Origin of the sequence: Devosia ureilytica, assembly GCF_024273195.1 — a bacterium.
Taxonomy (GTDB): domain Bacteria; phylum Pseudomonadota; class Alphaproteobacteria; order Rhizobiales; family Devosiaceae; genus Devosia; species Devosia ureilytica.
This window is the reverse complement of record NZ_JAMZCU010000001.1, coordinates 57,115-114,175: the sequence shown is the minus strand read 5'-3', so window position 1 is coordinate 114,175 and position 57,061 is coordinate 57,115. Positions and strand designations below refer to the sequence as shown.

Here is a 57,061-nt window from a genome sequence, read left to right as displayed (position 1 = left end):
CCGTCATCCGGCGCGCCGACCTGAATTGTTTCTCTTACGCAGACGGCGAAGAAGCTGGGACAAGTGCCCAACGCTTGTTCTTCGAAATCGGCGCTGTTTCCTCGATCCACACGGTCTGACCGACCTTGGCCACGTTGTTCTCATCGTGGGCGTGGTACTTCTTGGAACGACGCACGGTCTTCTTCAGAAGTGGATGGGTGAAACGGCGCTCGACGCGAACCACGATGGTCTTGTCATTAGCGTCTGAGACGACTGTTCCCTGCAAAACGCGCTTTGGCATGGGTGTGAATCCTTACTTAGCTGCGTTCTTTTGGCCGAGGATGGTTTTGATCCGCGCGACATCGCGACGGACTTCCTTCACCCGGGCCGGCTTTTCCAACTGCTGGGTAGCGCGCTGGAAACGCAGGTTGAACTGTTCTTTCTTCAGGTCGACGAGCTGATCTTTCAGTTCGTCTGCGGTCTTGGCCCGCACATCACTGGCTTTCATGCTCGTGTTCCTTAGTCGGCAATACGCGTGACAATACGCGTGGTGATCGGCAACTTCATTGCACCGAGGCGAAGCGCCTCCTTTGCAACGTCTTCGGGTACGCCGTCAATCTCAAAAACGATACGACCCGGCTTAACGCGAGCGGCCCAGTATTCCACCGAACCCTTACCCTTACCCATACGGACTTCGGTAGGCTTCTTGGAGACCGGCACGTCCGGGAAAATCCGGATCCATACGCGGCCCTGGCGCTTCATTTCACGAGTGATCGCACGGCGGGCAGCCTCGATCTGGCGGGCGGTAACACGCTCAGGCTCGGTGGCCTTGAGAGCGTACTGGCCAAAAGCCAGATCGGTACCACCCTTGGCCAGGCCATGGATGCGGCCCTTATGAGCCTTGCGGAATTTGGTTCTCTTCGGTTGCAGCATAATGAACTAACCTTCTTATGCGCGTTCGCGGTCGCGGTCGCCGCGTTCACGACGCGGTTCGCGCTCGCTACGCTGACCGCCTTCGCTACCTTCGGTGGCGCGACGCTCATGAGCCGACGGATCATGCTCAAGGACTTCGCCCTTGAAGACCCAGACCTTGATGCCGATGATGCCATAAGTGGTCTTGGCTTCAGCGGTACCGTAGTCGATATCGGCACGCAGGGTGTGCAGGGGCACGCGACCTTCGCGGTACCATTCGGTACGTGCGATGTCGGCACCGCCGAGACGACCACCAACATTGACGCGGATACCACCGGCGCCCATGCGGATTGCTGTCTGAACGGCACGCTTCATGGCACGACGGAAGGCCACACGGCGTTCCAGCTGCTGGGCAATGCCCTGGGCGACCAGCGTCGCATCGGTTTCCGGCTTGCGCACTTCAACAATGTTGATGTGCACTTCGCTGTCGGTGAACTTCTTCACCTTGGCGCGGATCTTGTCGATGTCAGCACCCTTCTTGCCGATCACGATGCCCGGACGGGCAGTGTGGATCGACACGCGGCACTTGCGGTGCGGGCGCTCGATGACGATCTTGGAAACCGCAGCGGCCTTCAGATCTTCCATCAGCATGGTGCGGATCTTCAGGTCTTCCTGAAGCAGCGAACCATATTCACCCTTGTTGGCGAACCAACGGCTGTCCCAGGTGCGATTGATGCCCAGGCGGAAGCCGATTGGATTGATTTTCTGGCCCATTATGCGGCCTCCTCAACTTGCCGGACGATGATCGTCAGATGCGAGAATGGCTTCTCGACACGTGCCGACTTGCCGCGACCGCGGGCCATGAAACGCTTCATCACCAGCGAATTGCCAACGAAAGCCTCAGCGACGACAAGTGCGTCGGTATCGAGACCGTGGTTGTTCTCGGCATTGGCGATGGCGCTTTCCAGCACCTTCTTGACCTGTCCCGAGATGCGCTTGTGGCTGAACTCGAGATCGGCCAGGGCCTTCTCAACCTTCTTGCCACGGATCAACTGCGCGACGAGGTTCAGCTTCTGAGGGCTGATGCGCAGCATGCGCAGGACAGCCTTGGCCTCGTTGTCTTTGAGAGCGCGCTCAGTCTTTGGCTTGCTCATCTTACTTCCTCTTGGCCTTCTTGTCGGCCGCATGACCGTAGTAGGTACGGGTCGGTGCGAATTCGCCGAACTTGTGGCCGATCATGTCTTCGGTGACGTTGACCGGAACATGCTTCTGACCGTTGTGGACACCAAAGGTGATGCCGACGAACTGCGGAAGAATGGTCGAGCGGCGGCTCCAGATCTTGACCACATCATTGCGGCCGGAAGACTGGGCCTTCTCGGCCTTCTTGAGCATGTAGCCGTCGACGAACGGCCCCTTCCAGATTGAACGGGTCATGACTTACCTGCCCTTCTTCACGTGACGGCTGCGAACGATGAACTTGTCCGTAGCCTTGTTGCTGCGCGTACGCTTGCCCTTGGTCGGCTTGCCCCACGGCGAAACCGGATGACGGCCACCAGAGGTACGGCCTTCACCACCACCATGCGGGTGATCGACTGGGTTCATGGTCACACCGCGGTTGACCGGCTTGCGGCCGAGCCAGCGATTGCGACCGGCCTTGCCGAGCGAGGTGTTGGCATGGTCCTGGTTGGACACGGCACCAACGGTCGCCAGGCACGTGCCATGCACGCGGCGCTGTTCACCCGAATTGAGGCGCAGAATGGCCCAACCCTGGTCACGACCGACATACTGGGCGTAGGCACCAGCCGAACGGGCCACCTGGCCACCCTTGCGGGGCTTGAGCTCGATATTGTGCACGATCGTACCGACCGGCATGCGTTCGAGCGGCATGGTGTTGCCCGGCTTCACGTCGGCGCCGTTCAGCGACGAAATGACCTTGTCGCCAGCACCCAGACGCTGCGGTGCCACGATATAGGCAAGCTCACCGTCTTCGTACTTGATCAGCGCGATCCAGGCCGTACGGTTCGGATCGTACTCGAGACGTTCAACAGTCCCGACTGCGTCGAACTTCACGCGCTTGAAATCGACCATGCGATAGCTGCGCTTGTGACCGCCACCACGGTGGAACGCAGTAATGCGACCACGGTTGTTACGACCACCGGATTTGCTGAGGCCTTCGGTCAAAGCCTTGACCGGGGCACCCTTCCACAGGTCCGAACGGTCGGTCGTCACCAGGGTGCGACGGCCTTCGGAGGTGGGATTGTAAGTTTTTAGAGCCATTTTGCTGTCTCTTGTCCCTTAGAGGCCGGTCGAGATATCGATCGACTGGCCGTCGACGAGAGTCACGATAGCCTTCTTGACGTCATTGCGGACACCAACCTTGCCACGGAAGCGCTTCACCTTGCCCTTGCGGACCAGGGTGTTCACTGCCTTGACCTTGACCGAAAAGAGCTGCTCGACGGCAGTCTTGATATCGGTCTTGCTGGCATCAATCGCCACGTCGAAAACGACCTGGTTGTATTCCGAAGCCATCGTCGACTTTTCAGTCACAACGGGGTTACGGACGATGTCGTATGCGGCAAGCTTGTTCATGCGAACCTCGCTTCGAGCGCTTCCAGCGCTGCCTTGGTCAGGACGAGCTTGTCGCGCTTCAGGATCGAAACAACGTTGATCCCCTGGATCGGCAGCACGTCGATATTCGGGATGTTGCGAGCGGCCAGAGCGAAGTTCTGGTCGACATTTGCACCATCAATGATCAGCGCGTTGGCCCATGCCAGCTTGCCGAACGTGGTCCGCAGGGCTGCCGTCTTGGCTTCCTTCTGGACGACGCTGTCAATAACGATCAGCGAGCCAGCCTGGGCCTTGGCGGAAAGCGCATGCTTGAGAGCCAGTGCGCGCACCTTCTTGGGAAGATCGATAGCATGGCTGCGCGGCGTCGGACCGAATGCACGGCCACCACCACGAAACTGTGGAGCCTTGCGATCGCCGTGACGAGCGCCGCCGCCCTTCTGCTTCTTGAACTTCTTGCCCGTGAGCGCGCCTTCAGACCGGTTCTTCACGTCATGCGTGCCGGACATGGCCTTGAGCTGCTGGTAGCGAACCATGCGGTGCAGGATGTCAGGACGGACTTCGAGGCCGAACACAGCGTCCGTAACCTCGACCTTACCGGCCGACTTACCTTCAAGAGTAGTTACCTGGAGTTCCATTTACTTTGCTTCTCCCGCAGCTGCGGCCTCGAACGAGCCCGGGAAGGCAGCGTTCGCGGGAGCCGGCTTCTTGACGGCGTCCTTGATCATGATCCAAGCGCCCTTGGAGCCTGGAACCGAACCCTGGATCATGATCAGCCCACGCTCCACGTCGGTCTTGACGACCTTGACGTTCTGCGTGGTGATACGACGATCACCCATGTGGCCCGGCATCTTCTTGTTCTTGAAGGTCTTGCCCGGATCCTGGCGACCACCGGTCGAACCGATCGAGCGGTGCGACACGGACACACCGTGCGAAGCGCGCAGACCACCGAAGTTCCAGCGCTTCATACCGCCGGCAAAACCCTTACCGATGGACGTTCCGGTCACGTCGACCAACTGGCCGTCGGCAAAATGGTCGGCCTTGAGCGTTGCGCCAACCTCGATGAGGTTGTCGGCATCCACGCGGAATTCAGTCACGTGACGCTTCGGCTCGACTTTGGCAACGGCGTACTGGCCGCGCTCAGCCTTGGAGACATTCTTCGGCTTTGCCTGTCCAGCACCCAGCTGCAGGGCAACATAACCGTCCTTCTCGACGGTACGCTGGCCAACAACCTGACAGTTCTGCAGGGCCAGCACCGTCACCGGGACGTGATTACCGTCCTCTGTGAAGATGCGGGTCATCCCCAGCTTCTGTGCGATCAATCCAGAACGCATCGGTTTTTACCTTCTCTATTGGCGCTCTGCCGGGTCTTGTTTTCAGAGGACCCATTTAGCGGCAGGCGCGGAAACTCGTTAGCTTAGAGCTTGATTTCGACGTCGACACCGGCGGCGAGATCGAGCTTCATCAGTGCATCGACCGTCTGGGGAGTCGGGTCCACAATGTCCAGAAGACGCTTGTGAGTCCGGATCTCGAACTGCTCGCGCGACTTCTTGTCGATGTGCGGCGAGCGGTTGACGGTGAACTTGTCGATGCGGGTCGGCAGCGGGATCGGCCCGCGAACCTGTGCACCCGTACGCTTGGCCGTCGACACGATCTCACGCGTGGAAGCGTCGAGAACACGGTGGTCAAACGCCTTGAGGCGGATGCGAATATTCTGACCGTTCATCTTGTAAATCCTGACGAAAATGGATCGCGGCGCGCGTTAATCGCGCGCCGCGAATGTCTCAATGAGGCTTACTTCAGGATCTTCGCGACGACGCCGGCGCCGACGGTGCGGCCACCTTCACGGATAGCGAAGCGGAGCTTCTCTTCCATGGCGATCGGAACGATCAGCTGAACATTCATGTTGATGTTGTCGCCCGGCATAACCATTTCCGTGCCTTCCGGCAGGGTCACGATGCCAGTCACGTCCGTGGTGCGGAAGTAGAACTGCGGACGGTAGTTGCCGAAGAACGGAGTGTGACGGCCGCCTTCTTCCTTGGTGAGGATATAGGCCTCAGCAACGAAGTCGGTGTGCGGGGTCACGGAACCGGGCTTGCAGAGAACCTGGCCGCGCTCGACCTGAGTGCGATCGATACCGCGGATCAGTGCGCCAACGTTATCGCCAGCCTGACCGGAGTCGAGCAGCTTGCGGAACATTTCAACACCGGTAACGGTGGTCTTCTGGGTTGCCTTGATGCCGACGATTTCGACTTCTTCGCCAACCTTGACGATACCGCGTTCGACACGGCCGGTGACCACAGTACCGCGACCCGAGATCGAGAACACGTCTTCGATCGGGAGCAGGAAGGGCTGGTCAACCGGACGTTCCGGCTGCGGGATGTAGGCGTCAACGGCAGCCATCAGCTCGAGAACGGCGTCGTGGCCGAGCTTCTGATCCGTACCTTCCAGGGCAGCAAGAGCCGAACCCTTGATGATCGGAATATCGTCGCCGGGGAATTCATACGAGCTCAGGAGCTCGCGGACTTCCAGCTCAACGAGTTCGAGCAGTTCCGGATCGTCGACCATGTCGCACTTGTTCAGGAACACGACCAGAGCCGGCACGCCAACCTGACGGGCGAGCAGGATGTGCTCACGGGTCTGGGGCATCGGGCCGTCGGCAGCGGACACGACCAGGATTGCGCCGTCCATCTGGGCGGCACCGGTGATCATGTTCTTCACATAGTCAGCGTGGCCGGGGCAGTCCACGTGAGCGTAGTGACGGTTGACCGTCTCGTACTCGACGTGTGCAGTGTTGATGGTGATGCCGCGTGCCTTCTCTTCCGGGGCAGCGTCGATCTGCGAATAATCGCGGAACGTTGCGCCACCGGTCTCAGCCAGCACCTTGGTGATCGCTGCGGTCAGCGAGGTCTTGCCATGGTCAACGTGACCGATGGTGCCGATGTTGCAGTGCGGCTTGGTGCGGGAAAACTTTTCCTTCGCCATCGCTTTTCTCCAAATTCGTCAGCGCAATCGCCGACATTCAGTTGAGTTTTTAGTAGCTTGCGCTGTTTTAGGCGTATTTGGCCTGGACTTCGTCGGCAACTGCCTGCGGGACCTGCTCGTAGTGATCGAACACCATCGAGTACTGGGCCCGACCCTGGCTCATTGACCGGAGCGAGTTCACATAGCCGAACATGTTGGCAAGCGGCACAAATGCATTCACGACCTGGATCACACCACGGCTTTCAGTGCCCTGGATCTGCCCACGACGGGAATTCAAATCACCGATGACGTCGCCCATGTACTCATCTGGCGTCGTAACTTCAACCTTCATGATCGGTTCGAGAATTTTCGGACCGGCTTCACGCATCGCTTCACGGAAACCCGCACGCGCTGCGATTTCGAATGCCAGCACCGAGGAGTCCACGTCGTGGTAGGCACCGTCGGTCAGCGTGACCTTGATGTCGACGACGGGGAAGCCGATCAGCGGGCCTGCGCCCATGACCGATTCCAGGCCCTTGGCAACGCCCGGAACGTATTCCCTCGGCACGGCGCCACCAACGATGGCGTTGACGAATTCAAGACCCTTGCCCACTTCGCCCGGCTCGACTTCGAGCTTGATGCGGGCGAACTGGCCCGAACCACCGGATTGCTTCTTATGGGTGTAGTCCTTGATGGTCTTCTTCGTGATGGTTTCACGATAGGCAACCTGAGGCTGACCGATATTGGCTTCGACCTTGAACTCGCGCTTCATGCGATCCACGAGAATGTCGAGGTGCAATTCGCCCATGCCCGAGATGATCGTCTGGCCCGATTCCGGGTCAGTCTTGACGCGGAAAGTCGGATCTTCAGCCGCCAGGCGGTTGAGTGCGAGACCCATCTTTTCCTGGTCGGCCTTCGACTTCGGCTCAACCGAAATATCGATAACCGGATCCGGGAAGATCATGCGCTCAAGGATAACCTGAGCGTTGGCCGGGCAAAGAGTATCACCGGTGGTGGTGTCCTTGAGGCCCACGATGGCCACGATGTCGCCAGCAAAAGCTTCGCTGATCTGTTCGCGGCTGTTCGAGTGCATCTGGAACATGCGGCCAACGCGTTCGCGCTTGCCCTTCACGGTGTTTTCCAGCTGCGCGCCCTGCTCGAGCGTGCCCGAATAGATGCGGCAGAAGGTCAGCGAGCCCATGTGCGGGTCGTTGGCGATCTTGAAAGCCAGCATCGACAGCGGCTCACCGTCGTCAGCATGACGCTCGATGGGCTCTTCGGTCTTGGCGTCGATACCCTTGATGGCGGGCACGTCGGTCGGAGCCGGCAGGAAGTCGATCACGCCGTCCAGCAGGGGCTGAACGCCCTTGTTCTTGAACGCCGAACCCGCAAAGATCAGGAAGAACTTGGTGTCGCAGACGCCACGACGAAGCAGACGACGAATAGTGTCGTTGTTCGGCATTTCGCCTTCGAGGTAGGCTTCCATCGCGGCGTCGTCCATTTCGACGGCAGCCTCGATCATCTCTTCGCGGTACTTCTCGGCCTTTTCCTTGAGGTCAGCCGGGATTTCCACGACGTCCCACTGAGCACCGAGCTCTTCGTTGCGCCAGACCAGAGCATTCATCTCGATCAGGTCGACAACGCCACGGAAGTCGTTCTCAGCGCCGATTGGCAGCTGGACAGGAACGCCCTTGGCACCCAGACGCGTACCGATCATCTCCACGCAGCGGTAGAAGTCGGCACCGATCTTGTCCATCTTGTTGACGAAGATCAGGCGCGGAACGTGATACTTGTCGGCCTGGCGCCAGACGGTTTCGGTCTGGGGCTCAACACCAGCATTGGCGTCGAGCAGGGCAACGGCACCGTCAAGCACGCGCAGCGAACGCTCGACTTCAATGGTGAAGTCCACGTGGCCGGGGGTGTCGATGATGTTGAAGCGATGCATCGTGCCGTTACGATCCTTCCAGAAGGTCGTGGTGGCAGCAGACGTGATGGTGATGCCGCGTTCCTGCTCCTGCTCCATCCAGTCCATGGTCGCAGCGCCGTCGTGGACTTCGCCGATCTTATGGGACTTGCCGGTGTAGTAGAGGATGCGTTCGGTCGTGGTCGTCTTGCCAGCATCGATGTGAGCCATGATGCCGAAGTTACGATAGAGATTGATCGGGTATTCGCGTGCCATGGGGCGCTCCTACTACCAGCGGTAGTGCGAGAAGGCACGGTTGGCGTCAGCCATACGGTGCGTGTCTTCGCGTTTCTTCACGGCCTGGCCGCGACCGTTCATGGCATCCATGAGTTCGCCCGAGAGGCGTTCACGCATGGTGTTCTCGCCGCGCTTGCGGGCGCTGTCGATGAGCCAGCGAATGGCCAGGGCCTGCTGACGATCGGCACGAACTTCAACCGGAACCTGGTACGTAGCACCGCCAACGCGGCGCGAACGCACTTCAACGGCCGGACGGATATTGTCCAGGGCGCCATGGAAAACGGTGATCGGGTCCTGCTTGGTCTTGGTTTCGACGATGTCGAAAGCACCATAGACGATGGACTCGGCAGCCGACTTCTTGCCGTCCTTCATGAGCGAATTCATGAACTTGGTAACGACCAGATCGCCGAACTTGGGATCAGGGATGACTTCACGCTTTTCTGCGCGGTGACGACGTGACATCGCTCTATATCTCCTTACTTCGGACGCTTCGCGCCGTACTTCGAACGGCGTTGCTTGCGATCCTTCACGCTCTGCGTGTCAAGGACACCGCGGAGCACGTGATAACGGACACCCGGCAAGTCGCGCACGCGACCGCCGCGGATGAGCACAACAGAGTGCTCCTGAAGGTTGTGACCTTCGCCCGGGATGTACGAAATCACTTCACGCTGGTTGGTCAGGCGAACCTTGGCCACCTTGCGCAGAGCAGAGTTCGGCTTCTTCGGGGTCGTCGTGTACACACGGGAGCAAACGCCGCGCTTCTGCGGGTTGGCTTCCATGGCGGGAACTTTGTTCCGCTTTGGCTTGCTGGCGCGTGGCTTGCGGATCAGCTGATTAATGGTGGGCATTGCGCTCTTTCCATCGTCCAAAAAACTATACGGTCTACACAGCAAACCAAAGCGGCGCTTGCCCGATCCCTTTGGGGATACGGCAGCGCCTTAATTGCAGCGGACCACCCGCCTTTCGGCAGCAGTCATGCGCACAAGGATTTGCTTCGTCTAACTACCCGACAGTGTGTTTGATTGCCCTGGATTCCCGCACAAGGTGGCAGGGACCCGGTGTGACAACCACGACCGACCGCTTAGGTAGGCGCTGTTTAGAACCGACTCCGCCGCGCGTCAAGGATTCTTTCGTGAATAATCCGAAGGCGAGCCTTGCGTTTGAGGCGGGCATGGCCGCCACGAGGGTTCACCACCAAACTGGACGGTTTTTGGCCGGATCGTTCGGCAACTGACCAAGGGGCCGGACCATATCCTCCACGAGCCCCCCTGCCCTTGTTCTGAACCGCCGGGCGTCCTAGATCAAAGACGCATCTGCGGAGCCCAGAGTGACCGAACCAACCGTGCGCTCTGCGCTCAAACTCGACATTGTGATCATCGGTGCCGGGCAAGCCGGCCTCAGTGCCGCCTATCATCTCAAGAAGCTCGGGCTCGCTCCTGGGCGTGATTTTATCGTGCTCGACCAGGCGCCTCACCCCGGCGGTGCCTGGCAGTATCGTTGGCCATCCCTCACCCTGAGCACCGTCAATCGCGTCCACGATCTGCCCGGTCTCGGTTTCGCTGACTTTGCAGGCACCGACGATTCCGTCAAAGCCTCGGTAGCGGTGCCGCACTACTTTGCCGCCTATGAGGAGCATTTCGACCTTAAGGTGCTGCGACCGGCAAGCGTCAATCTTGTATGCGACCGCGGGGAACGCTTGAGGATCGAGAGCGACCGTGGACTGTTTTCAGCCAGGGGCATCATCAACGCTACAGGAACCTGGGAGAACCCCTATATCCCACACTATCCGGGCGCCGAAACCTTTGCTGGCCGCACCCTGCACACACGTGACTTTCGCATTGCTGACGATTTTGCCGGGCAGCATGTTCTGATTGTCGGCGGCGGCATCTCGGCCATCCAGCTCCTCGACCAGATTTCCCAGGTCACGCGCACAACCTGGGTCACCAGGACTCCGCCCCGCTGGCGCGATGGTCCTTTCGACGAAGAGGCCGGCCGCCGGGCTGTCGCCATGGTCGAAGAGCGCGTGCGTGCCGGCTTGCCGCCGCACGCGGTCGTTTCGGTCACGGGACTGCCGGTGTCTCCGGCCATTGTTGCCATGCGCGAGCGTGGCGTGCTCAACCGCAAGCCAATGTTTTCCCAGATCACGCCCAAGGGTGTTCGTTGGGACGACGGCGCCGAGCTCGACGTCGACGTCATCCTCTGGTGCACCGGCTTTCGCAGCGCGCTTGATCATCTCGCGCCCCTGCAACTGCGCGAAGACAATGGCGGCATCACCATGACTGGTCGGCTCGCCACCCAGGTGGCCAAGGACCCGCGCGTGCATCTGGTGGGATACGGACCTTCAGCCTCGACAGTCGGGGCAAATCGCGCCGGTGCCGCTGCCGCCAGGGAACTGCTCACCTTCCTCGGCTTGGTGCAATAACATCGCCGACCTCAACCTCAGACAGTCCCCCAAAAGAAAAGGGGCCCCGAAAGGCCCCTTCCCCAATTCGTAGTCGTCCATGCCTTATTCGGCAGCCGGCGCCGCGATGGCGGCAGTTTCGGCCTGACGACGGCGCTCTTCCAGGATCAGGTCGTCGCGCTTGGTGGCGATCTGCTTGGCCTGGGTGATACCGGCGCCAGTACCGGCCGGGATCAGGCGGCCAACGATGACATTTTCCTTGAGACCTTCGAGCAAGTCGGCCTTGCCCGAAACCGCAGCTTCCGTAAGGACGCGAGTGGTTTCCTGGAACGATGCCGCCGAGATGAAGGAGCGGGTCTGCAGCGACGCCTTGGTGATGCCGAGCAGCACCGGGTTGGCCGTTGCAGGCTTCTTGCCTTCTGCAGTGAGCTGGTCGTTAAGCTCATCGAAGTCGAGCTTGTCGAGCTGCTCGTCCTTGAGCAGGCCAGAGTCACCGGGCTCGACAATCTCGACCTTCTGCAGCATCTGGCGAACGATCACCTCAATGTGCTTGTCATTGATCAGCACGCCCTGCAGGCGGTAGACCTCCTGGATCTCATTGACGAGATAGCGTGCCAGTTCCTCGACGCCCTTGATCGCAAGGATGTCATGCGGAGCCGGATTGCCGTCAAGAATGTACTCGCCCTTTTCGATGGCATCGCCTTCCTGCAGATGGAACGGCTTGCCCTTCGGGATCAGGTACTCGACAGGATCGGCACCCTCTTCGGTCGGCTCGATGATGACACGACGCTTGTTCTTGTAGTCGCGACCGAAGCGGATGGAACCATCGATCTCGGCGATGATGGCGTGATCCTTCGGACGACGGGCTTCGAACAGCTCGGCCACACGCGGCAGACCGCCGGTGATGTCCTTGGTCTTGGCGCTTTCCAGCGGAATACGGGCCAGCACGTCACCCGGCGAGACCTTCTCGCCCGGCTCAATGGCAATAACCGCATCCACCGACAGCAGGTAGCGGGCTTCCCCACCACGATCCACCTTGGCAATTGCACCGCCACGGGAAATCGCGAGGGCCGGCTTGAGGCCTTCCCCACGCTGATTGCCGCGCCAGTCGATAACCACGCGCTTGGTGAAGCCAGTGGCCTCGTCGGTGTTTTCCGCAACCGAAGCACCGTCGACCAGGTCTTCAAACACAACCTCGCCCTCGACTTCAGCGAGGATCGGACGGGTGTAGGGGTCCCATTCGGCCAGACGCTGGCCACGGCGGACCATGTCGCCCTCCTTCACCAGCAGCTTGGAGCCATAGGTCACCTTGTGGGTGGTGCGTTCCTTGCCGTCGGCATCAACGATTGCCAGGGACACGTTACGGGCCATGACGACCAGCTTGCCACCTTCGACCATTGCCAGGTTCGGATTGCGGATCACAATCTTGCCTTCAGCGCCGGACTCGAGGAACGAGCTGTCGACCACCTGTGCGGTACCACCAATGTGGAAGGTACGCATGGTCAGCTGAGTGCCGGGTTCACCGATCGACTGTGCGGCGATAACGCCAACAGCTTCACCCATGTTCACCGGCGTACCGCGAGCAAGGTCACGACCGTAGCAGGCCGCGCAGCAACCCTGGCGCATATCGCAGGTCAGCGGCGAACGGATGCGGATCGACTGGATACGCGCGTCCTCGATAACATCGATATGCTTTTCTTCGAGCAGCGTGCCCTTGGGTGCAATGAGATCGCCCGTCAGAGGATGGAACACGTCATCGGCCGTGGTACGACCCAGAACGCGCTGGCCAATCGAGGCAACAACCTGGCCAGCATCGACGATGGGCTCCATGGTCAAGCCACGCTCTGTGCCGCAATCTTCTGCAACAATGATCGCGTCCTGCGCCACGTCGACCAGACGACGGGTCAGGTAACCCGAGTTCGCGGTCTTCAGAGCGGTGTCGGCCAGACCCTTACGGGCACCGTGGGTGGAGTTGAAATACTCCAGAACGTTCAGGCCTTCCTTGAAGTTAGCGGTAATCGGCGTCTCGATGATCGAGCCATCCGGCTTGGCCATCAGGCCACGCATGCCGGCGAGCTGCTTCATCTGAGCCGGTGAACCACGGGCACCGGAGTGGGACATCATGTAGACCGAGTTGATCGGCTTCTGACGACCGGTTTCCTTGTCGATCTGGACGGTACGGATGGCGTCCATCATCTCTTCGGCAACCTTGTCGCCGCACTTGGCCCAGGCGTCCACGACCTTGTTGTACTTTTCGCCCTGAGTGATCAGGCCGTCATTGTACTGCTGCTCGAATTCCTCGACCAGCTTCCGGGTCTCTTCCACGATGGTGTACTTGCTGGCCGGGATAACCATGTCATCCTTGCCGAACGAGATACCAGCGTCGCAGGCGTTCTTGAAGCCAAGCTGCATGACGCGGTCACAGAAAATGACCGTCTCCTTCTGACCGCAACCGCGATACACGGTGTCGATCATCTTGGAGATCATCTTCTTGGTCATCAGCTGGTTAGCCGTGGAGTACGGCACAGCAGCATGCTTGGGTAGGATCTGACCGATCAGCATACGGCCCGGGGTCGTTTCCACGATCTCGGTGATCTGCTTGCCGTCAGCATCCCACGCCGGCACGCGAGCCTTGATCTTGGTGTGAAGGGTCACGACCTTGGTGTCGATGGCGTGCTCAAGCTCGGCATAGGACGCGAACGCCATGCCTTCGCCTGGCTCATTGTCGTTCATCAGCGAGAGGTAATAGAGACCAAGCACGATGTCCTGGCTCGGCACGATGATCGGCTGACCATTTGCAGGGTGCAGGATGTTATTGGTCGACATCATGAGCACGCGCGCTTCAAGCTGGGCTTCAAGCGACAGCGGCACGTGAACAGCCATCTGGTCGCCGTCAAAGTCGGCGTTGAAGGCCGAGCACACGAGCGGGTGCAGACGAATGGCCTTGCCTTCGATCAGGATCGGCTCGAATGCCTGGATGCCAAGACGGTGCAGCGTCGGAGCGCGGTTCAACAGCACCGGGTGCTCGCGGATAACCTCGTCCAGGATATCCCAGACTTCCGGCTTTTCCTTCTCAACCAGCTTCTTGGCCTGCTTCACCGTCGAGCTGAAGCCCTTGGCTTCAAGGCGCGAGTAGATGAAGGGCTTGAACAGCTCAAGCGCCATTTTCTTGGGCAGGCCGCACTGGTGCAGCTTGAGGTTCGGACCAACAGTAATAACCGAACGACCCGAATAGTCGACGCGCTTGCCGAGCAGGTTCTGGCGGAAGCGGCCCTGCTTGCCCTTGAGCATGTCGGACAGCGACTTCAGCGGACGCTTGTTGGCACCAGTGATGGTGCGGCCACGGCGGCCGTTGTCGAACAGCGCGTCAACAGCTTCCTGCAGCATGCGCTTTTCGTTGCGGATGATGATATCGGGCGCACGCAGCTCGATCAGGCGCTTCAGGCGGTTGTTGCGGTTGATCACACGACGATAGAGGTCGTTGAGATCGGAGGTCGCAAAGCGGCCACCGTCCAGCGGCACGAGCGGGCGCAGCTCGGGCGGAATGACCGGAATAACGGTCATGATCATCCACTCGGGCTTGTTGCCCGACACGATGAACTGCTCGACAATCTTCAAGCGCTTGGCGAGCTTTTTGGGCTTAAGCTCAGTCGTGGACTCAGCAATTTCCACGCGCAGGTCCGCCGCGATCTTTTCCAGATCGAGCGAAAGCAGGATATCGCGAATGGCTTCGGCGCCGATCTTGGCGGTGAAGCTGTCGGCACCGTATTCGTCCTGGGCGTCGAGGAATTGCTCTTCGGTGAGCAGTTCGTTCTGCGTGAACGGGGTCAGGCCGGCGTCGAGAACGACATAGTTCTCGAAGTAAAGGATGCGTTCAATGTCCTTGAGCGTCATGTCAAGCAGCAGCGCGATGCGGCTTGGCAAAGACTTCAGGAACCAGATGTGAGCAACCGGAGCGGCCAGTTCAATATGACCCATGCGCTCGCGACGGACGCGGCTCAGGGTGACTTCCACACCGCACTTTTCGCAGATAACGCCCTTGAACTTCATGCGCTTGTACTTGCCGCACAAGCATTCATAGTCCTTCACGGGGCCAAAGATACGGGCGCAGAAAAGACCATCGCGTTCAGGCTTGAACGTACGATAGTTGATGGTTTCCGGCTTCTTGATCTCGCCGTAGGACCAGCTGAGGATCTTCTCGGGGCTCGCGATCGAGATCTTCATCTGATCGAAAGTCTGCACGGGGACGGCCGGGTTGAACGGGTCCATGACGTGGGAATGATGGTTCATCTATTCTCTCCTCTACCCACCCAGGACCTCGAAAGTGAACGGATCCTGAATGGGTGATGATTGGAAACTGGAAGTGCCGGATTATTCCGCCGCTTCCTGAGGAGGCGCGAGCTCCGCTTCTGCCTGGTTCGGATCGTCCACTTCCCGCATGTCGAGTTCGACATTGAGGCCGAGAGACCGGATTTCCTTGACCAGAACGTTGAAGCTTTCCGGGATACCCGCTTCAAAGGTGTCGTCGCCGCGCACGATGGCCTCGTAGACCTTCGTACGACCTGCCACGTCGTCCGACTTGATGGTGAGCATTTCCTGCAGCGTATAGGCAGCGCCATACGCTTCCAGGGCCCACACTTCCATCTCGCCGAAGCGCTGACCACCGAACTGGGCCTTACCGCCCAGAGGCTGCTGGGTGACCAGCGAGTACGGTCCGATGGAGCGCGCGTGGATCTTGTTGTCCACCAGGTGGTCGAGCTTGAGCATGTAGATGTAGCCAACCGTCACCTGACGGTCGAACTGCTCACCACTACGACCGTCAAAGACGGTCGACTGGCCCGAGGACTTCAGCCCTGCCCGCTCCAGCATGACGACGATGTCAGCTTCCTTGGCGCCGTCGAAAACCGGAGTGGCAATCGGGACGCCCTTGGAGAGGTGTTCGCCAAGGCGGATCATGCCGTCATCATCGAGATCGGTGATGGAGCTGTCGTTGGCAAACAGATCCTGGATTTCAAGACGCAACGGCTTCAGGTCGCCCTTGGCATGATAGGCACGAACCATTTCGTCGATCTTGCGGCCCATGCCGGCACAGGCCCAACCCAGATGGGTTTCAAGGATCTGGCCCACATTCATGCGCGAAGGCACGCCGAGCGGGTTAAGCACGATGTCCACGGAAGTGCCGTCTTCGAGATAGGGCATGTCTTCCACGGGAACGATGCGGGAAACCACACCCTTGTTGCCGTGGCGACCGGCCATCTTGTCGCCGGGCTGGATCTTGCGCTTGGTCGCGATGAACACCTTGACCATCTTCATCACGCCAGGAGGCAGTTCGTCACCGCGCTGGAGCTTGTCCACCTTGTCGATGAAGCGCTGCTCAAGCAGACGACGGCTCTCTTCATACTGGGCATGAAGAGCTTCCATCTCGGTCATGACCTTGTCGTCTTCGACCGCAAACTGCCACCACTTCGAACGCGGCTGCGCTTCAAAGATGGAGTCATTGAGCTTGGTGCCGACCACATAGCCCTTCGGACCTGCCGTTGCAGCCTTGCCGAACAGCATTTCCTTGAGGCGGGCATAGACGTTGCGGTCGAGGATCGACTGCTCGTCATCACGGTCCTTGGCCAGGCGCTCGATTTCCTCGCGCTCGATGGCCATGGCACGCTCGTCCTTGTCGATGCCGTGGCGATTGAACACGCGCACTTCAACGACAGTACCGGCGTCGCCCGGGGGCACGCGCAGCGAGGTATCGCGGACGTCCGAAGCTTTCTCGCCAAAGATGGCGCGGAGGAGCTTTTCTTCCGGGGTCATCGGCGATTCACCCTTGGGGGTGATCTTGCCGACCAGAATGTCGCCCGGCTGCACTTCGGCACCGATGTGAACAATACCGGCTTCGTCGAGGTTCTTCAGCGCTTCTTCCGAAACGTTCGGAATATCGCGGGTGATTTCCTCGGGACCAAGCTTGGTATCGCGGGCCATGACTTCATATTCCTCGATATGGATCGAGGTGAAGACGTCCTGCATGGCGATCTTTTCGCTCAGCAGAATGGAGTCTTCGAAGTTGTAGCCGTTCCAGGGCATGAACGCGACGAGCACGTTGCGACCCAGGGCCAGATCGCCCAGTTCGGTCGACGGGCCGTCAGCGATGATGTCACCAGCGTTGATGTGGTCGCCCACAACAACCAGCGGGCGCTGATTGATACAGGTCGACTGGTTCGAACGCTGGAACTTCATCAGGTTGTAGATGTCCACGCCCGACTTCGACGCATCGGTTTCAGCCGTTGCACGAATAACGATACGGGTCGCATCCACCTGATCCACGACGCCGGTACGCTTGGCCACAATGGCGGCGCCAGAGTCACGGGCCACGACCGGCTCCATGCCCGTACCCACGAAGGGGGCCTCGGCACGCAGCAGCGGCACAGCCTGCTTCTGCATGTTCGAGCCCATCAGAGCGCGGTTAGCGTCGTCGTTTTCCAGGAACGGGATCAGCGAAGCGGCAACCGACACCATCTGCTTGGGCGAAACGTCCATCAGATCGACGTTTTCCTTGGGCGTCAGGCCGTTGTCACCGGCGTGGCGAGCCACAACCAGGTCGTCCTGCAGCTCGAGGGTCGGGGTAAACTGCACGTTCGCCTGGGCGACGTAGTGCTTCGCCTCTTCCATGGCCGACAGGTAGACCACTTCGTCAGTCAGCTTACCGTCGACGATCTTGCGGTACGGCGTCTCGATGAAGCCGTACTTGTTGACGCGGGCGTAGGTGGCCAGATTGTTGATCAGGCCGATGTTCGGGCCTTCGGGTGTTTCAATCGGGCAGATACGGCCATAGTGGGTCGGATGCACGTCGCGCACTTCAAAGCCGGCACGCTCACGGGTGAGACCACCTGGCCCGAGCGCCGAGAGACGACGCTTGTGCGCCACTTCCGAGAGCGGGTTGGTCTGATCCATGAACTGGCTCAGCTGCGACGAACCGAAGAACTCACGCACAGCGGCAGCAGCCGGCTTGGCGTTGATCAGGTCCTGCGGCATCACGGTGTCGATTTCGACCGACGACATGCGTTCCTTGATGGCGCGCTCCATGCGGAGCAGACCAAGCCGATAGGAGTTTTCCATCAGCTCGCCAACCGAGCGAACGCGACGGTTACCGAGGTTGTCGATATCGTCGATTTCGCCGCGGCCATCGCGCAGGTCCACAAGGGTGCGGACGACTTCAACGATGTCTTCCTTGCGCAGCGTGCGCATGGTGTCAGGGGCATCGAGCTCGAGGCGCATGTTCATCTTGACGCGGCCAACGGCCGACAGGTCATAGCGCTCGCTGTCAAAGAACAGCGACTGGAACATGGCTTCGGCGGTCTCAACGGTCGGCGGCTCACCCGGACGCATGACGCGGTAGATGTCGAACAGCGCATCTTCACGCGTCTCGTTCTTGTCCACTGCCAGGGTGTTGCGGAGATAGGCACCGATGCTGATGTGGTCGATGTCGAGGATCGGCAGCGCATCAAAGCCCTTGTCGACCAGGCTCGTCAGCAGCTTCTCGTCCAGCTCGTCGCCGGCTTCTGCATAGATCTCACCGGTCTGGAGGTTGACCAGGTCTTCGGCCAGATACATGCCGTAGAGGTCTTCATCCACGGCCAGCAGGTGCTTGAGGCCATCGTCAGCAAGCTTCTTGGCCTGACGGGCCGAAAGCTTCTTGCCGCCTTCATGCACGACGTCGCCAGTCTTGGCGTCGATCAGGTCATGGCTCGGCTTGGCGGCCTTCCACTTCTCGGGATTGTAAGGAACGCGCCAGCCCTTGGCGGTCTTTTCGTAGTCCAGCTTGTTGTAATAGGTGTCGAGGATTTCCTCGGCATCCATGCCCAGCGCCTTGAGCAGCGAGGTCACCGGAATCTTGCGACGACGGTCGATGCGCGCATAAACGATGTCCTTGGCGTCGAATTCGATATCGAGCCAGGAACCGCGGTAGGGAATGATGCGACCGGCAAACAGCAGCTTGCCCGACGAATGGGTCTTGCCCTTGTCGTGGTCGAAAAACACGCCAGGCGAACGGTGCATCTGCGAGACGATAACACGCTCGGTGCCGTTGACGACAAAGGTGCCATTGGGCGTCATGAAGGGCATGTCGCCCATATAGACGTCCTGCTCCTTGATGTCCTTGACCGAACGGGCGCCGGTTTCTTCGTCCACTTCGAACACGATCAGCCGCAGCGTCACCTTGAGCGGGGCAGCGAACGTCATGTCGCGCGCACGGCACTCATCGATATCATACTTGGGCTGTTCGAACTCGTAGCGCACGAATTCCAGGCTCGCAGTGTTCGAGAAGTCGGTGATCGGGAACACCGAGCGGAACACGGACTGCAACCCTTCTTCCGGCCGGCCGCCCTTGGGCTCTACGACCTGAAGAAACTGATCATAGGAAGCCTTTTGGACTTCGATCAGATTGGGCAATTCCGTGACTTCGCGGATGGAACCGAAGGACTTGCGAACCTTGCGGCGGCCGTTGAAGGTGGTAGCCATGAAAGCTCCTACTTTAAAACGCTTGTCTCGGAGGCAGATATCCAAAGACCCGACTATCAGCCGTCGGCGCTCGGGATATATGCCTGGTTAGTCAAATTCCGGGGTCAGGTCGGATGGCACAAGAATCCAGCTCATAAACCCCGATGAGCCGGTTCACAGACACGTGATCAGCAGCTAAAGCCCCGCACGAGGGACAGCCCACGGCGAGGTCAACAGAGGCTTACAAGTGCCCGCGACATCCAAATTCGTCATATATTTCCGCAAATTGGTGCCTGGACCCATCCAATCGGCCCTGGCGATTCTTCCCGTCGAAAACGGAAAAGCGAAATGGCACATAAAGCGCCATTTCGCAAATTTCAAGTAAGAACTGAAATTACTTCAGTTCGACCTTGGCGCCAGCAGCTTCAAGCTTGGTCTTGATGTCTTCGGCTTCAGCCTTCGACACGCCTTCCTTGACGGCCTTCGGAGCGCCTTCAACCAGCGCCTTGGCTTCGCCGAGGCCGAGACCGGTGATGGCACGGACTTCCTTGATGACGTTGATCTTGTTGTCGCCGAAGGCGGCAAGGATCACGTCGAATTCGGTCTTTTCTTCAGCAGCAGCGGCCGGAGCAGCACCGCCAGCAGCAGCAACAGCAACCGGAGCAGCGGCAGAAACGCCCCACTTCTCTTCGAGAAGCTTGGACAGCTCGGAAGCTTCCAGGACGGTCAGAGCCGAGAGATCATCAACGAGTTTGGCGAGATCAGCCATTTTATACTCTTTTCAGTTTGGGTTCGGGTTCGAATGGTGAGGTAGTTTGGAACGGCCTTACGCCGCTTCGCTCTTTTCCGCGTGAGCGGCCAGAACGCGAGCAATGCCCGCACCTGGCTGCACGAGGATGGAAGCGATGTTCTGTGCCGGCTGCTTGACAAGACCTGCGAGCTTGGCGCGCAGTTCGTCGAGCGACGGCATCGTAGCCAGCGCCTTGACGCCATTGGCGTCCAGAGCAGTCTGACCCATTGCACCACCGAGAATGACGAACTTCTGGTTCTTCTCGGCGAAGGCCGCAGCGATTTTCGGCGCAGCGACAGGATCTTCTGCATAGGCGATGACGGTCGGGCCGGTGAACAGGCCCGAGATGTCCGCGACATCGGTTTCCTTCAGAGCGAGCTTGGCAAGGCGGTTCTTTGCGACCTTGACCTTGCCGCCAGCCTTCTTGACCTGCACGCGCAGGTCAGTGAACGCAGCGACGGTCAGGCCGGTATTGTGCGCGACAACGATCGATCCAGCGCCCGCGAGGGCTTCCTGGAGCGAGGCAATGACTGCACTCTTTTCCGCTCTTTCCAAAGCTAGTCTCCACAAATAAGCCCCAAGGCGAATGCCAAGGGACCATTGCCAATTGCTGCCCCCTGCCCCATGCGGGACAAAGGAACAACGGTTAGTGCCTGCCAACCGAGTGCCCACGAGAGGCAACTGGCTTAGGTTCGAACCACAAAACATTGGCCTTGCGGCCAGAATTGGGTCTCACCCCGTCTATTGCTGGCTCCAAAATCGGAATTAATGGCCTCGCGGCCGACCGGCAGTCTCGGACAGGACTTTACGCAACTCCCAAGGGAGTGGCGAAACCGGGCGGCGAACCGCCCGGAATAGGAATTAGATAGCCGTGTTCGGCTCGACGTGGACGCCCGGGCCCATGGTGGAGCTCACGGATACCTTCTTGACGTAGGTACCCTTGGCGCCTGCAGGCTTGGACTTCACGACGGCGTCGGTGAACGCCTTGATGTTTTCCAGCAGCGCGGCTTCGGTGAACGACACCTTGCCAACACCGGCATGGATGATACCGGCCTTCTCGACGCGGTATTCCACGGCACCGCCCTTGGCAGCACCAACGGCGCCCTTGACGTCCATGGTCACGGTGCCGACCTTGGGGTTCGGCATCAGATTGCGCGGCCCGAGAATCTTACCGAGACGACCAACCAGCGGCATCATGTCCGGGGTGGCAATGCAGCGGTCGAAATCGAGCTTGCCGCCCTGGATGATTTCCAGCAGGTCTTCGGCGCCGACAATGTCAGCACCAGCGGCCTTGGCTTCATCGGCCTTGGCGCCACGGGCGAACACAGCCACGCGAACGGTCTTGCCGGTGCCATTGGGCAGGCTGACAACACCACGGACCATCTGGTCGGCGTGACGCGGGTCAACGCCCAGGTTCATCGCGATCTCGAGGGTTTCGTCGAACTTGGCCGAAGCCTTCGACTTCACCAGCTTGACGGCGTCTTCGAGCGAATAAAGCTTGTTGCGGTCGATGCCTTCACGGGCAGCGGCGACCTTCTTTGCGATCTTTGCCATTTTTCTTAGCCCTCGACCTGAATGCCCATGGAACGCGCGGAACCGGCGATCATGGTCATCGCGGTATCAACGTCGTCCGCGTTGAGATCCTTCATCTTCTTTTCGGCGATATCGCGCAGCTGTGCCTGCGTGATGGTGCCGGCGCTTTCCTTGCCCGGAAGCTTGGAGCCGGACTTGAGGTTCATCGCCTTCTTGATGAAGTAGGTCACCGGCGGCTGCTTCATCTCGAAGGTGAAGCTCTTGTCGGCATAGGCAGTGATGATGGTCGGAATCGGCGAGCCCTTCTCGAGCTCCTGCGTGGCAGCGTTGAACGCCTTGCAGAATTCCATGATGTTCAGGCCGCGCTGACCGAGTGCGGGGCCGATCGGGGGCGACGGAGTGGCAGAGCCAGCCGGCACCTGGAGCTTGATATAGCCCGTAATTTTCTTAGCCATTTTCTATCCTTCTGTGTTGCCCCGAAGAGCAGTTGAAGCCGTGGTGCGGTTTCCTGACGCTGGCTAAGCGCCATCCCCTTCCACGGGTTTTGCCGACTATATGCCGGCAGGTGGTCAGACCTTTTCGACCTGACCGTATTCGAGCTCCACCGGAGTGGGGCGACCGAAAATCGAGACCTCGACCTTGAGGCGCGAACGTTCCTCGTCCACCTCTTCGACGACGCCATTGAAGCTGGCAAAGGGACCGTCCGACACGCGCACGTTCTCGCCCACTTCGAAGCTGACGGAGGGCTTGGGATGATCCACGCCTTCCTGCACCTGCTGCAGGATCGACATGGCCTCGCTCTCCGAGATCGGCATGGGCTTGTTGTCCGCGCCGAGGAAACCGGTAACCTTCGGGGTATTCTTGATGAGATGGAATGCCTCGTCGGTCATATCCATCTTCACCAGGACATAGCCCGGGAAGAACTTGCGTTCGGTATCCACCTTGCGGCCACGACGAATCTCGACGACCTTTTCGGTCGGCACGATCACGTCTTCAAACAGGTGCTCGAGCTTTTTCTGCGCAACCTTGAGACGGATATCTTCCGCCACCTTGCGCTCGAAATTCGAATACGCCTGAACGATGTACCAGCGCTTGGCCATAAGAGGGTCGCCGCTCCCAAATATCTAAAAACGGATCCGAATTAGCGGATCGACAGCATCAAGGACACGAGCCAGGAAATGACCTGGTCCGCAGTGAGGAAGAACAGGCTGGCCAGTATGACCAGAACCAGAACCATGATCGTGGAAATCACGATCTCGTTCCGGCCGGGCCAGGTGACCTTGCTGACTTCCGAGCGAACCTGCTGGAGAAACTGGACTGGGTTCGTGCGGGCCATGGGCAAATCTACTTCGTATCTTGGTGCAAAACCAAAGGCCGCGCAGGAATCCCGCACGGCTAGAGCGGGCTATCTAGAGGCTTTGCCAAAGGATTGCAACAGGGCCGCAACGAGAATCATGCAGGTCGTTTCAACCGCTGAAACGGCCCCCATGTAAAGCATAAGTGCAAAACCCGAGAAATTTGACTTGCGCGCCCATCGGCCATGTCGTTGGATGAAATGTGCCCGGAATGAGGCAGCGCTCTTGGAGGGGGCTATGTCTTTCGATGTCATCGGTTGCCAGTTGATGCATTTTGGACCACACCCGACCATTGCCGGCCGCGTAACCGGCGTTGTCCGGGTGCGCATACGCGAAGGCTTTTATGGCAATGTCACCGAATATGGCCTGGACCTGCCCGTCAAATCCGACTGCGGCAAGGTCCCGCATGAACAGGTGCGCACAGCGCTCCTCACCCACGCCGCTCATCAGCTAAACAAGCTCAAGGCCCGCCACAGCGACAAACGTCCCGTCGCCGCAGAGTAGAAGCGCAACCAAACCGTTACGCATTCTCGGCGAACGGAATGCGCATTCGGGTGAGCCCCTGCTTCTTGCTGGCAAAGTGGTCAACGGCATTGATCCAGCCTTTGGCCAGGCCTTCGCGCAGCCTCATCAGCCGAAATTGCACAGGCTTCTCATGAGCAAAATGATGCTTTTCATCGTTTTCGCTAATATCACTTCGCCCTATGTCAAGCTTGTCCGGTCGGAGACCTCCCAGCTGCTGGCACAAACCGGGCAAAGTTTGCAGTCTCGACAGAGAGGCACCAGGCTCCTGAAACGGGTTGTACAAAACCAGGTCTGTTTGGCCATTGCGGAAAGCCGGATGACCAAGCAAATGCCGGGCAGCGCTGGTCTTCAGAACATAGCCTGCCGAGCCCATCGGCGTTGACCGGAACGGCCGCAGTTCGATTCCGGCAATGGCCGGCGCCACTGGCGGAAAAACCCGAATGGTTGGCCCCGTCGCTTCGAGGCGCACTATGTCGACGTCGTGCCGGTCCAATTCTGCGAGAAATGCCGGCAAAGCCGGTGACAGCTCCGCATCGTCCTCGAGCACCAGCGCGCGGGCGTCACCCGCGTCAATCATCGCCTGCCAGACCCGCTCGTGGCTTTTTGTACAGGCCAATTCCTTGCGTCGCAAAAAATGCGCGCGGTGTGGATTGCAGTAGAGATCCAGTTCCTCAGCACTCAAGTCGGCAGGCGTCGCCGCTTCAATTCGCGTCCCAGAAAGGCCCAGTCCGGCCAGTTGGGTTTCCATGAATTCGCGGCGGTCAGGGCGCGCAGCCAGATTGATGTAATAGATAGGGAGCACAGCCAACCTCGCAGAAATGTCCCGTTTGGTTAGGGCAGACAACAAGGTGAGGCAACAGATTTGCGTTCAGCCTCGCACACCAGGCAACCCTTCCCACGACGGTGCGTTATTGGCCTGCAGGACTTGCCTCCTGCGACCTCCAACGTCAGTCCCCGGCTCCCATGCACTCCCAAACCCCGCCGGGGGCTGGCATGTCATGTGTCGCCGTGACGACCCGCTGAAGTGATTGGTACGGTGGAATCAGTGATCGGAGCACGCTCTACGATCAGATTTGTGCCTGGCAGGGGCTGGGGGACTCGAACCCACGACCCTCGGTTTTGGAGACCGATGCTCTACCAACTGAGCTAAACCCCTTCAGGCGAGGCCGTGTCTAATGGCAAAGCCCGCGCGATGCAAGAGGCTGATTTGGCACGCAGTGGAAAGCCTGGCTGACCATCGCCTCAGCCCTCACGACCTGCCCTGACCGCGGCGGATCGTCGATGGTCAACGGGGCCGGAACTTTTTCCCTTGGAGCGCCAATCGGGGGACCAACTCACCTGCCAGTCGTATTAATTATCTGAAATTTATACGTAATTTCGGCCAGACCTGCGCTGTCTGCGGCCTGGCACTTTGCCACTTTACATATAATAGTACTTTATATAGCGTTCTCTCACCGCTCGAAGCGAATACGCCGGGCGGCCATTGGGAGGATTTCATTGTGAGCATCATAACCAAGCTTGCCCTCGCGGCAGGCCTCGCTACCGCCTTGTCTTCCGGTGCCCTGGCACAGGACATTTCCGGCAAGGTTATCGGCTTTTCGCAGATCGGCTCGGAATCGGGCTGGCGCGCCGCCGAAACGTCCGTGACCCGTCAGCAGGCCGAGGAACGCGGCGTCGATCTCAAGTTCGCTGACGCACAGCAGAAGCAGGAAAACCAGATCAAGGCCATTCGCGGCTTCATCGCCCAGGGCGTTGACGCCATTCTGGTGGCTCCTGTCGTGGCCACTGGCTGGGACGACGTCCTCACCGAAGCCAAGGAAGCCGAGATCCCTGTGATCCTGCTCGACCGCGGCATCGACGCTCCTGAAGACCTGTACCTGACCTCGGTTGCTTCCGATCAGGTACTGGAAGGTCGCGTGGCCGGTGAATGGCTGGTCAGCGAAGTTGCCGGCGAAGACTGCAATGTCGTCGAACTGCAGGGCACCGTGGGCTCCAGCCCTGCCATCAATCGCAAGCAGGGCTTCGAAGAAGGCATCGCCTCCGCCGCCAATGTCACCATCACCCAGAGCCAGACGGGCGATTTCACCCGTTCCAAGGGCAAGGAAGTGATGGAGGCCTTCCTCAAATCGTCCAACGGCGGAGCCGACATCTGCGCGGTCTACGCCCATAACGACGACATGGCCGTTGGCGCCATCCAGGCCATCAAGGATGCCGGCCTCAAGCCAGGCGAGGATATCCTGGTTGTTTCCATCGACGCCGTTCCCGACATCTTCACCGCCATCGCCGCCGGCGAGGCCAATGCCACCGTCGAACTAACCCCGAACATGGCTGGCCCGGCCTTCGACGCCCTGGCTGCCTATTGGGCCGACGGCACCATGCCCGAGAAGTTCATCATCACCGAGTCCAAGCTCTATACGGCCGAGAACGACCCGGCCGGTGAGTACGAGCGCCGCAAGGACCTTGGCTACTAAGCCAAACACTCTAGACTTGTGACAAATGGCAACGAGTCCCCGCCGGCCTGCCGGCGGGGATAAGGCATGACGGCGGCCGCAGGTTGAGCGGCGGGGAGGGGCAATGAGCGATACCGGCTATGCGCTGGAAGCGCGCGGCATCGTCAAGATTTTTGGCAATCACGTAGCGCTCGACGCGGTCGACTTCGGTCTCAGGCCCGGTGAAGTCCACGCCCTGCTGGGGGAAAACGGCGCCGGCAAATCCACCTTGATCAAAATTCTTACCGGCGCCTACCAGCCCGATGGCGGCATGGTGCTGGCTGATGGTGAGCCGGTGCATCTGGACAATCCGCAGCAAGCCCAGACCCACGGCATCGGCACGGTCTATCAAGAGGTCAATCTGCTCCCGAACCGCTCTATCGCGGAGAACCTCTACCTCGGGCACCAGCCGACCCGCTTTGGGCTTGTGGACCGCCGGCGAATGGAAACCGGCGCACGCGGCATTCTCAAGCGCTATGGGCTTGAGATCGACCCATCCAGCGAACTGGGTGCGCATTCAGTCGCCGTGCAACAGATCGTTGCCATTGCCCGGGCGGTGGAACTCTCGGGCAAGGTGCTCATCCTTGACGAACCAACCGCCAGCCTTGACCGCAACGAGGTCGAGCGCCTGTTCGAAATCATCCGAGACCTCAAGGCGCGGGGTCTCGCAGTAGTCTTCATCACCCATTTCCTCGACCAGGTCTTTGCCGTTGCCGACCGGGTGACCATCCTGCGCAATGGCAAGCTGGTGGATACACGCGCGCTTGATGACATGACCCGCACCGATGTTGTGCGGCTGATGCTGGGCAAGGACGTCGCCTTTTCCGGCGCCACAGGCGTCGAGGACGCCCGGCCGATGGGCGAAGTCCTGCTCGATTTCGCCAATTACGGTCGCAAGCGCAGCGTGCATCCCTTCAACCTGACCATCCACAAGGGCGAAGTCATCGGCGTTGCCGGCCTGCTCGGCTCAGGCCGCACGGAAATGGCCCGCATCATGTTTGGTGCCGATTCGGCCGACGAGGGTATCCTGGAGATCGCCGGCAAGAAGACCAGCATCGCCCGTCCCACCGATGCCATTGCCAACGGCTTTGGGTTTTGCCCAGAAGACCGCAAGGCAGAGGGCATTTTCGGCGATTTGTCTGTGCGCGAAAACATCATCATAGCGCTCCAAGGCAAACTGGGTTGGTTCAGCGCCCTCAACCGCGACGAGCAGATGGAAATTGCCGGACGCTTTGGCGAGTCCATGGATATTCGCGCCGCCTCGCTCGACATGCCGATCAAGCTCCTTTCAGGGGGCAATCAGCAAAAAGTCATCCTGTCGCGTTGGCTGGCGACGGACCCGGCATTTCTCATTCTCGACGAGCCCACGCGGGGCATCGATGTCGGCGCCCACGCCGAGATCGTGCGCACCATCAATCGCCTGCGCGACGAGGGCTTGGCCCTGGTGGTCATTTCATCCGAGCTCGACGAAGTCGTTGCCTATTCCTCGCGCATCGTGGTGATGCGCGACCGCGAAATGGTGGCAGAACTGAGCGGCGAAAACATCAACCCCGGCGTGATCGTTCAGGCGATTGCCAATCATCGGGAGGGCCCATCGGCATGATGCGGCGCATTCTCACACCGCTAGCCAATCCGCAGCTGATCGCCCTTGTCGGTGTATTGCTGGTCAACTGGCTGCTGTTCCCCAATTTCTTTCGCATCACCTGGCAGGATGGGCGGCTGTTCGGCAGCCTGATCGACGTTCTCAACCGGGGCGCGCCAGTGGCCATTCTGGCCATTGGCATGGTGGGTGTCATCGCCACCAAAGGCGTCGACCTCTCGGTCGGCGCGGTGATGGCCATGGCGGGCGCGGTGGCCGCGACAATGGTGGTGGCCGGCTATCCAGCACCTGTCGCCGTTGCCGCCGCGCTCGCGGTTGGCCTGGCCTGCGGCCTCTGGAACGGCTTCCTCGTCGCCGTACTGGACATCCAGCCCATCGTCGCCACGCTGGTGCTGATGGTGGCCGGGCGCGGTATCGCCCAGCTCATCACCGAGGGTTTCATCGTCACCTTCACAGATCCGGTGCTGATCTACATCGGCACGGGATCGTTCCTCGGGGTGCCCATGGCGGCGGTGATCGCCATAGCCCTCATGCTTCTCGTGACCCTGCTCGTGCGCAAGACGGCCATCGGCCTCTTTATCGAGGCAGTCGGCGTCAATCGTGCTGCGGCAAGCCTTGCCGGCATTCGCAGCCGCATGCTGCTGATCCTGGTCTATGGTCTTTCGGGGCTCTGTGCGGCCGTGGCCGGCATCATCATCGCGGGCGACATTCGCGGCGCTGACGCCAACAATGCCGGTCTCTGGCTCGAACTCGACGCCATTCTGGCCGTGGTCATTGGCGGCACATCACTGCTCGGGGGCCGGTTCTCGGTGCCGCTGGCCGTGGTGGGGGCCCTGATCATCCAGGCCATGAACACGGGCATCCTGGTCTCGGGCTTCCCGCCCGAATTCAACCTCATCGTCAAGGCGGCACTGATCTTCTTTGTGCTCGTCATTCAGTCCCCACTGGCCAGCCGGATCGTACCAGTGCGCGCCACCGCCCGGGAGGCCCACAAATGAGCCGCAGCATGCGCCCGCTCCTGGCAACGGCCATCATCTTTGTCATCGCCTATGCCTTGGCGGTGATGCAGTTTCCAACCATGTTCTCGACCCGGGTGCTGGGTAATTTCCTCACCGACAATGCCTTTTTGGGCATCACCGCCGTCGGTATGACATTTGTCATCATCTCGGGCGGCATCGACCTTTCGGTGGGGGCGGTCATCGGCTTCACCGGCGTGCTGATCGCGGTTCTGATCAGTTGGGCCGGCTGGCACCCCCTGCCCGCCTTTGCCCTTGCCCTTGCTGTCGCGGCGACATTTGGCGGCGTCATGGGGCTGGCGATCCATTACCTTCAGGTGCCCGCTTTCATTGTGACCCTGGCCGGCATGTTCCTGGCCCGCGGCGGCGCCTCGGTGATCACCCAGGACTCCGTGCCCATCCACCACGACTTCTATGACTGGATTTCCGAACTAATCATCCGCCTGCCCGGCGGCGGACGGCTCAGCTTCATCGGCCTGCTCATGGTGGCTGTGTTCATTTTGGGCGCCTTGCTGGCCCACCGCACCCGCTTCGGCTCCTATGTCTATGCGCTCGGCGGCAACACAGTCTCGGCCTCGCTCATGGGTGTGCCGGTCGCACGCACGACAGTGGGTGTCTATATGCTGTCCTCGGTTCTCGCCGCCTTGGCGGGAATCGTCTTCTCCCTTTATACTTCGGCTGGGTATCCCCTGGCCGCAGTGGGTGTGGAACTCGATGCCATCAGCGCGGTGGTCATTGGCGGAACGCTTCTGACCGGCGGCTATGGCTTCGTGCTTGGCACGTTTATCGGAGTGATGCTGCTGGGCCTGGTACAGACCTACATTATTTTCGACGGGACGTTGTCGAGCTGGTGGACCAAGATCGTCATTGGCGCCCTGCTGTTCCTGTTCATTGTTCTGCAGCGGCTGATCTTTGCAGCCTCGGCACAGGGAGAGAAAGCGTCATAGATGTACGGTTTGCGTTCGGCCGGGGCACGAAGATGCCCCGCCGATAGCGCTGAGAAAGCGCGACCATGATAGAAACTGGCAGCCTCATCCGCTCGCTGTCCGGGCGGCGCGCTGCACGCAATTTCCACACCTTCGTCATTAACGAAATCGGTCATGCCATTGTTACCGGTGCATTTTCCATCGGATCAGTGCTGGCGAGCGATGCGCTGATGATGGAGCAGTACGGCGTCTCCCGCACGGTACTGCGCGAGGCACTGAAAACGCTTGAGGCAAAGGGGCTGGTGGAAGCACGCCCCAAGGTCGGCACCCGCGTCTCGCCACGCAGCCGCTGGAACTTCTTTGATCCCCAAGTGCTGGCCTGGCACTATTACGCAGCGCCCGATCCCGAGCTTTACCAGAGCCTTTTTCGCGTTCGCGGCGCGCTTGAGGCCCCCATGATCGCACTCGCCAGCCGCCACCGGACGGCAGAGCATGTGCGCCTCCTGAAATACTGGTGCCACCAGATGGAGACCGCCGGAGACAGTATCGAGCAATTCGGTCTCGCCTGCCTTGAGGTTCACGGCGTCATCGCCGAAAGCGGGCGTGACCCCCTGCTCCGCTCAACCCTTGGCGTCGTGGAACTGACGCTCGCCCTGGCGCTGACGCGCGACCAGGCCATGCCGAGCGCCAGCTACCGCGACAAGGCCGCCGCTCTGTTCGTGGAATTGACCGCCGCGATCGAGGGCGGCCAGGCCGAGGCCGCTGCGCAGCTCTACGAAGCCTGCCGTCAGCTCGACCAGAGCCAGACGGTCTGACCGGCCTTTATCCTTGCGGGCGAATGCCGAAGCCGCTTAGCCTCGCTTCAACACCAGATTCAGAGGCCCATCATGCAGCTCGACGATCCCAGCCTGTTGCGCCAGAGCGCGCTTGTCGGAGACACCTGGATCGACGCCGAGCCGGCGACCGGCATTGCCGTGACCAACCCGGCCAATGGGGAAACCATTGGCTTTGTGCCCAAGCTCGGCGCCGCCGAAACCCGTGCGGCCCTCGAAGCCGCGCGGATTGCCCAGAAGGGCTGGGCCGCCCGCACCGCCAAGGAGCGATCAAACATTCTCCGGCGCTGGTTCGACCTGATGATCGAAAACCAGACCGATCTGGGACGCATCCTGACGCTCGAACAGGGCAAGCCGCTCAAGGAGGCGATTGGCGAAATCGCCTATGGCGCCAGCTTTATCGAGTGGTTCGCCGAGGAGGCCCGCCGGGTTTATGGCGATCTCATCCCCGGTCATCGGCCAGACGCGCGCATCATGGTGATGAAGCAACCCATCGGCGTCGTTGCGGCGATCACGCCCTGGAACTTTCCAAATGCCATGATCACCCGCAAGGCCGGTCCGGCGCTGGCCGCCGGATGCGCCATGGTGCTCAAACCTGCCTCGCAAACCCCGTTCTCGGCCATTGCGCTGGCCGTTTTGGCGGAACGCGCTGGCGTGCCCGCGGGCCTCTTCAGCGTTGTCACCGGCTCCGCCCGCGAAATCGGCGCAGAAATGACGGCCAGCCCGATTGTGCGCAAACTCACCTTTACCGGTTCCACCGAAGTTGGCGCGGCACTTTACGCTCAAAGCGCCCCAACCATCAAAAAGCTCGGGCTCGAACTGGGCGGCAATGCCCCATTCATCGTCTTTGACGACGCCGACATCGACGCCGCGGTCGATGGTGCGCTGATCGCGAAGTTCCGCAACAATGGTCAGACCTGCGTCTGTGCCAATCGCATCTATGTTCAGGATGGCGTCTATGATGCCTTTTCCGAAAAGCTGGCCAATGCGGTTGGCACGCTCAAGACCGGCAATGGGTTTGACGAGGGCGTGATGCTCGGACCGTTGATCGACAAGGCGGCATTCGACAAGGTCGAGGAGCATGTCGCTGACGCACTGGGCAAGGGCGCAAAAGTGCTTCGTGGCGGCCAGCAGCATGCCCTGGGTGGCACCTTTTACGAACCGACGGTGCTGACCAACGTCACCCCCGACATGGCCGTGGCGAGGGAGGAAACCTTCGGGCCGCTGGCGCCCCTCTTCCGCTTCAAGGACGAGGCCGATGTCATCGCCCAGGCCAATGACACCGAATTCGGTCTCGCCTCCTATTTCTACGCGCGCGACCTCAGCCGGGTCTGGCGGGTTGCCGAGGCCCTGGAATATGGCATGGTCGGGGTCAATACCGGCCTCGTCTCCACCGCCGAAGCGCCATTTGGCGGCATGAAGTCGTCCGGCCTCGGCCGCGAGGGCTCCCGCTACGGCATCGAGGAATTTGTCGAGGTCAAATATGTCTGCCTCGGCGGCATTGCCTGAGCAATTTCAGCTAAGGCGCGATCAGCACCACTGCCCCTGCGGCACGGACCAGTCCGCGGCCAGCTCAGCCACGTGATCGAGCACCGCCACAACCGATCAATTGTAGTTCACCTGCCCCGGCTAACGCCGCCGCGATAGCAAGCGCCGCGGTTGGCCGTTGGACAATCGCGCGGCCACCACCGTTCGCTTGTGGTGCTGCGGCTCAGTCCGCGTCTCGCCCCGCCGGTGCATGGAAAATACCCCGGGCTCCCGCTTCCCCCCCAGCGACCTTGCATCCCGCTCCGGCGCCGTATTGACAGCGCCAAAACGTATGTGCAATCAATTTAAAGCGTTTGCAATTTCCAAAAACAAGAATGCAAACGTTCAAATGGGAGGAGATCGGTCTTGGTGGGAAACCGCGCAAAGACGCTCAAGGAGCTTGCCGAACGGCTGGACGTGTCGATCACGACCGTCTCACGAGCCTTGGCGGGGCATGAGCAGATTGCGCTGAAAACCCGCGAACGGGTCGCAGCAGCGGCGCGGGAGTTGGGCTATATCCCGAACCGGGCCGCCCGCCAGCTCGTATCGGGCCGCAGCAACTTCGTCGGCTTCCTGATGCCGATCCGCGGGCCGAACTTCATCGACTCCTACCTTGGCGAATTTGTAACCGGCCTTGGAGAGGGTCTTGTGTCCCACGGGATGGACCTGTTCCTGGCAACCGTCCAGCAGGGCCAGAACGAGCTCGATGTGCTGCGGCACGTGGTGGAGTCCGGGCGCGCCGACGGCGTGGTCATCCCCCGCGTCGCCGAGGACGACCCCCGCCTGACCTATCTGGCCATGCATGACTTTCCGGCCATCGCCCATGGCCGCCTGCTCAATCCGTCCGTCGCCTACAACTGGCTGGATTCGGACGGCGAGGCCGCCTTCAGCGAAATATTCGACCTGCTCTACGATCAGGGGCATCGCCACATCGGCCTTGTCACCATTTCCGACCGCATGACCTTCCGCCACTATCGCGAGGCCGGCCTCCAGAACGCCATCGCACGGCGCGGCGACCGTTCGGTTCGGCTCTCGGTCGAGGGCTTTCCACGCTTTGATCGGGGTGCCAGCGTTGCGGCGGTCAATCGAATGCTGGCGCTGCCTGACCGGCCTACGGCCATGATCGGGCTCTTTGACGAGATCGCCATGACCATTCTGGAAGAAGCGGCGCGGGCGGGCATTTCGGTGCCTCGCGACCTCTCGGTCGTTGGCTTCGACAACATCATTGCGGGCGCCTACGCGCCACCGGGATTGACCACTTTCGATGCCAATATTCGCTCCAGCGCGCGGGAGATTGCGAACATGCTGGTCGATGTCATTGAAGGACGCGCTGCTACGCCAATCAGCCGGCTGGTGCGACCTCAATTGGTGCTGAGAGCCAGCCATGGCCCTGCACCAAAAGGCCTCTGAGCACAGGAAAAACCAAGGGAGGTATCCTGATGAAAACGACGAAGACACTGCTAGGCGCAGCCGCGCTTGCCTTGATGGCGGCGGTTCCCGCCCAGGCCCAGGTGCTGTTCTGGTCGACCCAGGCGGCGCCTGTTGAAGAAACCCAGAAGATGCGAGAGGACGTGTTGGCTGGTTTCGAAGGAGGAGTCGACTTCCAGCCCCAGGAAGTGGGCCCGTTCATCACCCGACTCGAGGCCGAAATCAGCGCCGGCTCAGGCAATATCGGCGTAGTGGGTGCGTTGCATGGCGACCTCTCGACCTATGCGGACGCATGGGTTGACCTCTCCGATGTCGACCTCTCCGGCGTGGCCGTCAGCGAAGCTTTCCTTGAGTTGGGCAAGCTGGGCACTGACGAGCAGAAATATCTGCCCTGGATGCAGGCCAACTATGTGATGGCCGCCAACAAGCAGGCGCTGGAATATCTGCCCGAGGGCGCCGACATCAACGCGCTGACTTACGACCAGCTGGTTGACTGGGCCCAGGCCATGGCCGAAGACACCGGATCGCCCAAGTTTGGTTTCCCGGCGGGCCCACAGGGCCTCAAGCACCGCTTCTTTCAGGGCTTCCTGATCCCATCCTTCGCCGGCTCAACTGTGACCAAGTTCGCCTCGGATGAGGCCGCTGCTGGTTGGGAAGTCTTCAAGGAACTCTGGCAGTACACTAACCCTGCCTCGACCAACTACGCCTTCATGCAGGAGCCATTGCTGAGCGGCGACGTCTGGGTGGCGTTTGACCACATTGCCCGGCTGGCCGATGCCTTCAACCAGCGCCCCGATGACTTTGTCGCCTTCCCCGCGCCTGCTGGCCCGATGGGACGCGGCTTCATGCCAGTGCTGGCCGGTGTTGCCGTTCCGGCAAGTGCCCCCGATGTCGAGGCCGCAAAGGCGCTGGTGCAATACATGCTGCAGCCTGACACGCAGGTCGCGACGCTTCTGGCCACCAACTTCTACCCGGTGACAGATGCGCCACTGCCCGCCGAACTGCCGGCCTCCGCCCGCGCGCTCGGTCCGGCGATCACGGCAATGACCACGTCTGCCGATGCGCTGCCGGCCCTGTTGCCAGTGGGACTGGGCGACATGGGTGGCCAGTTCAACCAGGTCTATACCGACACCTTTGAGCGCATCGTCCTGGGCAATCAGCCAATAGCCGATGTTCTGGCCCAACAGGCTGACACGCTGCGCAGCGTCATGGAACAGGCCAATGCACCGTGCTGGCTGCCTGACGCACCGTCCGAAGGGCCCTGCCCGGTCGACTAAACTTCTCCGCTCCCAAGCCAACTGCCCGACGCTTCGGCGCCGGGCAGTAACCAGCCACAATCCCGGAGATACGCCATGCCAGCCAGGTTTTTGCCCTATCTGATGCTCCTGCCGGCGACGATCTTCCTGCTGGTGTTTTTCGTGTACCCATTCATCCAGATTGCCATTCTGGCAGTCACGCAGGACGGCGGCTTTTCGCTTCAGCCCATCACCACCATGGCGACGCACTGGAAGTTCAATGCGGCGCTGGGTTGGACGGTGCTGCTGGCCGCCGTGGTCGTGCCGTTGCAACTGGTCATGGCGCTCTCCATGGCAACCATCGTGACCAAGCTCAAAACCGGGCGCAGCACGATCCTTTACATCTTCTCGATACCCCTGGGCCTGTCGGACCTGGCCGCCGGCATCGTCTGGCTCGCCATCTTTGAACAGTCGGGCTTTCTCAACTCCATGCTGGCCGGCCTCGGGGTCATCGAACAGCCGATCCTGTTCCTGGGCTACCAGAACATCTGGGTGATATTCCTCGCCGTCGTGCTGGCCGAGCTTTGGCGCGCCACCGCCATCGTCATGGTCATCCTGGTTTCGGGCATGGGGCTCATTCCCAAGGAATATTACGAGGCCGGCGAAGTGTTTGGCGCCAATGGCTGGCAGCGCTTCTGGCGCATTACCCTGCCCTTGCTGCGACCCAGCCTGCAGTCCGCGCTGATCCTGCGCACTTTGGCGGCATTTGAGGTGTTTGCCGTGGTCACGGCCCTCGGCGGCACGACCCTGCCCGTCCTGATGGGCGAAACCTTCAACTGGCAGTTCGCCATGCAGGACCGCAACGTCGCTTCGGCCTATGCGCTGGTCATCCTGGGCATATCCATCGCCGCAACCCTGTTCTTCCTGCGCGCTCTGCGCGTCCCCAAAGGAGCAACAATATGAGCAATCCGACGGTTGATGTGCCTCGGACAGTATCGGCAGGAGGCGCCGGGCGTTTTCTGATCTGGGCGTCCATTGTGCTGCTCTGCGCCTGGGTGCTCGTTCCGATCTATCTTTTGATGGTCAATGCCCTTTCGTCACCCGCGCAGGTGAGCGGCTTTCCAAAGTCAGGCCTGCCAGGCTTCGATTTTGCGTCCCTGCAGTTTTTTGCCGGTTTTGCCGGCGTCGCCAAGGCCCTGTGGAACTCGATCCTTGTGGCCGTCCTGACCATGGCGCTGTCTATCGGCATTGGCGCCCCTGCAGGCTATGCCCTGTCGCGCTTCGACTTCCCGGGCAAGGAAGTGTTCCGAATGCTGGTCGTCATGACCCGCGCCTTCCCGCTGCCGCTCCTGGCCCTGCCCCTTGCCGTCATGTTCATCCGTACCGGCCTTGACGACACCGCTCTCGGCCTTGCGCTGGTGCATACCGTGCTCGCCATTCCCTTTGCGGTCCTCATTACCTTCTCGCTGTTCTCCGGCATTCCGCTGGAGCTCGAAGAGGCGGCGTGGACGCTGGGCTGCAACCGTTGGCAGGCCTTTCAAAGGGTCGTGCTTCCGCTGGTGCTCCCTGGCATTGCGGCCTCGGCGGTCTTTGCCTTCACAATCTCATGGAATGAGGTTTTCGCGGCGGCCGTGCTGACGATCGAGAACCGTACCTTGCCGGCGTTCCTCATTCAGAACCTCAACGTGTCCCCACTTCACCTCAAGTTCGCCGGCGGAGCCGCGATGGTCATTCCCGCACTCATCTTCATCTTCGCCGTTCGCAAATACCTGTTTGCGATGTGGGGCATCGCCAACAGGTAAGGAGGGTCTCATGGCCGAAATCGTCATCAAGAATGTTGCCAAGCGCTTTGGCTCATTCACCGCGCTGCACTCCATCGACCTGACCATTGCCGACCAGGAATTCATGGTCCTGCTGGGCGCTTCGGGCTGCGGCAAGACGACCCTGCTGCGCATCATCGCCGGGCTGGAGACGCCCAGCCAGGGCGAGGTGTGGATTGGTGGCCGACGGGTGGACCACCTCCCCCCGCGCGAACGCGGCATCGCCATGGTCTTCCAGAATTATGCGGTCTTCCCGCACCTGACCGTGTTCGAGAACATTGCCTTCGGGTTGCGCATGAAGAAGCTGCCGCAGGCCGAGGTCGACGCACGGGTCAATCGCACGGCCGAGCTCATGCATATCGAACAATTGCTCAGGCGCTATTCCGGCCAGCTCTCGGGCGGACAGCGGCAGCGCGTTGCAGTGGCCCGCGCCCTGGCCATGGAGCCCGATGTCATCCTGATGGACGAACCGTTGTCCAATCTCGACGCTCTTCTGCGCCTCGAAATGCGGGCCGAGCTCAAAGGGGTTCTCGCCAATTCCAAGACCACCACCATCTATGTCACCCATGATCAGGTGGAGGCCATGTCCCTTGCTGACCGCATCTCGGTGATGAACGGCGGCAAGATCGTCCAGGCCGCCAGCCCGGTGGAGGTCTATCGCAATCCAGCGGCGCGCTTTGTCGGCAGCTTCATCGGCAATCCTCCGATGAATTTCCTCCCGGCCAATCGGTCAGCGGCGGGTCAATGGTCGGTGGCAGGGCTTGATGTCCCCGGCCCGGCAGCAGGTGACGCGCTCGAATTTGCCATTCGACCTGAGGACCTGACCGTCGCGGCGGAAGGCTTTGCGGCAACGGCGCGCGTGGTTGAGCCGCTTGGCGCTCATACCCTGGTTACCGCCGAGGTCGGCGGGCAAATGTTCCGCGCCGTGTTGGACAGCGATCTCAAGGTCTCGCCAGGCGATGAACTGCGCCTGTCGCCCAAGGCCGACCGCATCCGCTGGTTCAATCGGGAAACGGGCCTGGCGGCCGGCTGAGGGCAGGACCTGATCCATGTCTGGTATGACGCAGACCCACCCGGACGACGACCATGGCACACTCCATTCCTTCACCGGAGCAGGATCGTGATCGCGCGCGACGCCATGCGGGCGACTGCAATCGACATTCTGCGCGAGAATAATCGCGGAGCCTACACGGTCCCCTCCAAGGGCCTCTACCCGTTCCAGTGGAACTGGGACAGTTGCTTCACCGCGCTCGGGCAGTCCCACTACGACCCTGATCGCGCCTGGACCGAGCTGGAAACCCTCATGGACAGCCAGTGGGCGGACGGCATGGTCCCCCATATGGTGTTTCATGAACCGGCGCCCGGTTACTTCCCCGGCCCCGAGGTGTGGGACACCAGACGCCAGGCGACGCCCACATCCGGCATTACCCAACTCCCTGTCGCTGGCTTTGCAGTGCATGCGCTCTGGAAGCGATCAAAAGACCTGACCGATCGCGATGATCGGGCCCGGACCCTGATCGCAAAACTGGATCGCTGGCACGGCTGGTTCTACCGGACGCGCGACCCCCAGCGCACTGGCCTCGTCGCCGTCATTCACCCTTGGGAGTCGCGCGATAACACAATCGATTGGGATGAAGGCTTTGAGCGCGTGCCGACCGATGGTGTCCTGCCCTACAGCCGCAATGACACCAAGCACGCCGACCCCGAAACACGCCCCACCAAGGCGCAATATGACCGCTACCTGTGGCTGGTGCAGCATTTCCGGTCGATGAACTGGGAGTCCACGCGCACCCACGACGCCTCGCCATTCCAGATCGTCGATCCGGGGTTCAACGCAATCCTGATCCGTTCCGCGCTGGAAACGGCTGCACTGGCGAAGGTGCTCGGCGAGCAGGCCATCGCATCGCGCAATGCAGAATGGGCCGCGTTGGGGCTGCGCGCCCTTGAGACTCTTTGGGACGACGAGGCTGGACAATATCAGCCCTATGATCGGGTCGGGCAAAAGCTGCTCCACAGCCCTTCCATCGGCGGGCTTATTCCGCTTTTTGCCCCCATTCCTCAAGTCCGGGTCGCCGAATTGGTGAAAACGCTCCAGGCCATTAGCCCGTATGTGCGCTTCCTGGTGCCCAGCCATGATCCGCGCGATCCCCGGTTCGACATCAGGCGCTACTGGCGTGGGCCGGTCTGGCTCGTCTGCAACTACCTGATTGCCGATGGCCTGCGCCAGGCGGGCGAAGCCGACCTGGCCAACCGCATCATCAAGGACAGCCTGGGGCTGATCGAAGCGGGTGGGTTCTCGGAATATTACGACCCGGTTACCGGGGCACCCCTGGGTGGCGGGCGCTTCAGTTGGACGGCTGCCATGGTGCTGGAGTTAACATCGGCCGCGCCATGAAGACATTTCTCGATCACGCCCGATCCAAAAATACCCTGTCGGCCTTCGGCGACAGCATGACCGCCGGCGCGTCCATATCCGAAAGCGCCAGGTGGGCCAATCTGTTCGCGGGCAAGGCGGGACTTGCCCTGCGCAACAAGGGTATTAGCGGCACGCTCATGCAAGGCTCGCCCGACGCCAGCGGCATGCCGCGAGCCGAAAATGGCGTCACTCGCTACCAGCGCGACCTGCTCGGCAAAGACCGGAGCGACCTGGTCGCAATTCTCTACGGTTGCAATGATGCCCGCTATGTCGCGGCGCCTGCGACCATCAATCGCAACGGACTGGTGCGCGACTACACGATGGTCATAGAGGGACTGCTGGCTGGGGGCTTCGACCCATCGGACATCTGCATCGGAAGCCCGTTCTATGTCACCGACGAAGGCTTTGGCGTTGGTGGCGCGGAGTTCTCTGGCCAATCTCGCGCTGAATATGACCGCCATGTCGACAGCATTCGCGCCATCGCCACCCGTTTCAAGACGTTTTATGCGCCGGTGAATGAAGCCACCGCAGCGCAAGGCGGGGCGTTGATCCTGCCCGACAAAATTCACCCGAGCGCAAAAGGACATGCAGTCATCGCTGCCGCCTTTGCGTCCGCCCAGATTATTTGAACGAGCGCCGGAGACCAACATGAACGCGCAGGACACATCCAAAATCCGCGACCTGGCGATAGAGGTCCTCAAGGAAAATGACCGCGGGCACTACACCGTGCCCACCAAGGGGCTCTATCCATTTCAATGGAACTGGGATTCTTGCTTCACCGCCCTGGGCCAGGCTCACTTCGACGAGAGCCGGGCCTGGACAGAAATCGAAACCCTGTTCGAGCATCAGTGGCCCGATGGCATGGTGCCGCATATCGTCTTCCATCTGCTCGACGATGGCTATTTTCCCGGCGCCGATGTGTGGGACACCAAGCGCCCCACGCCGACCTCGGGGATTACCCAGCCCCCCATTGCCGGCTTCGCGCTCCGCCAACTTTATGAGCGCACCACGGACCGCGCCATGGCGGACCGGCGCGCGCGCGCGCTGCTGCCAAAAATCGAGAAATGGTCGGCCTGGTTCTATGCCAATCGCGATCCGCATGGTGAGGGTTTGGTTGCAATCCTCCACCCATGGGAAGCAGGCCGCGACAATTCCATCGACTGGGACGAGGCTTTCGAGCGCGTTCCGACAGACGGCATCGCGCCCTACAAACGGCGCGACACCCAGCATGCCGACCCGGCGCACCGCCCGACCAAGGAGCAGTATGACCGCTACCTTTGGCTTGTGGAACATTTCCGCGGGCTGGGCTGGGACAATACCAAGCTGCACGACGCCTCGCCGTTCCAGATCGTGGACCCAGGCTTCAACGCCATACTGATCCGCGGATGCGAGGATCTGGCATCGGTTGCCGAAGCCCTTGGCGACATGGACACGGCCAGGCGCAACCGTGACCGGGCGGCCAAGGGCCTTGCCGCACTCGAAGCACTCTGGAGCGACAGGCATGGACAATATCTGTGCCTCGACCGCGTCTCGGGCAAGCTGGTCGACAGCGCCTCAATCGGCGGATTGATCCCCGTTTTCGCGGCCATTCCAGCAGAGCGTGCCGAGGCGATTGGCACCATCATCCAGCGGCAGGCCGAAAAGCTGAAATATGTCGTAGCCAGCCACGATCCGAACGATGACCGGTTTGACGCCAAGCGCTACTGGCGCGGCCCGGTCTGGCTGGTGTGCAATTTCCTGATCGTCAACGGGTTCCTCAAGGCCGGCCGGCAAGAGGAAGCAGACCTCATAACGCGCTCCAGCCTGGAGCTGATCGAACAATCGGGCTTTGCCGAATATTACGACCCCTATACTGGCGAACCCTGCGGCGGGGGACGGTTCACCTGGACAGCGGCAATGGTGCTCGAGTTTCTATCGTCATCGAACCGGGGCCAGAAGTGAACCGAGCCCTTGTACTGACTGGCGTCCGGCAGCTGGCTTTTGAGGATTTACCGCACTCCGATCTGATGTCCGATCAGGTGCGCCTCAAAACGCTCTATTCCGGTGTCAGTGCAGGTACCGAGCTCAGTCAATATCGGGCCACATCACCCTATATGGCCCGCCACTGGGATGCAGAACGCCGCGTGTTCCGCGAAGGCGACCCCAGTTGGTCGTTCCCGGTTCGCAACCTCGGCTATGAGGAAGTGGGAGAAATCGTCGAAATCGGCACCGCGGTCACAGGTCTTGCCGTCGGCGACCGCGTCTTTGGCACATGGGGACACCGCACTGCCCACGTGATGAGTGAACGCGACATTGGCGAACGCATCATGCCATCGGGCGCCGACCCGCGCTTCGGGATATTCTCCCATATCGGAGCAGTCGCCGTTAACGGCGTGCACGACGCCAAAATTCGCCTCGGTGATCTTGTTGTGGTCTTCGGCCTGGGCGTTCCCGGGCAGATCGTGGTGCAAGCCGCCAGAGCCTCCGGCGCGACGGTGATTGGCGTGGACCCGGTGCCACTCCGCCGCGCCATGGCCCAGCGCATGGGGGCCAGCAAGACCCTGGACCCCAACACCGATGAAGTCGCCGATGCGGTCAAGGATTTGAATGGCGGTGCCGGCGCCGATATTTGCATCGAGGTTTCCGGTTTCCCGCCTGCCCTCGCCGAAGCCATGCGAACGGTTTGCTATGCGGGCCGGGTGGTTGCCATGGGGTTCTTTCAGGGGGAAACGCGTGGCCTGCAACTGGGCGACGAGTTCCACCACAACCGGATCGAACTGATCTCGAGCCAGATTTCAGGGGTCGCGCCCGAAGCCAGCCACCGCTGGAGCAAGCCTCGGCTGTGGAAGACCGCCGTTCGCTTGCAGCATGAGGGCCGGCTCGACCTGCTGCCGCTCATCACCGACACCGTACCGTTTGAGGATGCGCCAGCGCTCTTTGATCGCCTCGACAAGGGCGACACCGATGTCCTTCAGTCGGTTCTGGAATTTGGAGACCAGTCGTGACGCTGCGTGTGGGCCTTCTTGGCACTGGAGGGATCGGCGCCCGCCACGCTGATGCAGTGCTTGCAGTTCCCGAACTGGAGCTGGTCGCCTGTTGCGGCCGGGATGCGGCACGCACTGGGACGTTCACAGCGCCCCGTAAGGCTGTCTCCTATACGGATCTGTTGCTGATGCTCGCCCGCGAAAGGCTCGACCTTCTGATCGTCGCCCTGCCGCCGTTCGCCCATGACGGACAAGTTGAGCAAGCTGCGCGCGCTGGTGTTCACCTGCTGGTCGAAAAGCCGATCGCACTCGCCCAGGCAAAGGCTGATGCCATGGTGGTGGCCACCGCCGATGTCGTCGCCGCTTGCGGCTTCATGTACCGCTTCGGCAGTGCGGTCGAACGCTGGGACCAGTTGCGCGATGGCGGCGCGACAGGCCGCATCGCGCATTTCTCCGGCTCCTTTCACTGCAATGCCCTCCATGCACAATGGTGGCGCGACAGGGCGCTCTCCGGCGGGCAAATGGTGGAGCAGCTGATCCATATCGTCGATCTCGCCCGGCACAATCTGGGGATGCCGCGCTCGGTCTTTGCCAGCGCCGGCCGATTTGGTCATGCCGATGTGCCCGGCTATACGAGCGAGGACATCAGCGCCCTGATCCTGACCTATGACAACGGCGCCATTGCGGTTCTTCACGCATCCAATCTGGCCGTGCCGGGCCGGTGGACCAAGCAGTGGCAGATCATTGGTGAGGCCATGGTGGGTCAGTTTTCCGACTGGAACAGGGCCGAATTCACATCCACTGCAACGGATGGAACGACTGAACATATCAGCGCCGACACTGACCCATTTGTTGCCCAGTTGCAGGATGTAGGCGCGGCAATCCGCATGGGCCGGAAGCCCCGCGTCCCCCTCAAGGACGGCGCAGACACGCTTCGCATCGTGCTGGCGGCACAACGTTCCGCGGACGAAAAGCGGGAGATTTTTCTGTGATCCTCGATCCCTCAGGTCCGAGCATCGCTCTCGGCGGCATTTTGCTCGACAAGCTCGCGCCCCTGATCGATGGCGTGATGCCCGAATTTGAGCTTGAGGCCGCCAACTCGGAGGGAGCCGTCTGGGCGCTGGAAGATGGCAGCCGCTTCACACTCCGCTTGTCCCAGGATCGATTGACGCTTGGCCTCTCGGCGTTTGACGGCGAAAAACGGCTTTCCGCCATTGGTCTTCGTATCGGTCAAGTCTTCAATGTCCGGCAATATCTGCGAAACGGCTATATGAGCTGGGACGGCAGCTATTTTGTGCAGCCCGATACAGCGCGAGAGGTGGTCGCATCCGATCCGGCCATAGCCAGCGGTTACGCCATGACGGCCTTGCTGCCCCATGACGGCGCGGGCGCCGTTGTTCTGGGATTTCTGCGGCATGACCGCTTTCAGTCGCGGTTCACGTTCGACTTCGCCTCGGGTCCGCTGTCCATTAATGTGGAAACACTCATCGACCGGAAGCCGCTTCAGGGCGAAATCCGCGCCGAGCCCCTGGCACTGTTCCACGGCGACGCGGTCGAGCCCGCTTTGCGACAATGGGCCGAAACGGTTGCCGCCAACGCCCCAATTCCACCACGCATTCCTGAGCGCAGGATCACCGGCTGGAGCTCCTGGTACAATCTTTATGCGTCGCTCGACGAACCCGTCCTTCTCGACCACCTCGACGCCGCGGCGCGCTTTCGGGACGCTTACCGGGTCCCCTTCGACATCTTCCAGATTGACGACGGGTTTACCCCGGAAATGGGCGACTGGCTGGACTTCCGGCCGCAGTTCCCCCAGGGCATTGCCCCCGTGATGCGCGCCGCCGTCGCGAAGGGATTTACTCCGGGCCTGTGGATCGCCCCCTTCATGGTGGGCAATCGCTCAAGGCTGTTCTCCGAGCATCCAGATTGGGTGGTTCGCAGCCGCGCGGACGGAATGCCGCTGGCGCCCATGACCTTTTATGGCGAGTTCCGCTGGCACAAGCGCAGCGAAGAATACTACGTGCTCGATATCACCCATCCCGGGGCTGAGGCCTATATGCGCAAGGTTTTCCGCACCTGGGCAAAGGACTGGGGTTGCGGCTACTTCAAGGCCGACTTTCTCCACCTGGGCTCGACCTATGGTCCCGACGAGGCCATCTGGCATCAAGCCGATCTCACGCGCATCGAAATCTGGATGAGGATGATCCGCCTGATCCGCGAAGAGATCGGCGATGCCCTGTTGCTGTGCTGCGGTTCGCCCCTCTGGGCGCCGGTCGGCTACACCGATGCCATGCGGATCGGCAGAGACGTCGGCGTATCCTGGACGGGTCACTATTCGGCCCAATCACTGCTGCGGGACCAGACCGCCCGCAATTTTGGCAATGGCTTGCTCTGGCAGTCTGACCCGGACTGCATCCTGCTCCGCGAGCGGTTTCATCATCTGGACGACAATCAAATCCGCTCACTCGCCCATTTTGCCGGGCTAACCGGTGGCGTTGTCATGACCAGCGATCACCTCGACGAGGTATCGGAGGAACGCAAGCAGCTGCTGGCCGAAAGTCTCGGCGGTGGCAGGCCATTCCAATGCTCTTTTCCCGAACTGGGCAGGAGCGACCTGCACTATGAGATTGGCACCTATCCCAATGGCAAGCCCATGGCCGTCGCGACGGCGGACCCCGTGCTGGTGCAACGCGCCCCCACCCCCAGCGGCGCTACGGTCGTCAACGTCTTCAACACCGGGGACTTGCCCGCGACGCGGTTGATGCCTGAGGGGCATGGCGAAGGACCATCCGCGCAGACCGATGCCGGGCGCGACCAATTCCTGAACCTGGCGCCTTATCAGTCGCTGCAGATCGTTTTGGACGACTAGACGACCGCCAAAGCGCCGCTGTTTGGCTTCACCTGGCAAGTTCGGCAAGCGAAAGCCCGGCGAACGCAGCCAGTTGCGCGATCCCAGGTTCTGCAACGCTGGCCACACGCGCCGCCGCTGACACGACTGCCGGGTCGTTGGCCCGTGACGGATCGAGGCGCGCCGGGTTGAGAGCGCATTGGTTCGCCCAGGCGGCGATATCGGATTGAGCTCCGTATTGGCGCGCGGCCAAGGTGCCGCGAACCTGCATCTCGGCCCAATTGGTTGGATTGTCGGGAAGTGTATTGGGTGGGCACAGCCGATTGCGCTCCCGGTCATCGTCGCGCGTTGCCTCGACAAACCCGGCCAACGCCGCGCAAAAGCACGGAAAACCTGCCCGGATCGTCTGCAGCCGGATCATGTCGGGCTGCCAGATCGGGACGAGAGGCGGGTACCTCAGGCCGGACGCGGCGCAATGGACGACAACCGCGCGAGGCGCCAGGCGGATCGCGCCCTGTTCGAAAACGATCTGATCGCGGCTGACCAGCCTGATATGTCCGAGCCGAACCACGCGTTCCACCGCTTCCAGCAGATCAAGCTCCCATCGGCCCAAAGTTGGCGCCTTGGCCATGGTCGGAGTGACCTTTCGATCAATCCGCATCAGGACATCGGCCGCCTCGAGGCGCAGGAACATGTCCTCGACAGAGCTGGCCTCGGCCGCCGAACTCAACACATTCGCCGCAAGCCCGAACGCGACGACCGGGTCCGGCTGCACCACGGCTCGATTGAGCATCCACGGATCGCGCGGACGAACCCAAATGATCCTATCCGGCAGCACGCCATTTCCCAGCAGCCAGATGATTGCATCGGACGCGGTCTTGCCCGAACCCACGATAACGTATTGGTCCGGGGCTTCGGTCAGCCCCGCCAGGTCATTGACCGGCACGACCCAGGCATCATCGCCGACTGCAAACGGCGGAGGGCTCGTCCGCGGAATTGATGGCGAGAGGTAAGTGGCATCGACCACCCGTCGTCGAACATTGATCTGCACAGTCTCGCCCGAGATCAACGACGTCACCTGTTGAACGCCGCCCTCCGAGGCGTGATGACTGCTGCCCATGAAGGTTACACGACCAGAGCCGATGAAGCGCCGATGGAGAATATCGTCGTAGTAAGCCCGAATTTCTTCGGGACGGGCACGGACCTGAAGGCCCGCTTCGGGTCCGCTGTCCTGAACCTTGCCGGTCCCAAGCATGGTGGACGCAACGCCATAGAACACCGACGCCTGATGCAATTGCACAAAGGGATAGGCGTCCTGCCAATGCCCGCCGGCCGCGCTGCGCCGATCCACCAGGGTGACGTGTACGTCGGCGTGGTCAATGAGCGCATCGGTGAAGGCCATGCCCATCGCCCCGGCGCCAATGACCAGATAGTCGGTATCGATCGTTCGCGTCACCACCGGACTCCTTCATGGCCCGTGACAATCCAGGCCAGCTTCCACCTCAAATCACGCCCGCGCTATATTTTGGGCAGCGCGTTCTCCACCTGGCCGAATTCGAACGGCGCTGACATGGCGCCCAGGAAGGGCATCGCCTGCGTCCCGGCCTCATGTGATCGGCCCCTGCGCCAGGAACCGGGCGGAATGCCGACAATCTTCTTGAAGGCACGGTTGAACGCTGCTTCCGACTCGTAGCCAATTTCCGCACCGACCTGCGCCACGCTGATCCCGGGCGTCTCCAGCCGGCGCGCTGCCAGCTGCATGCGCCAGTGGGCAAGGTATTGCATGGGGGTGACACCGGCGAAGTGCACGAAACGGTCAGCAAAAACGGATCGTGAGAGGCCCACTTCACGCGCGAGGCGCTCGATGGTCCACTCTTCCGCCGGTCGGCCGTGGATCAGCTTGAGGGCGTGACCGACCTGGGGATGCCGCAGACCCGATAGCCAGCCTCGCGAATCCATGGGCAGGCCATCGATGTGCTGGCGGATAACCTCGATAAAGAGCAGTTCCGCCAGCTTTGCCAGAACCGTCTCGCCGCCGGCATTGTGCCCATCGGTTTCCGAAACCGCGTGCAGCACCAGGTGCGACAGCCACCTCTGCCGCGCCGCGGCCCGCCCGTGAAGCACGCGGGGAAGCGACTTGATGAACGGATTATAGGGTCGAACATCGCAGCCAAGATAACCGCACACGAAGTGGCAGGATTCAGCGCCTGAGCCTTGATTGACCACATAAGGCAACTGATGATCGATGGGGTGCACATACATGGCAAGATCGGGTTCGGCCCGCATGCCAATGGTGGAGCACAGCACATGCGCGTCATCCATGGGAAACGCGACGACGTCTCCGGCTTGCAGGTGGATCGGATCTTCACTGCCATCAGTCAGTTCAACCCAGCATGATCCTTCCAGCAGCGTGTGGAAGTAGAACACATACTGGGAACTGGGCATCACGCGGGCGGCGATGATCGAGGCCTTCGGCGCTTCCGCCACCCACTCAGAGCGAAAGGTGCTGTCAAAGAAGATGGCTCCCGTCAGACGGACTGTGGCAAGCACGTCCGAAAGCACGTCCATGTCTCACCTCCTGTTGCCGATAGGACAGCCATGAACACGGTTCCGCTGAACGCGCGACCTCGTCCCCGGAAGCAGTCGCCAGGCCAAGTCAGTCGCACAGAGTCCGCCCGCACATTCTGCACGTCAATACGGTTTCGAGTGTTCGGACGATTGAGCAATAAAACCGGACGAAGTGGCATGTGAAGTGCCCGCCCCCGAGCCTAACGTCGCCGCCGCATCGGCCATGCAGGGAGCGACGTCATGAACGAGGAAACCATCACCAGCTTTGCGGCAAGTCTGCGCGGTCCCGTTATCCGAAAGGGCGACGCCGAATATGAAGAGGCTCGCAAGCTCTATAACGGCATGATTGACAAGCAGCCAAAGCTGATCGCCCGCTGCGCCGACGTTGCCGATGTGATCACGGCCGTCAATTTCGGGCGGGACAATGGGCTGGACATCGCCATCAGGGCTGGAGGCCACAATGGTCCGGGCCTGGGCAGCGTCGATGACGGTCTGATGATCGACCTTTCGATGATGAAGGGCGTGCATGTTGATCCTTCCACCTCGACAGTCCGGGTCGAGCCCGGCTGCACCTCGGGAGACGTCGACCACGCAACCCACGCCTTCGGCCTTGCCGTACCGTTCGGCATCGTCTCAACTACGGGGGTGGGCGGCCTGACCCTGGGCGGCGGCACCGGCTACTTGACCCGGCAGCACGGCCTGACCATCGACAATCTCATCGCCGCCGATGTCGTGATGGCCGACGGCACATTCAAAACAGCCAGCCAGACTGAAAACCCCGACCTGTTATGGGCACTGCGAGGCGGAGGCGGCAATTTCGGCGTCGTTACCAGCTTTGTGTTTCGCGCCCATCCGGTAAAGACCGTATTCGCCGGCCCGATATTCTGGGATGCCGCCCGGCATGGCGCAGAAGTCATGCGCGCCTATCGCGACTTCCTGCCCACTGCGCCAGAAGCGCTGGGCAGTTTCGTGGGGCTCAAGACGGTCCCATCCATGGACCCATTCCCCCGCGAACACTGGGGCAAGCGGGCCTGCGCGGTCATCTCGTGTTTCAACGGCCCGGAAGCCGCCGGCAAGGCTGCGATGGCCAGTCTCATCGACGATCTTCCCGAGCCTTTTTTCAACTGGATGTCAGTGATGCCCTTCCCCGCCATACAAGGGCTATTCGATCCCTTCTTCCCCAAGGGCCTGCAATGGTACTGGAAAGGCGATTTCGTCAACGAGCTCACCGACGAGGCCATTGAGGCCCATATCGCCCATGCGGCGGCGGCCCCAAGCGAATTGTCGCTCATGCATCTCTATCCCATCGATGGGGCGGTGCACCGCGTCGGCCGGGACGAAACGCCCTGGTCTGCCCGCAACGCCAAATGGTCGATGGTCATCGCCGCCATCGACTCCAATCCGCAAATGGCAGGCCAGCTGACACGCTGGGGCCGGGACTATTGGGACGCTGTTCACCGGTTCAACCCGGGCGGCGCCTATGTCAACTTCATGATGGACGACGAGGGCGACGAAAGGGTCCGCGCCAGCTATGGCGACAATTACCCACAACTGGTGGCCATGAAGAACAAGTTCGACCCATCCAACCTGTTCCACATCAACCAGAACATCCATCCCTCCGCATAGGAGCCCGCTCGGCGGGGATGAACTCGTCTCCGCCCCCACCTGACCGCAGCATCGCCTGCATGCCAAAAAAGCCCGGCGAAGGGTCTGCCTTCAAGGCAGGGCTTGGCGATGCCCACGGAGCGACCAACGGAAATATCGGGAAACTGGAGCGGGTAGCGGGAATCGAACCCGCGTATTCAGCTTGGAAGGCTGCTGCTCTACCATTGAGCTATACCCGCCCGATGGGGCGAAGCCACCGGCACCGATTAGCGCGAACCGCACCCGGCTGGCAAGTGTGCGGCGGCTCCGCTTTCCACAAAATGCATGCCGAACCAAATTCTTGCTGGAGAGAGGCGCTAGGGTGTTGACACTATTGCGACAGCCCACCATAAACCGCCCGACGAAGCGCGCGAGCACTTCGGTTCCTGCCCGGAAAAATGTGGAGGGGTGGGAGAGTGGTTAAATCCATCAGACTGTAAATCTGACGCCTCAGGCTACACTGGTTCGAATCCAGTCCCCTCCACCAATCCCCGAACGACATCCAGCAAAAGAACGGCCCGACGAGGTCGCAAGAATATCTTGCGTGGCGCCAACGGTTTGTCGTTGTGCGCAGCCAGATGGGCGCAATTTTAGGCAATTGGCCGGGCATTTATTAAGCCGGAAACCGGCCAATAGGGGCACCCCCAATTCTGGAGTGACTCATGGTCCGCGCCCCACTCGTGCTTGTTGCCCTCGCCGGCCTCGCTTTGCCCACTTTCGCCCAGGAAGTCATCGAACCGATCGACGACTGTGCGCCCGAAACGATTTCCCAGCTTTTAGGCTTGGAAGATAACCCCGACTGCGTCCTCCCCGAGGACGAGACCGTCGGTGAGGGCGAGGAAATCGTTGACGAAGAAACGTCGACCAAGAACCCGGTTTCCATTGCCGCCAAGCTGCCAGGCAGCAATCGCGAGGCGGCCTTGGCCCACGCTTCCGAAATGAGCGGCGGCAAGGCCGGTGGCAACGGCGGTAGCGGCGACGACAGCGACGAATCCAGCGCCAGCAGTGGAAATGGCAACGGAAACGGCAAGGGCAACGGCAAGTCCTGACCCTTAAGCCCTTGATTGCCTCTCGACCTTGCACGGCCGCCCTGAAAGTTCGGGGCGGCCAATTGTTTTTTCACGACCGCTTCACTTGCCGCCCGCGATTTGCGACCAACGAGTTTCCGCCCAAATCAAAAAAGCGATACCCACACCAGGCCAATCCATCCTCGAGGCCCTGGTGCGCACTGGGCAGGACAATCCCTGCCGCCTGAGAAGGGGGACCTCTTGCCACCACCGCCAGAAGACAGGTCTGACTAGAACAGCCGTCCCTCGTCCTTGAGGTGGTACCACACAAACAGCATGCGTTGCCCGAGGCGGCGGAATGGCGTGATCAGCGGCCCATAATGCGGCAGTGGCGATGAGAAGATTGGCAGACCCGAAGGGTCCGTCTTGCCGGCAATCATGGCGGCCATGCGACGCCCTGCCTGGGCCGAATACATCACGCCATTGCCGCCATAGCCCATGGCATAATAGATCGCCTCGGACGGATCTGGCTTGGTGATGCGGGGCATCATGTCATGGCTCATGTCCACCCAACCCCACCAGCTGTAGTCAAATCGCACATCGGCCAGGTGCGGGAATTTGCGCGCCATGCCGGCCCTCAGGCCCTCTTCGTGCACCGAATTGGTGGCATCCGCACCGGTAATCGAGCTCCGGCTGCCGATCTGCAGGCGGTTGTCGGGCAAAAGACGGTAATAGTGCCTGAGGATGCGACTGTCAGTCAGCGGAATGCGGGTCTGGAACTTTGCCGCGGCGATCTCCGCCGCGGTCAGCACACGCGTCACTACCGAGTTGGAGAGAATTGGCATGAGCCGATGGCTGAGCGCGCGGTTGAGGCCGCTTGGCGTATAGGCAGCCGTGGCCACGGCAACGCGGCGGGCACGAACCACGCCATTGGGCGTCTGCAGATAGTGAATGCCATTCCTGGTGGTCCAGCCGCTGACCGGGCTGGAAGTATGCACTTTGGCGCCGAGGCTTCGAGCCAGTCTGAGATAGCCGAAGGCCAGCTTGGCGGCATGAATGCCAGTGCCATAGGGTTCATAGAGCGCACCCTTGGCCTCCTGATCGCCCACGAACTGGTCATGCACTTCGGCGCGGCTGAGGACACGGGACTTGTAGCCAAACGTACTATTGTTCAGCTCAGACTGCTTTTCGATCCCGGCCATGTATTCGGCTTTGTGCGAGATGAAGAGATGACCACCGGGCTGGGCATCGCAATCAATGTCCTTGATCAGGTCATTGAACAGCTCGAAACCCTCCAGGACTTCGGCATGCATGGCCTTCGCCGTGTCCATACCCCAACGCTGAATCCACTCGCTGCGTTTGAGACGCCCGGCTGAAAGCTGCGCCTGTCCGCCGTTGCGCGTGCTGCACCCCCAGGCGACGCGATTGGCCTCCAGCACGGTCGCCTTGATGCCATGCTCCTTTGCCAGGTGGATGGCCGTGGAGAGCCCCGTATAGCCCGAACCGATAATGGCCACATCGACATCCATGTCCCCTGTCACCGGGCCATCGTCTTCGGGCGTCGGACCGGCCGTGCCGATCCAGTAGGTCGGCGCATAATCCCGGTTTTCGCCCACGCGGCCGCGATCCACCAGGGGATCATATTGGGGGTCATAGGGCTGGAAGGCGTTGGGGGCGTGGAGGTTCATTTGCGTGTGCTTTGGTTCTGGTGAAATCAGTTCTGCGCCGGCAGCAAGGGCCGCTGCTTGCGAAATGCCTGCTTGCGCGTGATCAGGCCGTCCTTGTGGGTGAAGATGTCGGCGCCCTCGGCTTCAATCCGCTGGCCGTCAGACTGCGTGCCGGTAAACAGCCACTCGGACACGGCCCGGTCGTCGGCAATGAAGTGCCCCTTCTGGGCCCAATTGGCATCAGGCATGGCAGCCCAAACGCCGGAAAAGGCGGCGGCAATGGCCTCTGGCGCGTCAAAGCGCCTGCCATGGGCATCGGAGCCGGCCACTGCATCGAAAACGCAGTCGGGTGAAATGTAGGCCATGACACCATCGACATCATGGCGGTTAAAAGCGTCGAACAGTGCTGCAAGGTCTTGGGTCGATAGGATTTTTGACAAAATAATACACCCTTAGCCAAACACACCTGCTTGGCTCATCTGTTGATTTCACTATGGTTTGATTGGCGCGAAGCGGGCAGAACCAGCCCCGCGCAAATCATGGAGCCAGTCAGGCGGCCCGAAGTTCGGGCAAAGGTGCCTCGAGGCTTTCGGCAAAGTGGCAGGCCACGGAATGACCCGATTCAACCTCGCGCAGGGCGGGAGCCTCCTGCCGGCAGCGTTCCTGAGCAAAGGGACAGCGCGCCGCAAAGCGACAGCCCTTGGGTGGGTTGATCGGGCTGGGCGGCTCGCCCTTGATCAGTGCGGTGCGCTCACGACCGCGCTGGCTGGCATCGGGCTTGAGCGCCGCTGCCATCAGCGACCAGGTGTAGGGGTGGCGCGGATTGGAGAAGATCTGCCTGGCAGACCCCTTCTCGGCAAACTGACCGAGATACATGACGCCCACATCGGTGCACAGGTGCTGCACCACGGCCAGGTCATGCGAGATGAAGACGTAGGAGAGCTTTTTCTCATCCTGCAAACGCAGCAGGAGATTGATCACCTGCGCCTGAATGGCCACGTCAAGCGCCGAGACAGGCTCGTCGCAAACCAGCAATTCGGGTTGGGTGGCAAGCGCACGGGCAATGCAAAGGCGCTGACGCTGCCCGCCGGAAAACTGATGCGGGAAAAGCCGGGCCGCAGATGGATGGAGCCCGACTGCAACGAGCGACTCTTCCACCACTTCGTGCCGGAGTCTGGGATCGATATAGCTCATCAGGTCGAGCGGTTCGCGAATGGCGTCCCCTGCCCTTTTGCGCGGATTGAGCGATGAGAACGGGTCCTGAAACACCATCTGGAAGCGCATGCGCGTTTGGCGCAGCTTTTCGCCTTCCAGCTCCGAAATGACATCGCGGCCCAGCGACACCTTGCCCGATGTTATGGGGGCGAGCCGCATGATGCCCAACGCTGCGGTGGACTTGCCGGAGCCGGACTCACCGACAATGCCGAAAGTCTTGCCCTGTTCGAGTTCGAAGCTGATGCCGTCGACTGCGTGAACGACGCGGGGCGAGCCATCCTTGTTGCGGCCCGCAGGAAAGTGAACTTTGAGGTCTTCAACCTGAAGTAGCGAACTCATGCGGCTTGCTCCTGGGTAACTTTCCAGCAGAGCACCGTCTGGCTGGCGCCGAGATGAACATCGGGGGGTGGCGCTGCATGACAATGCGCGTCGGCCATCGGGCAACGGGGCGAGAAGCGGCATCCCGCTTCGAACTGTCCGAGCGGCGGCACCATGCCGCGCACTTCGGCCAGCGTGTGCCCTGGTGTCAGGGCGGCAGAGCCGAGGCGCAGACGCGGCGTGCAGGACATCAGCCCACGCGTATAGGGGTGGCTGGGATTGTCCAGGATGGTGGCGACAGGGCCGGCTTCGGCGCGCTTGCCCGCATAGAGCACGGCCACATCGTCGGCCATCTCGGCGACGGCGCCCAGATCGTGGGTAATCAGGATGATGGACGTGCCCATCTCCTTTTGCAGGGTTTCAAGCAGGCTGAAAATCTGCGCTTGCACGGTAACGTCGAGCGCCGTGGTCGGCTCGTCGCAGATCAGGAGGCGCGGTCTGCATGCCAAGGCCATGGCGATCATGACGCGCTGGCGCATGCCGCCGGACAGCTGGTGCGGATAGTTGTCGACCCGCTCTTCCGGCGCCGGGATCTGCACGGCGCGCAGCATTTCAATGGCGCGGGTCCGGGCGTCGGCGGCATTGAGATGTTCATGCAGGCGCAAGGCCTCCCCGATCTGATCGCCCACGGTAAAGACCGGATTGAGCGAGGTCATGGGCTCCTGGAACACCATGGACATGACGCTGCCACGCAATTTGCGCAGGGCATCGGGGCCCATGGACAAAAGGGACTTGCCGTCGAGCTTGATGTCGCCCGATTTAACCCGAAAGCCCTGGGGCAGAAGTCCCATTATTGCCAGGGCCGTCATCGACTTGCCGCAGCCGGATTCCCCGACCAGGCCGAGGGTCCGTCCGGCGTCGACCGAAAAAGTCACCCCGTCAAGCACGGGCAGGATGCGCTTGCCATTGTCGACTTCGACAACGAGATCGGTCACCTCAAGCAGTGGAGCGGTGCTCATCAGCGTTTCCTCATACGGGGATTGAGTGCGTCATTGATGCCGTCACCGATCAGGCTGATGGCCAGGACGGTGAGGAAGATGGCGATGCCGGGAATGGAAACCGTCCACCAGGCTTCGAGCAGGTAATTGCGGTTCTGCCCGATCATCACGCCCCAACTCATCATGTTGGGATCGCCCAGACCAAGAAAGCTCAGGCCGGATTCAAACAGGATCGAGCCGCCGGTGGTCAGAGCCGACGCCACGATGATGGGCGGCAGAGCGCCCGGCAGGATGGTATTGAAAATCAGGTAGAAATCGCGGGCGCCGGCGGTGCGGGTGGCGCGGACATATTCAAGGTCGCGGATGCGCAGGAATTCGGCCCGGGTCAAACGCGCCGCCTGTGGCCAGCCGACGATGCCGATGGCCAGCGTGATGGTGAGCAGCGAGGCCTCAAAGATGCTGACGATGACCATGGCCAGCAGCAGCGCCGGAAGCACCTGGAAGAATTCGGTGAACTTCATCAGGGCCCGGTCGATCCAGCCTCCGAAGTAACCGGCCATGCAGCCAATCAGCACCCCGATACCAATCGTCATGGCCGCAGCCACGCAGCCGACAATAAGCGTGGGACGTCCGCCAATCAGAACGCCCGCAAGAATGTCGCGGCCAAGGAAATCGGTGCCGAACAGGGCGCCGGGCGTTCCCGGGGGAGCAAAGGGCACATTGACGATGGCATAGGGGTCGATGCCGTAAAGGCCGGGCCCAATCAGGCACATCACCACAATGATGGCCATCATCGAAAGACCCAACGCGGCCGTGCCATTGCGCAGGAAGAGAAGCAGCGCTTCGACTTGCGGGTTTTGTGGTTTGCTGGCCAGAACAACGGCCGGTTCGGCAACAGACGGGGACTTGTCCATGGATACGACGCTCATGCGCGTTTGCTCCTGATGCGAGGATCGACCAGGCGGTAAGCGAGATCGGTCAGGGCATTGGCGACCATGACCAGGATGGAGGTCATCAGGAGGATGCCCAATATTGTCGGATAGTCGCGGCGAAGGATGGATTCGAAGGCGAGACGCCCAAGGCCGGGCCAATTGAACACCGTCTCGACCAGTGTCGCCCCGGCAAAGAGCTGCCCGAACTGCAAGCCGACCATGGTGACGACAGGAATGAGGCCGTTGCGCAGGCCGTGCTTGTAGACGACCTTGCCCTCCGGCAGGCCCTTGGCGCGGGCGGTGCGGATGTAGTCCTGCGACAGCACATCGATCATGCTGGTGCGCGACAGGCGGCTATAGGAGGCGATGTAGATACTGGCCAGGGTCACCGCCGGGAGCACCAGATGATGCGCCACGTCGACATAGTACATGAAGCCCTTGGGCGCCCGCATCTGCACCATTCCCGAGGTCGGGAAGATCGGCCAGATGGCGCTGAACAGCAGCAGCAGCATCAACCCGGTCCAGAAGACCGGCGCCGCATAGCCGATCAGGGATACGACTGTAACGAAGCTGCTCAGCAGGCCATGCGGCTTGCGGGCCGAGAGCACACCGACAAGGGTGCCCAGGACCACGGCAAGTGTCAGGGCACTGAGGGCAAGCAGCACCGTCGCCGGCAGACGCTGCATGATCAGCTGCAGCACAGGCGAATTGTGGTAGTACGAATAGCCCAAATCGCCGACAGCGACCTTGCTGACGTAGATAAGGAGCTGTTCCAGAACGGATTTGTCGAGGCCATAGGCGGCCCGCATCTGGGCAATAACCTCTTCCGAGGCACCGCCCATTTCGCCCACGATGACCGATACGGGGTCACCGGGAGCGAGCTGGATGAGTAGGAAATTCAGAACAACGACCGCCAAGGCCAGGCCCACGGACTGGGCCAGAAACACAAGAGGCTGTTTTAAGTTGGTCATGATGGCGCTCTCCGACATTGGCGGTCGCTATTTCCTTATTGCCAGTAGACTTCGCTCAAGGGCGAGTAGACGCCCCAGATGCTGCTCGGCACGCCTCCGAGCTCGCTCTTGTGCGCCGTGCTCACCGGCACCACGTTGAGGAAGTAGATCGGAACGTCCGACACAACGATCTGCTGGAACTCGGCATAGAGCGCCTTGCGCTTTTCGAGGTCGTTTTCCTTGGCCGCCTCGAGAAGCAGCTCATCGACACGCGGATTGCTGTATTGCTGGGTGTTGGACCAGATCACGCCCGGACGGATGTTCGATGTCAGGTAGGTGCGATTGACGCCGATGACCGGATCGCCCCAGTTGTAGACCTGGTCGAGGGTCAAGTCGTAGTCGTAGGTGCTGACGCGCTGGGCCCAGGTGGGGAAATCCGGCGTGGCGCGCAATTCGATGGTGATGCCGACCTGCTTGAGCTGCGAACGCAGATATTCAGCGATATTGCGGCCCATTTCTTCGTTGCCCTGGGTCAGGTCGACCGAGAGGGTGAAGCGCGAGCCATCGGCGCCGGGCACCATGCCCGCCTCGTCGAGCAGGCTGGCGGCCTTTTCGAGGTCAACGTCGAACTTCTCCACATCGTCGGTTGCCAGCGGCGAGGTGGGAACGATGGGGCCGAAATCGGGGCTGGCAAAGCCCTGAAGCAGGGTGTTGGTGATGAAATCGCGGTCGATGGCATAGGCGATGGCCTGGCGCACCAGCACATTGTCCAGCGGCGGTTTCTTTGTATTGAAAGCCAGCCAGTTGATGGCGCCGATGGCCTCGCCGGTTTCCCGGTCGATCGTGACGCCGTCCATTTCGCTCAGGCGCTTGGTGTCGCGCGGCGAGGAAAGTCCCGGGATCATGTCGACATCACCCCGCTCGAAGGCAAGCATGAGCGTGTTGGG

The 57,061-nt window shown here is 60.9% G+C and carries 54 protein-coding genes and 3 tRNA genes (1 of these 57 cut by a window edge); 22 read left to right on the top strand and 35 right to left on the bottom strand.

Going from position 1 to position 57,061, the window contains the following annotated elements:
- Nucleotides 1–34 precede the first annotated feature (34 nt).
- The 15 genes from rpsQ to rpsL form a co-directional block, all read right to left on the bottom strand.
- Complete coding sequence (gene rpsQ / locus NIM87_RS00555) at nt 35–280, bottom strand: 30S ribosomal protein S17 (RefSeq protein WP_254672689.1); 246 nt, start codon at nt 278–280, stop codon at nt 35–37.
- A 12-nt stretch (nt 281–292) separates the two neighbouring features.
- Nucleotides 293–487 carry a 50S ribosomal protein L29 gene (gene rpmC, locus NIM87_RS00550; protein ID WP_254672688.1) on the bottom strand — a complete coding sequence of 65 codons (195 nt, stop codon included), beginning with the start codon at nt 485–487 and terminating at the stop codon, nt 293–295.
- 11 nt (nt 488–498) lie between these two features.
- Nucleotides 499–912: a 50S ribosomal protein L16 gene (rplP, locus tag NIM87_RS00545; RefSeq protein WP_254672687.1), complete on the bottom strand. Its 414-nt coding sequence runs from the start codon at nt 910–912 to the stop codon at nt 499–501.
- Between the two features lie 15 nt (nt 913–927).
- Nucleotides 928–1,665 carry a 30S ribosomal protein S3 gene (gene rpsC, locus NIM87_RS00540; RefSeq protein WP_254672686.1) on the bottom strand — a complete coding sequence of 246 codons (738 nt, stop codon included), beginning with the start codon at nt 1,663–1,665 and terminating at the stop codon, nt 928–930.
- The gene (gene rplV / locus NIM87_RS00535) at nt 1,665–2,045 is read right to left on the bottom strand and encodes a 50S ribosomal protein L22 (RefSeq protein WP_035080834.1); all 381 of its coding nucleotides are present in this window, start codon (nt 2,043–2,045) and stop codon (nt 1,665–1,667) included. Before rplV ends, rpsC begins: the two co-directional genes overlap by 1 nt.
- A gap of 1 nt (nt 2,046) precedes the next feature.
- A complete protein-coding gene (rpsS, locus tag NIM87_RS00530) occupies nt 2,047–2,325 on the bottom strand; it encodes a 30S ribosomal protein S19 (RefSeq protein ID WP_254672685.1) in 279 nt (92 codons plus the stop codon).
- A gap of 3 nt (nt 2,326–2,328) precedes the next feature.
- A complete protein-coding gene (gene rplB / locus NIM87_RS00525; RefSeq protein ID WP_254672684.1) occupies nt 2,329–3,168 on the bottom strand; it encodes a 50S ribosomal protein L2 in 840 nt (279 codons plus the stop codon).
- 18 nt (nt 3,169–3,186) lie between these two features.
- Nucleotides 3,187–3,480 (bottom strand): 50S ribosomal protein L23, encoded by a 294-nt coding sequence (locus tag NIM87_RS00520; protein ID WP_254672683.1) that lies wholly within the window; start codon nt 3,478–3,480, stop codon nt 3,187–3,189.
- Nucleotides 3,477–4,094 carry a 50S ribosomal protein L4 gene (gene rplD, locus NIM87_RS00515; RefSeq protein ID WP_254672682.1) on the bottom strand — a complete coding sequence of 206 codons (618 nt, stop codon included), beginning with the start codon at nt 4,092–4,094 and terminating at the stop codon, nt 3,477–3,479. The genes NIM87_RS00520 and rplD overlap by 4 nt, the downstream gene beginning before the upstream one ends.
- Nucleotides 4,095–4,790, bottom strand: coding sequence for a 50S ribosomal protein L3 (gene rplC, locus NIM87_RS00510; RefSeq protein WP_254672681.1), 696 nt, complete (start codon nt 4,788–4,790; stop codon nt 4,095–4,097).
- An 83-nt stretch (nt 4,791–4,873) separates the two neighbouring features.
- Nucleotides 4,874–5,182 carry a 30S ribosomal protein S10 gene (rpsJ, locus tag NIM87_RS00505; protein ID WP_056232628.1) on the bottom strand — a complete coding sequence of 103 codons (309 nt, stop codon included), beginning with the start codon at nt 5,180–5,182 and terminating at the stop codon, nt 4,874–4,876.
- Between the two features lie 68 nt (nt 5,183–5,250).
- Nucleotides 5,251–6,441: an elongation factor Tu gene (gene tuf, locus NIM87_RS00500; protein ID WP_254672680.1), complete on the bottom strand. Its 1,191-nt coding sequence runs from the start codon at nt 6,439–6,441 to the stop codon at nt 5,251–5,253.
- A gap of 67 nt (nt 6,442–6,508) precedes the next feature.
- Nucleotides 6,509–8,599 carry an elongation factor G gene (gene fusA, locus NIM87_RS00495; RefSeq protein WP_254672679.1) on the bottom strand — a complete coding sequence of 697 codons (2,091 nt, stop codon included), beginning with the start codon at nt 8,597–8,599 and terminating at the stop codon, nt 6,509–6,511.
- 12 nt (nt 8,600–8,611) lie between these two features.
- Nucleotides 8,612–9,082 carry a 30S ribosomal protein S7 gene (gene rpsG, locus NIM87_RS00490; protein WP_254672678.1) on the bottom strand — a complete coding sequence of 157 codons (471 nt, stop codon included), beginning with the start codon at nt 9,080–9,082 and terminating at the stop codon, nt 8,612–8,614.
- Between the two features lie 14 nt (nt 9,083–9,096).
- On the bottom strand, nt 9,097–9,468 hold the full coding sequence (gene rpsL, locus NIM87_RS00485) for a 30S ribosomal protein S12 (RefSeq protein ID WP_035080811.1): 372 nt from the start codon (nt 9,466–9,468) through the stop codon (nt 9,097–9,099).
- Between the two features lie 479 nt (nt 9,469–9,947).
- Here rpsL and NIM87_RS00480 point away from each other — a divergent pair, with 479 nt between their 5' ends.
- Nucleotides 9,948–11,042 (top strand): NAD(P)-binding domain-containing protein, encoded by a 1,095-nt coding sequence (locus NIM87_RS00480; RefSeq protein ID WP_254672677.1) that lies wholly within the window; start codon nt 9,948–9,950, stop codon nt 11,040–11,042.
- Nucleotides 11,043–11,126: 84 nt separating this feature from the next.
- Here the strand turns inward: NIM87_RS00480 and rpoC are convergent, their stop codons facing one another.
- From rpoC to secE, 8 genes are all read right to left on the bottom strand, one after another.
- Nucleotides 11,127–15,311, bottom strand: a complete 4,185-nt coding sequence (gene rpoC, locus NIM87_RS00475; protein WP_254672676.1) for a DNA-directed RNA polymerase subunit beta' — start codon at nt 15,309–15,311, stop codon at nt 11,127–11,129.
- Between the two features lie 81 nt (nt 15,312–15,392).
- Nucleotides 15,393–19,532 (bottom strand): DNA-directed RNA polymerase subunit beta, encoded by a 4,140-nt coding sequence (gene rpoB / locus NIM87_RS00470; RefSeq protein WP_254672675.1) that lies wholly within the window; start codon nt 19,530–19,532, stop codon nt 15,393–15,395.
- Between the two features lie 373 nt (nt 19,533–19,905).
- Nucleotides 19,906–20,280, bottom strand: a complete 375-nt coding sequence (gene rplL, locus NIM87_RS00465) for a 50S ribosomal protein L7/L12 (protein ID WP_254672674.1) — start codon at nt 20,278–20,280, stop codon at nt 19,906–19,908.
- A 57-nt stretch (nt 20,281–20,337) separates the two neighbouring features.
- Nucleotides 20,338–20,856, bottom strand: coding sequence for a 50S ribosomal protein L10 (rplJ, locus tag NIM87_RS00460; protein ID WP_254672673.1), 519 nt, complete (start codon nt 20,854–20,856; stop codon nt 20,338–20,340).
- Nucleotides 20,857–21,162: 306 nt separating this feature from the next.
- Nucleotides 21,163–21,855: a 50S ribosomal protein L1 gene (gene rplA, locus NIM87_RS00455; protein WP_254672672.1), complete on the bottom strand. Its 693-nt coding sequence runs from the start codon at nt 21,853–21,855 to the stop codon at nt 21,163–21,165.
- A gap of 5 nt (nt 21,856–21,860) precedes the next feature.
- Nucleotides 21,861–22,289 (bottom strand): 50S ribosomal protein L11, encoded by a 429-nt coding sequence (gene rplK / locus NIM87_RS00450; RefSeq protein ID WP_254672671.1) that lies wholly within the window; start codon nt 22,287–22,289, stop codon nt 21,861–21,863.
- A 114-nt stretch (nt 22,290–22,403) separates the two neighbouring features.
- On the bottom strand, nt 22,404–22,934 hold the full coding sequence (gene nusG / locus NIM87_RS00445) for a transcription termination/antitermination protein NusG (protein WP_220307226.1): 531 nt from the start codon (nt 22,932–22,934) through the stop codon (nt 22,404–22,406).
- A gap of 41 nt (nt 22,935–22,975) precedes the next feature.
- Nucleotides 22,976–23,170 carry a preprotein translocase subunit SecE gene (secE, locus tag NIM87_RS00440; protein ID WP_254672670.1) on the bottom strand — a complete coding sequence of 65 codons (195 nt, stop codon included), beginning with the start codon at nt 23,168–23,170 and terminating at the stop codon, nt 22,976–22,978.
- Between the two features lie 256 nt (nt 23,171–23,426).
- Here secE and NIM87_RS00435 point away from each other — a divergent pair, with 256 nt between their 5' ends.
- On the top strand, nt 23,427–23,693 hold the full coding sequence (locus tag NIM87_RS00435) for a hypothetical protein (RefSeq protein ID WP_254672669.1): 267 nt from the start codon (nt 23,427–23,429) through the stop codon (nt 23,691–23,693).
- A gap of 16 nt (nt 23,694–23,709) precedes the next feature.
- Here the strand turns inward: NIM87_RS00435 and NIM87_RS00430 are convergent, their stop codons facing one another.
- Complete coding sequence (locus tag NIM87_RS00430; RefSeq protein WP_254672668.1) at nt 23,710–24,516, bottom strand: glycosyltransferase family 25 protein; 807 nt, start codon at nt 24,514–24,516, stop codon at nt 23,710–23,712.
- 278 nt (nt 24,517–24,794) lie between these two features.
- Nucleotides 24,795–24,870 (bottom strand) — tRNA-Trp (locus tag NIM87_RS00425).
- Between the two features lie 343 nt (nt 24,871–25,213).
- Between NIM87_RS00425 and ytfQ the strand changes: the two genes are divergently transcribed.
- The 17 genes from ytfQ (at nt 25,214) to NIM87_RS18670 (ending at nt 44,836) form a co-directional block, all read left to right on the top strand.
- Nucleotides 25,214–26,185, top strand: a complete 972-nt coding sequence (gene ytfQ / locus NIM87_RS00420; protein WP_332017491.1) for a galactofuranose ABC transporter, galactofuranose-binding protein YtfQ — start codon at nt 25,214–25,216, stop codon at nt 26,183–26,185.
- A 103-nt stretch (nt 26,186–26,288) separates the two neighbouring features.
- Nucleotides 26,289–27,806, top strand: a complete 1,518-nt coding sequence (locus NIM87_RS00415) for a sugar ABC transporter ATP-binding protein (RefSeq protein WP_254672667.1) — start codon at nt 26,289–26,291, stop codon at nt 27,804–27,806.
- Entirely contained in the window at nt 27,803–28,801 is a 999-nt protein-coding gene (locus NIM87_RS00410) for an ABC transporter permease (RefSeq protein WP_254672666.1), read from the top strand. Before NIM87_RS00415 ends, NIM87_RS00410 begins: the two co-directional genes overlap by 4 nt.
- Nucleotides 28,798–29,766: a galactofuranose ABC transporter, permease protein YjfF gene (gene yjfF / locus NIM87_RS00405; protein ID WP_254672665.1), complete on the top strand. Its 969-nt coding sequence runs from the start codon at nt 28,798–28,800 to the stop codon at nt 29,764–29,766. Before NIM87_RS00410 ends, yjfF begins: the two co-directional genes overlap by 4 nt.
- Nucleotides 29,767–29,831: 65 nt before the next feature.
- Entirely contained in the window at nt 29,832–30,560 is a 729-nt protein-coding gene (locus tag NIM87_RS00400; protein ID WP_254672664.1) for a FadR/GntR family transcriptional regulator, read from the top strand.
- 72 nt (nt 30,561–30,632) lie between these two features.
- Nucleotides 30,633–32,087, top strand: coding sequence for an NADP-dependent succinate-semialdehyde dehydrogenase (gene gabD, locus NIM87_RS00395; protein ID WP_254672663.1), 1,455 nt, complete (start codon nt 30,633–30,635; stop codon nt 32,085–32,087).
- A 387-nt stretch (nt 32,088–32,474) separates the two neighbouring features.
- The gene (locus NIM87_RS00390) at nt 32,475–33,515 is read left to right on the top strand and encodes a LacI family DNA-binding transcriptional regulator (protein WP_254672662.1); all 1,041 of its coding nucleotides are present in this window, start codon (nt 32,475–32,477) and stop codon (nt 33,513–33,515) included.
- A gap of 29 nt (nt 33,516–33,544) precedes the next feature.
- Nucleotides 33,545–34,810, top strand: coding sequence for an ABC transporter substrate-binding protein (locus NIM87_RS00385; RefSeq protein WP_254672661.1), 1,266 nt, complete (start codon nt 33,545–33,547; stop codon nt 34,808–34,810).
- Between the two features lie 75 nt (nt 34,811–34,885).
- On the top strand, nt 34,886–35,731 hold the full coding sequence (locus NIM87_RS00380) for a carbohydrate ABC transporter permease (RefSeq protein ID WP_254672660.1): 846 nt from the start codon (nt 34,886–34,888) through the stop codon (nt 35,729–35,731).
- Entirely contained in the window at nt 35,728–36,570 is an 843-nt protein-coding gene (locus NIM87_RS00375) for a carbohydrate ABC transporter permease (RefSeq protein ID WP_254672659.1), read from the top strand. The genes NIM87_RS00380 and NIM87_RS00375 overlap by 4 nt, the downstream gene beginning before the upstream one ends.
- A 10-nt stretch (nt 36,571–36,580) precedes the next feature.
- A complete protein-coding gene (locus tag NIM87_RS00370; protein ID WP_254672658.1) occupies nt 36,581–37,621 on the top strand; it encodes an ABC transporter ATP-binding protein in 1,041 nt (346 codons plus the stop codon).
- Between the two features lie 87 nt (nt 37,622–37,708).
- Nucleotides 37,709–38,983 carry an amylo-alpha-1,6-glucosidase gene (locus NIM87_RS00365; protein WP_254672657.1) on the top strand — a complete coding sequence of 425 codons (1,275 nt, stop codon included), beginning with the start codon at nt 37,709–37,711 and terminating at the stop codon, nt 38,981–38,983.
- On the top strand, nt 38,980–39,633 hold the full coding sequence (locus tag NIM87_RS00360) for an SGNH/GDSL hydrolase family protein (protein WP_254672656.1): 654 nt from the start codon (nt 38,980–38,982) through the stop codon (nt 39,631–39,633). The genes NIM87_RS00365 and NIM87_RS00360 overlap by 4 nt, the downstream gene beginning before the upstream one ends.
- 19 nt (nt 39,634–39,652) lie before the next feature.
- A complete protein-coding gene (locus NIM87_RS00355; protein WP_254672655.1) occupies nt 39,653–40,945 on the top strand; it encodes an amylo-alpha-1,6-glucosidase in 1,293 nt (430 codons plus the stop codon).
- Entirely contained in the window at nt 40,942–41,988 is a 1,047-nt protein-coding gene (locus tag NIM87_RS18675; RefSeq protein WP_254672654.1) for a zinc-dependent alcohol dehydrogenase, read from the top strand. The genes NIM87_RS00355 and NIM87_RS18675 overlap by 4 nt, the downstream gene beginning before the upstream one ends.
- Nucleotides 41,985–42,959: a Gfo/Idh/MocA family protein gene (locus NIM87_RS00345; RefSeq protein ID WP_254672653.1), complete on the top strand. Its 975-nt coding sequence runs from the start codon at nt 41,985–41,987 to the stop codon at nt 42,957–42,959. The genes NIM87_RS18675 and NIM87_RS00345 overlap by 4 nt, the downstream gene beginning before the upstream one ends.
- Nucleotides 42,956–44,836 carry a glycoside hydrolase family 36 protein gene (locus tag NIM87_RS18670; protein ID WP_254672652.1) on the top strand — a complete coding sequence of 627 codons (1,881 nt, stop codon included), beginning with the start codon at nt 42,956–42,958 and terminating at the stop codon, nt 44,834–44,836. Before NIM87_RS00345 ends, NIM87_RS18670 begins: the two co-directional genes overlap by 4 nt.
- A gap of 28 nt (nt 44,837–44,864) precedes the next feature.
- On the opposite strand, the gene NIM87_RS00335 is transcribed toward NIM87_RS18670, so the two are convergent.
- Together NIM87_RS00335 and NIM87_RS00330 are read right to left on the bottom strand one after the other, a co-directional pair.
- Complete coding sequence (locus tag NIM87_RS00335) at nt 44,865–46,271, bottom strand: NAD(P)-binding protein (protein WP_254672651.1); 1,407 nt, start codon at nt 46,269–46,271, stop codon at nt 44,865–44,867.
- 62 nt (nt 46,272–46,333) lie between these two features.
- Nucleotides 46,334–47,383, bottom strand: coding sequence for an AraC family transcriptional regulator (locus NIM87_RS00330; protein WP_254672650.1), 1,050 nt, complete (start codon nt 47,381–47,383; stop codon nt 46,334–46,336).
- 240 nt (nt 47,384–47,623) lie between these two features.
- Between NIM87_RS00330 and NIM87_RS00325 the strand changes: the two genes are divergently transcribed.
- Nucleotides 47,624–49,009: an FAD-binding oxidoreductase gene (locus NIM87_RS00325; protein WP_254672649.1), complete on the top strand. Its 1,386-nt coding sequence runs from the start codon at nt 47,624–47,626 to the stop codon at nt 49,007–49,009.
- Between the two features lie 144 nt (nt 49,010–49,153).
- On the opposite strand, the gene NIM87_RS00320 is transcribed toward NIM87_RS00325, so the two are convergent.
- A tRNA-Gly gene (locus NIM87_RS00320) sits at nt 49,154–49,227 on the bottom strand.
- Between the two features lie 202 nt (nt 49,228–49,429).
- Here NIM87_RS00320 and NIM87_RS00315 point away from each other — a divergent pair.
- Together NIM87_RS00315 and NIM87_RS00310 are read left to right on the top strand one after the other, a co-directional pair.
- Nucleotides 49,430–49,514 (top strand) — tRNA-Tyr (locus NIM87_RS00315).
- A 175-nt stretch (nt 49,515–49,689) separates the two neighbouring features.
- On the top strand, nt 49,690–50,076 hold the full coding sequence (locus NIM87_RS00310) for a hypothetical protein (RefSeq protein ID WP_254672648.1): 387 nt from the start codon (nt 49,690–49,692) through the stop codon (nt 50,074–50,076).
- Between the two features lie 248 nt (nt 50,077–50,324).
- On the opposite strand, the gene NIM87_RS00305 is transcribed toward NIM87_RS00310, so the two are convergent.
- The 7 genes from NIM87_RS00305 to NIM87_RS00275 form a co-directional block, all read right to left on the bottom strand.
- A complete protein-coding gene (locus tag NIM87_RS00305) occupies nt 50,325–51,722 on the bottom strand; it encodes an NAD(P)/FAD-dependent oxidoreductase (protein ID WP_254672647.1) in 1,398 nt (465 codons plus the stop codon).
- A gap of 26 nt (nt 51,723–51,748) precedes the next feature.
- Nucleotides 51,749–52,141 carry a nuclear transport factor 2 family protein gene (locus NIM87_RS00300; RefSeq protein ID WP_269467863.1) on the bottom strand — a complete coding sequence of 131 codons (393 nt, stop codon included), beginning with the start codon at nt 52,139–52,141 and terminating at the stop codon, nt 51,749–51,751.
- Between the two features lie 109 nt (nt 52,142–52,250).
- A complete protein-coding gene (locus NIM87_RS00295) occupies nt 52,251–53,255 on the bottom strand; it encodes an ABC transporter ATP-binding protein (protein WP_254672646.1) in 1,005 nt (334 codons plus the stop codon).
- Nucleotides 53,252–54,253 carry an ABC transporter ATP-binding protein gene (locus NIM87_RS00290; RefSeq protein ID WP_254672645.1) on the bottom strand — a complete coding sequence of 334 codons (1,002 nt, stop codon included), beginning with the start codon at nt 54,251–54,253 and terminating at the stop codon, nt 53,252–53,254. The genes NIM87_RS00295 and NIM87_RS00290 overlap by 4 nt, the downstream gene beginning before the upstream one ends.
- Nucleotides 54,253–55,161: an ABC transporter permease gene (locus NIM87_RS00285; RefSeq protein WP_254672644.1), complete on the bottom strand. Its 909-nt coding sequence runs from the start codon at nt 55,159–55,161 to the stop codon at nt 54,253–54,255. The genes NIM87_RS00290 and NIM87_RS00285 overlap by 1 nt, the downstream gene beginning before the upstream one ends.
- Complete coding sequence (locus NIM87_RS00280; protein ID WP_254672643.1) at nt 55,158–56,135, bottom strand: ABC transporter permease; 978 nt, start codon at nt 56,133–56,135, stop codon at nt 55,158–55,160. Before NIM87_RS00280 ends, NIM87_RS00285 begins: the two co-directional genes overlap by 4 nt.
- A 35-nt stretch (nt 56,136–56,170) precedes the next feature.
- A protein-coding gene (locus tag NIM87_RS00275; RefSeq protein WP_254672642.1) for an ABC transporter substrate-binding protein crosses the window boundary here: on the bottom strand, nt 56,171–57,061 show its 3' portion. 663 nt of this gene lie beyond the right edge of the window; the window shows 891 of its 1,554 coding nt (coding positions 664–1,554); the start codon falls outside the window, past its right edge; the stop codon is at nt 56,171–56,173.

Bases quoted from the DNA above. Each gene is read 5' to 3' on its own strand.
- rpsQ (WP_254672689.1), bottom strand. From the start codon at position 280: ATGCCAAAGCGCGTTTTGCAGGGAACAGTCGTCTCAGACGCTAATGAC.
- rpmC (WP_254672688.1), bottom strand. From the start codon at position 487: ATGAAAGCCAGTGATGTGCGGGCCAAGACCGCAGACGAACTGAAAGAT.
- rplP (WP_254672687.1), bottom strand. From the start codon at position 912: ATGCTGCAACCGAAGAGAACCAAATTCCGCAAGGCTCATAAGGGCCGC.
- rpsC (WP_254672686.1), bottom strand. From the start codon at position 1,665: ATGGGCCAGAAAATCAATCCAATCGGCTTCCGCCTGGGCATCAATCGC.
- rplV (WP_035080834.1), bottom strand. From the start codon at position 2,045: ATGAGCAAGCCAAAGACTGAGCGCGCTCTCAAAGACAACGAGGCCAAG.
- rpsS (WP_254672685.1), bottom strand. From the start codon at position 2,325: ATGACCCGTTCAATCTGGAAGGGGCCGTTCGTCGACGGCTACATGCTC.
- rplB (WP_254672684.1), bottom strand. From the start codon at position 3,168: ATGGCTCTAAAAACTTACAATCCCACCTCCGAAGGCCGTCGCACCCTG.
- NIM87_RS00520 (WP_254672683.1), bottom strand. From the start codon at position 3,480: ATGAACAAGCTTGCCGCATACGACATCGTCCGTAACCCCGTTGTGACT.
- rplD (WP_254672682.1), bottom strand. From the start codon at position 4,094: ATGGAACTCCAGGTAACTACTCTTGAAGGTAAGTCGGCCGGTAAGGTC.
- rplC (WP_254672681.1), bottom strand. From the start codon at position 4,790: ATGCGTTCTGGATTGATCGCACAGAAGCTGGGGATGACCCGCATCTTC.
- rpsJ (WP_056232628.1), bottom strand. From the start codon at position 5,182: ATGAACGGTCAGAATATTCGCATCCGCCTCAAGGCGTTTGACCACCGT.
- tuf (WP_254672680.1), bottom strand. From the start codon at position 6,441: ATGGCGAAGGAAAAGTTTTCCCGCACCAAGCCGCACTGCAACATCGGC.
- fusA (WP_254672679.1), bottom strand. From the start codon at position 8,599: ATGGCACGCGAATACCCGATCAATCTCTATCGTAACTTCGGCATCATG.
- rpsG (WP_254672678.1), bottom strand. From the start codon at position 9,082: ATGTCACGTCGTCACCGCGCAGAAAAGCGTGAAGTCATCCCTGATCCC.
- rpsL (WP_035080811.1), bottom strand. From the start codon at position 9,468: ATGCCCACCATTAATCAGCTGATCCGCAAGCCACGCGCCAGCAAGCCA.
- rpoC (WP_254672676.1), bottom strand. From the start codon at position 15,311: ATGAACCATCATTCCCACGTCATGGACCCGTTCAACCCGGCCGTCCCC.
- rpoB (WP_254672675.1), bottom strand. From the start codon at position 19,532: ATGGCTACCACCTTCAACGGCCGCCGCAAGGTTCGCAAGTCCTTCGGT.
- rplL (WP_254672674.1), bottom strand. From the start codon at position 20,280: ATGGCTGATCTCGCCAAACTCGTTGATGATCTCTCGGCTCTGACCGTC.
- rplA (WP_254672672.1), bottom strand. From the start codon at position 21,855: ATGGCAAAGATCGCAAAGAAGGTCGCCGCTGCCCGTGAAGGCATCGAC.
- rplK (WP_254672671.1), bottom strand. From the start codon at position 22,289: ATGGCTAAGAAAATTACGGGCTATATCAAGCTCCAGGTGCCGGCTGGC.
- nusG (WP_220307226.1), bottom strand. From the start codon at position 22,934: ATGGCCAAGCGCTGGTACATCGTTCAGGCGTATTCGAATTTCGAGCGC.
- secE (WP_254672670.1), bottom strand. From the start codon at position 23,170: ATGGCCCGCACGAACCCAGTCCAGTTTCTCCAGCAGGTTCGCTCGGAA.
- NIM87_RS00435 (WP_254672669.1), top strand. From the start codon at position 23,427: ATGTCTTTCGATGTCATCGGTTGCCAGTTGATGCATTTTGGACCACAC.
- NIM87_RS00415 (WP_254672667.1), top strand. From the start codon at position 26,289: ATGAGCGATACCGGCTATGCGCTGGAAGCGCGCGGCATCGTCAAGATT.
- NIM87_RS00410 (WP_254672666.1), top strand. From the start codon at position 27,803: ATGATGCGGCGCATTCTCACACCGCTAGCCAATCCGCAGCTGATCGCC.
- yjfF (WP_254672665.1), top strand. From the start codon at position 28,798: ATGAGCCGCAGCATGCGCCCGCTCCTGGCAACGGCCATCATCTTTGTC.
- NIM87_RS00400 (WP_254672664.1), top strand. From the start codon at position 29,832: ATGATAGAAACTGGCAGCCTCATCCGCTCGCTGTCCGGGCGGCGCGCT.
- gabD (WP_254672663.1), top strand. From the start codon at position 30,633: ATGCAGCTCGACGATCCCAGCCTGTTGCGCCAGAGCGCGCTTGTCGGA.
- NIM87_RS00385 (WP_254672661.1), top strand. From the start codon at position 33,545: ATGAAAACGACGAAGACACTGCTAGGCGCAGCCGCGCTTGCCTTGATG.
- NIM87_RS00380 (WP_254672660.1), top strand. From the start codon at position 34,886: ATGCCAGCCAGGTTTTTGCCCTATCTGATGCTCCTGCCGGCGACGATC.
- NIM87_RS00375 (WP_254672659.1), top strand. From the start codon at position 35,728: ATGAGCAATCCGACGGTTGATGTGCCTCGGACAGTATCGGCAGGAGGC.
- NIM87_RS00370 (WP_254672658.1), top strand. From the start codon at position 36,581: ATGGCCGAAATCGTCATCAAGAATGTTGCCAAGCGCTTTGGCTCATTC.
- NIM87_RS00360 (WP_254672656.1), top strand. From the start codon at position 38,980: ATGAAGACATTTCTCGATCACGCCCGATCCAAAAATACCCTGTCGGCC.
- NIM87_RS00355 (WP_254672655.1), top strand. From the start codon at position 39,653: ATGAACGCGCAGGACACATCCAAAATCCGCGACCTGGCGATAGAGGTC.
- NIM87_RS00330 (WP_254672650.1), bottom strand. From the start codon at position 47,383: ATGGACGTGCTTTCGGACGTGCTTGCCACAGTCCGTCTGACGGGAGCC.
- NIM87_RS00325 (WP_254672649.1), top strand. From the start codon at position 47,624: ATGAACGAGGAAACCATCACCAGCTTTGCGGCAAGTCTGCGCGGTCCC.
- NIM87_RS00310 (WP_254672648.1), top strand. From the start codon at position 49,690: ATGGTCCGCGCCCCACTCGTGCTTGTTGCCCTCGCCGGCCTCGCTTTG.
- NIM87_RS00305 (WP_254672647.1), bottom strand. From the start codon at position 51,722: ATGAACCTCCACGCCCCCAACGCCTTCCAGCCCTATGACCCCCAATAT.
- NIM87_RS00295 (WP_254672646.1), bottom strand. From the start codon at position 53,255: ATGAGTTCGCTACTTCAGGTTGAAGACCTCAAAGTTCACTTTCCTGCG.
- NIM87_RS00290 (WP_254672645.1), bottom strand. From the start codon at position 54,253: ATGAGCACCGCTCCACTGCTTGAGGTGACCGATCTCGTTGTCGAAGTC.
- NIM87_RS00285 (WP_254672644.1), bottom strand. From the start codon at position 55,161: ATGAGCGTCGTATCCATGGACAAGTCCCCGTCTGTTGCCGAACCGGCC.
- NIM87_RS00280 (WP_254672643.1), bottom strand. From the start codon at position 56,135: ATGACCAACTTAAAACAGCCTCTTGTGTTTCTGGCCCAGTCCGTGGGC.